General features: G+C 63.1%; 53 protein-coding genes and 1 pseudogene (2 of these 54 only partly in view). 19 read left to right on the top strand and 35 right to left on the bottom strand.

Annotation, left to right across the window (positions count from 1 at the left end; translation table 11 throughout):
• From KHO49_RS08730 to aceK, 10 genes are all read right to left on the bottom strand, one after another.
• Positions 1-491: the 5' portion of an 8-amino-7-oxononanoate synthase family protein gene (locus tag KHO49_RS08730; protein ID WP_102878786.1), read on the bottom strand. It extends 733 nt beyond the left edge of the window; 491 of the gene's 1,224 nt are visible here — the first part of the coding sequence; it begins with the start codon at positions 489-491; its stop codon lies beyond the left edge, outside the window.
• 34 nt (positions 492-525) lie between these two features.
• On the bottom strand, positions 526-2,682 hold the full coding sequence (locus KHO49_RS08725) for a carbamoyltransferase C-terminal domain-containing protein (RefSeq protein WP_102878785.1): 2,157 nt from the start codon (positions 2,680-2,682) through the stop codon (positions 526-528).
• Between the two features lie 41 nt (positions 2,683-2,723).
• Positions 2,724-3,581 carry an acetaldehyde dehydrogenase (acetylating) gene (locus KHO49_RS08720; RefSeq protein ID WP_102878784.1) on the bottom strand — a complete coding sequence of 286 codons (858 nt, stop codon included), beginning with the start codon at positions 3,579-3,581 and terminating at the stop codon, positions 2,724-2,726.
• A 36-nt stretch (positions 3,582-3,617) separates the two neighbouring features.
• Complete coding sequence (gene dmpG / locus KHO49_RS08715; protein WP_213664903.1) at positions 3,618-4,619, bottom strand: 4-hydroxy-2-oxovalerate aldolase; 1,002 nt, start codon at positions 4,617-4,619, stop codon at positions 3,618-3,620.
• Positions 4,620-5,281: 662 nt separating this feature from the next.
• Entirely contained in the window at positions 5,282-6,616 is a 1,335-nt protein-coding gene (locus KHO49_RS08710) for an OprO/OprP family phosphate-selective porin (protein WP_110595114.1), read from the bottom strand.
• Between the two features lie 295 nt (positions 6,617-6,911).
• Complete coding sequence (locus tag KHO49_RS08705; protein ID WP_102861663.1) at positions 6,912-7,145, bottom strand: anti-sigma factor family protein; 234 nt, start codon at positions 7,143-7,145, stop codon at positions 6,912-6,914.
• Positions 7,139-7,753 carry an RNA polymerase sigma factor gene (locus tag KHO49_RS08700; protein WP_102861662.1) on the bottom strand — a complete coding sequence of 205 codons (615 nt, stop codon included), beginning with the start codon at positions 7,751-7,753 and terminating at the stop codon, positions 7,139-7,141. The genes KHO49_RS08705 and KHO49_RS08700 overlap by 7 nt, the downstream gene beginning before the upstream one ends.
• Before the next feature lie 80 nt (positions 7,754-7,833).
• Positions 7,834-8,955 (bottom strand): beta-ketoacyl-ACP synthase III, encoded by a 1,122-nt coding sequence (locus tag KHO49_RS08695; RefSeq protein WP_102861661.1) that lies wholly within the window; start codon positions 8,953-8,955, stop codon positions 7,834-7,836.
• A 293-nt stretch (positions 8,956-9,248) separates the two neighbouring features.
• The gene (gene hrpA / locus KHO49_RS08690) at positions 9,249-13,160 is read right to left on the bottom strand and encodes an ATP-dependent RNA helicase HrpA (protein ID WP_110595113.1); all 3,912 of its coding nucleotides are present in this window, start codon (positions 13,158-13,160) and stop codon (positions 9,249-9,251) included.
• Between the two features lie 132 nt (positions 13,161-13,292).
• Positions 13,293-15,014 (bottom strand): bifunctional isocitrate dehydrogenase kinase/phosphatase, encoded by a 1,722-nt coding sequence (aceK, locus tag KHO49_RS08685; RefSeq protein ID WP_213664902.1) that lies wholly within the window; start codon positions 15,012-15,014, stop codon positions 13,293-13,295.
• 249 nt (positions 15,015-15,263) lie between these two features.
• Here aceK and KHO49_RS08680 point away from each other — a divergent pair, with 249 nt between their 5' ends.
• Positions 15,264-16,160, top strand: coding sequence for a DMT family transporter (locus KHO49_RS08680; RefSeq protein WP_170001317.1), 897 nt, complete (start codon positions 15,264-15,266; stop codon positions 16,158-16,160).
• 191 nt (positions 16,161-16,351) lie between these two features.
• Here KHO49_RS08680 and KHO49_RS08675 read toward each other — a convergent pair whose 3' ends face one another.
• The 6 genes and pseudogenes from KHO49_RS08675 to KHO49_RS08650 form a co-directional block, all read right to left on the bottom strand.
• Positions 16,352-17,932 carry an aldehyde dehydrogenase (NADP(+)) gene (locus tag KHO49_RS08675; RefSeq protein WP_213664901.1) on the bottom strand — a complete coding sequence of 527 codons (1,581 nt, stop codon included), beginning with the start codon at positions 17,930-17,932 and terminating at the stop codon, positions 16,352-16,354.
• A 42-nt stretch (positions 17,933-17,974) separates the two neighbouring features.
• Positions 17,975-18,970 carry an AraD1 family protein gene (gene araD1, locus KHO49_RS08670; RefSeq protein WP_110651928.1) on the bottom strand — a complete coding sequence of 332 codons (996 nt, stop codon included), beginning with the start codon at positions 18,968-18,970 and terminating at the stop codon, positions 17,975-17,977.
• A 52-nt stretch (positions 18,971-19,022) separates the two neighbouring features.
• A complete protein-coding gene (locus tag KHO49_RS08665) occupies positions 19,023-20,198 on the bottom strand; it encodes an L-rhamnonate dehydratase (protein WP_110651927.1) in 1,176 nt (391 codons plus the stop codon).
• 33 nt (positions 20,199-20,231) lie between these two features.
• Positions 20,232-21,557, bottom strand: a complete 1,326-nt coding sequence (locus KHO49_RS08660; RefSeq protein WP_102878775.1) for an MFS transporter — start codon at positions 21,555-21,557, stop codon at positions 20,232-20,234.
• 343 nt (positions 21,558-21,900) lie between these two features.
• Positions 21,901-22,905: a 4-hydroxythreonine-4-phosphate dehydrogenase PdxA gene (locus tag KHO49_RS08655; RefSeq protein WP_213664900.1), complete on the bottom strand. Its 1,005-nt coding sequence runs from the start codon at positions 22,903-22,905 to the stop codon at positions 21,901-21,903.
• Positions 22,902-23,045: pseudogene (locus KHO49_RS08650) on the bottom strand (amidohydrolase family protein); the annotation flags it as partial. The pseudogene KHO49_RS08650 and the gene KHO49_RS08655, both read right to left, overlap by 4 nt.
• 357 nt (positions 23,046-23,402) lie before the next feature.
• Here KHO49_RS08650 and KHO49_RS08645 point away from each other — a divergent pair.
• The 4 genes from KHO49_RS08645 (at position 23,403) to KHO49_RS08630 (ending at position 27,551) form a co-directional block, all read left to right on the top strand.
• Complete coding sequence (locus KHO49_RS08645) at positions 23,403-24,401, top strand: Bug family tripartite tricarboxylate transporter substrate binding protein (protein WP_213664899.1); 999 nt, start codon at positions 23,403-23,405, stop codon at positions 24,399-24,401.
• 75 nt (positions 24,402-24,476) lie between these two features.
• Positions 24,477-25,010 (top strand): tripartite tricarboxylate transporter TctB family protein, encoded by a 534-nt coding sequence (locus KHO49_RS08640; RefSeq protein WP_102878772.1) that lies wholly within the window; start codon positions 24,477-24,479, stop codon positions 25,008-25,010.
• Positions 25,007-26,536 carry a tripartite tricarboxylate transporter permease gene (locus KHO49_RS08635; protein ID WP_213664898.1) on the top strand — a complete coding sequence of 510 codons (1,530 nt, stop codon included), beginning with the start codon at positions 25,007-25,009 and terminating at the stop codon, positions 26,534-26,536. Before KHO49_RS08640 ends, KHO49_RS08635 begins: the two co-directional genes overlap by 4 nt.
• A gap of 70 nt (positions 26,537-26,606) precedes the next feature.
• Positions 26,607-27,551 carry a LysR family transcriptional regulator gene (locus KHO49_RS08630; RefSeq protein ID WP_102878770.1) on the top strand — a complete coding sequence of 315 codons (945 nt, stop codon included), beginning with the start codon at positions 26,607-26,609 and terminating at the stop codon, positions 27,549-27,551.
• Positions 27,552-27,566: 15 nt separating this feature from the next.
• Here KHO49_RS08630 and KHO49_RS08625 read toward each other — a convergent pair whose 3' ends face one another.
• From KHO49_RS08625 to cysK, 4 genes are all read right to left on the bottom strand, one after another.
• Positions 27,567-27,944, bottom strand: a complete 378-nt coding sequence (locus KHO49_RS08625; protein WP_102861657.1) for a hypothetical protein — start codon at positions 27,942-27,944, stop codon at positions 27,567-27,569.
• A gap of 342 nt (positions 27,945-28,286) precedes the next feature.
• Positions 28,287-29,150 carry a DMT family transporter gene (locus KHO49_RS08620; RefSeq protein WP_110651924.1) on the bottom strand — a complete coding sequence of 288 codons (864 nt, stop codon included), beginning with the start codon at positions 29,148-29,150 and terminating at the stop codon, positions 28,287-28,289.
• Positions 29,151-29,502: 352 nt separating this feature from the next.
• On the bottom strand, positions 29,503-30,441 hold the full coding sequence (locus tag KHO49_RS08615; protein ID WP_213664897.1) for an aspartyl/asparaginyl beta-hydroxylase domain-containing protein: 939 nt from the start codon (positions 30,439-30,441) through the stop codon (positions 29,503-29,505).
• Between the two features lie 236 nt (positions 30,442-30,677).
• Positions 30,678-31,652 (bottom strand): cysteine synthase A, encoded by a 975-nt coding sequence (gene cysK / locus KHO49_RS08610; protein ID WP_102861654.1) that lies wholly within the window; start codon positions 31,650-31,652, stop codon positions 30,678-30,680.
• Positions 31,653-31,779: 127 nt separating this feature from the next.
• Here cysK and KHO49_RS08605 point away from each other — a divergent pair, with 127 nt between their 5' ends.
• From KHO49_RS08605 to KHO49_RS08595, 3 genes are all read left to right on the top strand, one after another.
• Positions 31,780-32,856, top strand: coding sequence for a DUF748 domain-containing protein (locus tag KHO49_RS08605; RefSeq protein WP_213664896.1), 1,077 nt, complete (start codon positions 31,780-31,782; stop codon positions 32,854-32,856).
• Positions 32,857-32,999: 143 nt separating this feature from the next.
• Positions 33,000-33,845, top strand: coding sequence for an AAA family ATPase (locus KHO49_RS08600; protein WP_011059855.1), 846 nt, complete (start codon positions 33,000-33,002; stop codon positions 33,843-33,845).
• Positions 33,846-33,857: 12 nt separating this feature from the next.
• On the top strand, positions 33,858-35,036 hold the full coding sequence (locus KHO49_RS08595) for a vWA domain-containing protein (RefSeq protein WP_110651922.1): 1,179 nt from the start codon (positions 33,858-33,860) through the stop codon (positions 35,034-35,036).
• 133 nt (positions 35,037-35,169) lie between these two features.
• On the opposite strand, the gene KHO49_RS08590 is transcribed toward KHO49_RS08595, so the two are convergent.
• The 4 genes from KHO49_RS08590 to KHO49_RS08575 all read right to left on the bottom strand — a co-directional run bounded on the left by KHO49_RS08590 (position 35,170) and on the right by KHO49_RS08575 (position 38,893).
• Positions 35,170-36,087, bottom strand: coding sequence for a 5-oxoprolinase subunit C family protein (locus KHO49_RS08590; RefSeq protein ID WP_110595103.1), 918 nt, complete (start codon positions 36,085-36,087; stop codon positions 35,170-35,172).
• Positions 36,084-36,788: a 5-oxoprolinase subunit PxpB gene (gene pxpB, locus KHO49_RS08585; RefSeq protein ID WP_102878755.1), complete on the bottom strand. Its 705-nt coding sequence runs from the start codon at positions 36,786-36,788 to the stop codon at positions 36,084-36,086. The genes KHO49_RS08590 and pxpB overlap by 4 nt, the downstream gene beginning before the upstream one ends.
• The gene (locus tag KHO49_RS08580; protein ID WP_110595101.1) at positions 36,785-37,537 is read right to left on the bottom strand and encodes a 5-oxoprolinase subunit PxpA; all 753 of its coding nucleotides are present in this window, start codon (positions 37,535-37,537) and stop codon (positions 36,785-36,787) included. The genes pxpB and KHO49_RS08580 overlap by 4 nt, the downstream gene beginning before the upstream one ends.
• 72 nt (positions 37,538-37,609) lie before the next feature.
• A complete protein-coding gene (locus KHO49_RS08575) occupies positions 37,610-38,893 on the bottom strand; it encodes an MFS transporter (protein ID WP_102861648.1) in 1,284 nt (427 codons plus the stop codon).
• A 138-nt stretch (positions 38,894-39,031) separates the two neighbouring features.
• On the opposite strand from KHO49_RS08575, the gene KHO49_RS08570 reads away from it, so the two are divergent.
• Entirely contained in the window at positions 39,032-39,952 is a 921-nt protein-coding gene (locus tag KHO49_RS08570; RefSeq protein WP_213664895.1) for a LysR family transcriptional regulator, read from the top strand.
• Between the two features lie 106 nt (positions 39,953-40,058).
• Here KHO49_RS08570 and KHO49_RS08565 read toward each other — a convergent pair whose 3' ends face one another.
• The 3 genes from KHO49_RS08565 to KHO49_RS08555 are packed head-to-tail and all read right to left on the bottom strand — an operon-like array spanning position 40,059 to position 41,918.
• Complete coding sequence (locus tag KHO49_RS08565; RefSeq protein WP_102861646.1) at positions 40,059-40,601, bottom strand: DUF2937 family protein; 543 nt, start codon at positions 40,599-40,601, stop codon at positions 40,059-40,061.
• Positions 40,602-40,611: 10 nt separating this feature from the next.
• Entirely contained in the window at positions 40,612-41,388 is a 777-nt protein-coding gene (locus KHO49_RS08560; protein ID WP_110595098.1) for a class II glutamine amidotransferase, read from the bottom strand.
• Positions 41,389-41,420: 32 nt separating this feature from the next.
• Positions 41,421-41,918, bottom strand: a complete 498-nt coding sequence (locus KHO49_RS08555) for an MFS transporter (RefSeq protein WP_102861644.1) — start codon at positions 41,916-41,918, stop codon at positions 41,421-41,423.
• A gap of 100 nt (positions 41,919-42,018) precedes the next feature.
• Here KHO49_RS08555 and KHO49_RS08550 point away from each other — a divergent pair, with 100 nt between their 5' ends.
• Together KHO49_RS08550 and KHO49_RS08545 are read left to right on the top strand one after the other, a co-directional pair.
• On the top strand, positions 42,019-44,073 hold the full coding sequence (locus KHO49_RS08550; protein WP_213664894.1) for a S9 family peptidase: 2,055 nt from the start codon (positions 42,019-42,021) through the stop codon (positions 44,071-44,073).
• Between the two features lie 103 nt (positions 44,074-44,176).
• Positions 44,177-44,650, top strand: coding sequence for a cyclic nucleotide-binding domain-containing protein (locus tag KHO49_RS08545; protein WP_213664893.1), 474 nt, complete (start codon positions 44,177-44,179; stop codon positions 44,648-44,650).
• Here the strand turns inward: KHO49_RS08545 and KHO49_RS08540 are convergent.
• Positions 44,647-44,961, bottom strand: a complete 315-nt coding sequence (locus KHO49_RS08540) for a hypothetical protein (RefSeq protein ID WP_102861641.1) — start codon at positions 44,959-44,961, stop codon at positions 44,647-44,649. The genes KHO49_RS08545 and KHO49_RS08540 overlap by 4 nt on opposite strands.
• Positions 44,962-45,036: 75 nt before the next feature.
• Between KHO49_RS08540 and KHO49_RS08535 the strand changes: the two genes are divergently transcribed.
• The 4 genes from KHO49_RS08535 to KHO49_RS08520 all read left to right on the top strand — a co-directional run bounded on the left by KHO49_RS08535 (position 45,037) and on the right by KHO49_RS08520 (position 47,180).
• Positions 45,037-45,723: a spermidine synthase gene (locus KHO49_RS08535; protein ID WP_102878749.1), complete on the top strand. Its 687-nt coding sequence runs from the start codon at positions 45,037-45,039 to the stop codon at positions 45,721-45,723.
• A 49-nt stretch (positions 45,724-45,772) separates the two neighbouring features.
• Positions 45,773-46,150: a YajD family HNH nuclease gene (locus tag KHO49_RS08530; protein WP_102861639.1), complete on the top strand. Its 378-nt coding sequence runs from the start codon at positions 45,773-45,775 to the stop codon at positions 46,148-46,150.
• 108 nt (positions 46,151-46,258) lie between these two features.
• Positions 46,259-46,726 carry an RNA methyltransferase gene (locus KHO49_RS08525; protein ID WP_102861638.1) on the top strand — a complete coding sequence of 156 codons (468 nt, stop codon included), beginning with the start codon at positions 46,259-46,261 and terminating at the stop codon, positions 46,724-46,726.
• Positions 46,727-46,808: 82 nt separating this feature from the next.
• Complete coding sequence (locus KHO49_RS08520) at positions 46,809-47,180, top strand: YgaP family membrane protein (protein ID WP_213664892.1); 372 nt, start codon at positions 46,809-46,811, stop codon at positions 47,178-47,180.
• A 39-nt stretch (positions 47,181-47,219) separates the two neighbouring features.
• Here KHO49_RS08520 and KHO49_RS08515 read toward each other — a convergent pair whose 3' ends face one another.
• Complete coding sequence (locus tag KHO49_RS08515; RefSeq protein ID WP_102878747.1) at positions 47,220-48,455, bottom strand: hypothetical protein; 1,236 nt, start codon at positions 48,453-48,455, stop codon at positions 47,220-47,222.
• Between the two features lie 50 nt (positions 48,456-48,505).
• Complete coding sequence (locus KHO49_RS08510; RefSeq protein ID WP_102861635.1) at positions 48,506-48,955, bottom strand: YcgN family cysteine cluster protein; 450 nt, start codon at positions 48,953-48,955, stop codon at positions 48,506-48,508.
• A gap of 274 nt (positions 48,956-49,229) precedes the next feature.
• Here KHO49_RS08510 and KHO49_RS08505 point away from each other — a divergent pair, with 274 nt between their 5' ends.
• A complete protein-coding gene (locus KHO49_RS08505; protein ID WP_102861634.1) occupies positions 49,230-49,823 on the top strand; it encodes a nitroreductase family protein in 594 nt (197 codons plus the stop codon).
• A 113-nt stretch (positions 49,824-49,936) separates the two neighbouring features.
• Here KHO49_RS08505 and KHO49_RS08500 read toward each other — a convergent pair whose 3' ends face one another.
• The 4 genes from KHO49_RS08500 to KHO49_RS08485 all read right to left on the bottom strand — a co-directional run bounded on the left by KHO49_RS08500 (position 49,937) and on the right by KHO49_RS08485 (position 53,197).
• The gene (locus KHO49_RS08500) at positions 49,937-50,869 is read right to left on the bottom strand and encodes a D-2-hydroxyacid dehydrogenase (protein ID WP_102878746.1); all 933 of its coding nucleotides are present in this window, start codon (positions 50,867-50,869) and stop codon (positions 49,937-49,939) included.
• Positions 50,870-50,988: 119 nt separating this feature from the next.
• On the bottom strand, positions 50,989-51,282 hold the full coding sequence (locus tag KHO49_RS08495) for a YcgL domain-containing protein (protein ID WP_016964446.1): 294 nt from the start codon (positions 51,280-51,282) through the stop codon (positions 50,989-50,991).
• On the bottom strand, positions 51,279-52,412 hold the full coding sequence (gene rnd / locus KHO49_RS08490; RefSeq protein ID WP_102878745.1) for a ribonuclease D: 1,134 nt from the start codon (positions 52,410-52,412) through the stop codon (positions 51,279-51,281). Before rnd ends, KHO49_RS08495 begins: the two co-directional genes overlap by 4 nt.
• Before the next feature lie 122 nt (positions 52,413-52,534).
• Positions 52,535-53,197: a class I SAM-dependent methyltransferase gene (locus tag KHO49_RS08485; protein ID WP_102878744.1), complete on the bottom strand. Its 663-nt coding sequence runs from the start codon at positions 53,195-53,197 to the stop codon at positions 52,535-52,537.
• A gap of 181 nt (positions 53,198-53,378) precedes the next feature.
• On the opposite strand from KHO49_RS08485, the gene KHO49_RS08480 reads away from it, so the two are divergent.
• Positions 53,379-54,161, top strand: a complete 783-nt coding sequence (locus KHO49_RS08480; protein WP_110651918.1) for a transporter substrate-binding domain-containing protein — start codon at positions 53,379-53,381, stop codon at positions 54,159-54,161.
• Here KHO49_RS08480 and cynR read toward each other — a convergent pair.
• Positions 54,140-55,030: a transcriptional regulator CynR gene (cynR, locus tag KHO49_RS08475; protein ID WP_213664891.1), complete on the bottom strand. Its 891-nt coding sequence runs from the start codon at positions 55,028-55,030 to the stop codon at positions 54,140-54,142. The genes KHO49_RS08480 and cynR overlap by 22 nt on opposite strands.
• Before the next feature lie 108 nt (positions 55,031-55,138).
• Here cynR and KHO49_RS08470 point away from each other — a divergent pair, with 108 nt between their 5' ends.
• Together KHO49_RS08470 and cynS are read left to right on the top strand one after the other, a co-directional pair.
• Entirely contained in the window at positions 55,139-55,798 is a 660-nt protein-coding gene (locus KHO49_RS08470; protein ID WP_102878741.1) for a carbonic anhydrase, read from the top strand.
• Between the two features lie 34 nt (positions 55,799-55,832).
• On the top strand, positions 55,833-55,915 hold the 5' portion of the coding sequence (cynS, locus tag KHO49_RS08465; RefSeq protein ID WP_213664890.1) for a cyanase. The gene runs 388 nt beyond the window's last position; 83 of the gene's 471 nt are visible here — the first part of the coding sequence; the start codon lies at positions 55,833-55,835; its stop codon lies beyond the right edge, outside the window.

Raw genomic sequence — 55,915 nt, 5'->3', positions numbered from 1 at the left:
CCGCACACCGGCTTGTACAGGCTCATGGAAAAGTGCGCGAACTTGTCGAAGGCCATCACCGGGCGCACGCCCTGGGTCAGGTGCCCGGACGCCAGCAGCGGGAGGATGCCTGCCGTGGCCGCGCCGGCGGAAATGGCGGTGATGACCTTGGCCTCGAACAGCTGCGAGAGCGACGCCTCCAGCTCCAGCAGCGCCGGAATCTGGATGCGAATCCGGGAAATGCAGTGATCCAGCACGCCATAGCGATGCAAGGCGTCGATGGCGCCCTGGACAATGCTCGGATGGGAATCCAGGTCCAGGTAGGAGCAGCAACTGACGTTGATGAAACGATGGCCATCGGCGGTTTCCAGGCTGCCGTCCCCCACCAGGTTGGCGACGATGCCCGCCAGGCCGTTGCGTTCGGATTCGTCCCAGAACTGGTTGCCGTAATCGAAGGCCTTGAGGTTGTTGCGGTATTTGTTGGTGGCCTGAGGCTGAGTGTTGTCGGTCATGATGCTCTCCGGAATTCGAGTGAGTAGGTGCCTGTCAGGTAGGCATGACGTCGAGGGCCTGGGCTTCGAACACCGCCAGCCGCCGCTTGAAGTCGCTGTCGGTTTTCCACACCGCGAAGATGTCGCCACTGGCGCCGACCATGATCAGCGCGTCCATGCCCTTGGCCCGCTTGAGGGTCTGCAGGGCATGGGCCGGGGTCTGGGCGATCGGGCTGCCGACGTTCAGCGAAGTGTTCACCGAGGCCTCGACCCCGCACTGTTTCCCCATCTGCTTGAGGTAGGCGTGGATCAGCGGGTTGAGGGACTGACGCACGATCTGCAGGCGACTGGTGCCGTCCACATGGACCACCGCCGGAACCCGGCTGCGGGCCTCGGGGCGCGCCCGGGCGGTGAGCACCATGTAGTTGTAGGCCGAGTAGTCGTCGGTCTTGGCCCCTTCATCGAGCTCGAACAGCCGATGGGCTTCTTCCAGGGTGACCATGGGCGCCAGCGGCCGGATCTTCTCCCGGAACTTCACTTTCGAGTTGAGCAGTTCCAAGGTGTTGGGATTGCGCGGGTTGGCCAGGATGCTGCGATTGCCCAAGGCCCGCGGACCGGTTTCCGCCGGGCCCTGGAACACCCCGATCACGGCGTTGTTGCACACCAGGCTGGCCATGAAACGCGCCACCTCGGTCAGGGAATCGGCCTGGTTCAGGGAGCCGATCTTGCGGGCTTCGACCCCCTGTTCCTCGATCACTGCGCGCTGGATCTGCGCCGTGGACGGTGCCAGGCCACACAGGTACGGGCTGGCGAAATCGTTGCGCGCGTCGGCGCCATTGCGCATGGCGAACTGTATCGCCGCGCCCAGGGCCACACCGCAGTCGCTGGGGATCGGCGGCACCCAGATCTTCAGGCACTGGTCCTGGCCCAGGTAGCGCTGGAAGTAGTCGCGATTGAAGTGCTGGACCAGATGCATGTTGGCAATGCAATTGAGCGCCGTGCCGCCGGTGAGCACCAGCTTGTGGGCACAGGTCTTGCGGATCAGGTGATCGACGATATGGAACAGCGCGTCCTCGAACACCAGTTGCAGGGCCTGGGCCTTGTCGACCCGATCCTGGGTGATGTCCGAATGCTCGATGTCGTCGACGCTGAGCACGCTGTCCGGGTTCCACATGTCCCCCGGAGCGATGGGCGCGCCGAGGATGTCGATCAGCGGCTGGCCATAGGGCTCGGTGTGGCTCTTGATGTGCCAGTTGACCATGGTCCGGTTGACGTGGATGTTGCCTTCCTCGGCGAAATACAGGATCTGCCGCAGGCGCTTGTAATAGGGGTTGGTCAGGCGGCTGGCATTGCCCCAGGCCGCAGCGCCCATGTAGCGCCCTTCGGAGCTGAGGAAACTCCAGCCGCCCTGGGTCGAGCTGATGTAGCCGTACAGGTAGCCCAGGGAGTCGATGGTGCTCTGGTTTTGCCGGTGACAGATGACTTGGCCGTCGCGGACTTCGTACAGCGAGATGGCACCGTTGTCGCCAGTGCCGTCGAGCACGGTGAGGATCACCGGCTCAGGCTCCCGGGCGAACGGCGACAGGGCATAGGCCAGGTAGGCATGGTTGTTGTGGTGATGCATGCCGATCAGCGGCTGGGTGGTTTCCAGGCCCAGGCTCTGGGAGATCCGCTTGGGCGCCCCCAGGCCCTTGACCAGGTGGCTGAGGTTGAAGTTCGGGTCGTGCCGCGGGTTGAGCAGGGTCAGGCTGCTGGGGGCATGTTCGAAGATGATCTTCAGGTCAAAGCCCAGGGCGCGGATGTAGTCCCAACTGCCAAGAATGCAGAAGATGTCCTGCGCGCTAATGTTGCGGCTGGCCATGATCAGGCGGATCTCTGCCAGGCTGTGCTGGGGAAACTTGTTGGAGTGTTTTTCTGCGCTGAAGCGCTCCTCCTCGTTGTTGGCAATGATGTGGATGCCATCCTTGGCGCTGACCTTGATCAGGGCCACGCCGGTGTTGTGCCCGAAGGGACCGACCCCCAGCAGGTACAGGCTCTCGCCCTGGGCCAGACGCCGGGCGAACTCCGCTCCGCGCTCCTGGGCGAAAGCGCTTTCACCGCTGTAGAAATGCTGCCGCCGGCCCAACTTCTCGTAGACATAGTCGGTCACGCGCTTGACCCACTCGGGCAGGCGCTTGAGCTTCGGCCCGTAGGTTCCATATACCGTGGTCATGTCGACACTCTCCTGAGATAAACCTCGAACCCGTCCTGGGTTCAGTTCCGGCAACGATCTTCGGCGGCCCGGACTGCCGCACTGGTGATGATGTCCAGATTGCCCGCATAGGCCGGCAAGTAGTCCCCTGCCCCCCTGGCCCGGACCATGGTCACCACTTTGCCGTCGATCAGGCTGGGTTCCATGATCAGCGAGTAGCCGGGCATGTACTGGCGCACCTGATCGAGCATCACGCGGACACTGTGCCGCAGCTCGGCCATGTCCGGTTTGTCTATCAGGGCGAAGACCGTGGTCTGCATGTCCACCGGCGGATCGGCCGGATTGATGTTGAGGATCGACTTGACGCTCGGGGCGCCGGAGAAATGCTTGAGGGCCTTCTCCGTGGTGCACAGGTACTCGTTCACATTCAGCCGGGTTGCGGCGCCGGCACTGCGGGCGGAAATCGACGACACCGCCTCCACGTAGTTCAGGTGCTGCCCGGTGCGCCGCAGCGCGTGCACGATCGGCAGGGAGGCCTGGCCACCGCAGGTGACCATGTTGAGGTTCTCTACATCCCGCAACGTGCTCGAATTGATCGTGGGCACACACCAGACGCCGGTATCGGCCGGAGTCAGGTTGATCAGCAACTTGCCCTGCCCCTCCAACACCTGGGCATGTTGCACATGGGCCTGGGCACTGCTGGCATCGAACACCACATCAACTTCATCCAGATGTTCAACTAACTTATCAATACCGCGATGATCACAACGCACACCCAGTTTTGCGGCATAGTCCAGCCCCGCCGACTGTTGATTGCGCCCAATAAAATAATCACAGCGCAAATAAGAACTGCGCATGACCTTCAACAGAAGATCACAGCCAATATTACCGCTGCCTAATATCGCGACTCTAAGTACCATAAAGCGCTCTCCTTGCTTATGGGAAGTCAGTTGAATTCACAGCGCCTTGGCCAGATTCATCGCAACTTCAATAATCAGGTCTTCCTGACCTGCCACTACTTTTCTTTTGCCCAGCACGCGATATATATCCAGCGCCGCGACACCATGTTGTTGTGCGGCCTTCAACACCGGTTTTTCAAACCCCGAGAACACCCCGTACAAACCGCTGACAATGTTCATGGCACTGATATGGGGCTGCGCACTCTTGATCCGGTCCGTGCTCTGCTCCGAGGCGACGATCACGGCAAAGGCCCGAGCCTCGTCCACCAGACCGAGCTTCATCAGCGCCGCGCACAACACTTCCAGGGGGGTATTACCGGCGCCGGCGCCGAGGCCATTGATGGTGCCGTCGAGCAACCGGGCACCGGCCCTGACCGCGCTCAGGCTATTGGCCACCGCCAGCCCCAGGTTGTTATGCCCGTGAAAACCTATGGGCACCGGCAACTCCTGGGCCAGCAGCGAGACCTTTTCAAAGGCGTCCTGCTCCATGTAGGCCCCGGCGGAATCCATCAGCACAATGGCGTCGGCGCCGTAGCTGACCTGCAGTCGGGCCTGCTCCAGCAGGGTCCGGGCACTGGCCATGTGGGTCATCATCAGCACGCCCTGGGCCTCGGCGCCCCGTGACTTGACGAAGTCGATGTAGCGCGCGGTGATATCGGCCTCGGTGCAATGGCAGGCGATGCGCAGCACATCCACGCCCTGCTCGATGGCCATGTGCAGATGATCGATCCTGGCGAACCCGGGAATCGCATGAATCCCCAGGCGGGTCTGCTGCAAAGCTTCCCGGGCGGTGCTCAGCATCGCTTCATCACTGTGGGGAGCCAGCCCCAGTTGCAGGGACGAAGCCCCCAGGCCATTGCCATGACCGACCTCCACGCAATAGAGCCCACAGGCATCCACGGCGCGGCAATAGGCACTGATGTCCTCCAGGCCAAGGCGGTGCCCGAGCGCATGATTACCGTCCCGAAGTGTCGGGTCGTAAAGTTCAACTTTCGTCATGTCAGCAATCCCTTGCGACCCCCGGTACAGGGGTACTTAATTACTCTGCCCCACCCCTCACTTCCTTGAAGGGCTTATCGGGCCGGGGCATGACCAAACCAACCAGCGCCGGCCACCAGCGTATTAACAATCCGGTTAAAGCTCTAACTTCCCTGACAACAATCAGCCTGACCAGCTCTACAAAACTCCGTGTAGAACACTATCTTTCAGACAACTTTCCCAATGCTTGATCTGAAATCTTTTTTGATACTTCCATAGCCATTCCGAGACTGTCAACCGCACTAATTTCATTCTAAAAAACCGTAATATTTTTTAAGAAAGAAAATCACTCCAGAAAAAAAACCATATCGACGCCCTCGCCTCATCCACCATTGCCCCGTATCGACTGGCCCATGAGCACTTTCGCCAACGGCTGTAGCGAGAGCGATTGATGGCGGATTTCAACAGCGAAAATAAACTCGACGGGAACTATCCAGAGGCTATTTATTTTTTAAATTTGACGCCTGCCAAGGGGCTAACTAGCGTCCTTCGATCGCTATAACCTTCACTCCAGAAACAGCGTATTGCCGTATTCGGGCAAAAAAAAACCCCGCCGCAGCGGGGTCAAAACGAGAGGAGCTATAACGGATGAGAAAGAGCTCTACCTGGATGTTGCAACAGCCTTAGAACACGTACTGCACGCGAGCCACCAGGGCGTCGCCGCTGTCATCGCCAACGCTGTTGCTGATCTTGTCGGTGCTGACCTTGATGTAGTTGGCGGACACCTTGATCGCCTCGTTGGCGTACCAGTTGACCCCGATGGTGTTCATGTTGGCCTTGGCATCGCCGACTTCACGGGTAGCGGTGGCGGCGACGATGTTCTTGTCATCAACCTTGATGTTGTCGTAGCGGTAGAACACTTCCCAGGCACCGTACTGCTTGTTTTCCGGCTTGATGGTGTCGAACTTGGCGCCATCGAGCTTGTAGACCCGGGATTCGCCGGTCAGGGTGTAGGCCAGTTGGCCGTAGAAACCGTTAGCCTTGACGTCCTTGTAAGCGTTGCTGTCGGCTTTGAGCTTGCGAGTCAGGTATTCCGCCTGGGCCGAGAACGGGCCACTGGCGAAGGCGAACTCGCCGCCGAACACTCGGTCATTGTCATAAGCGCCTGCTGTCGTCAGGTTCGAGGCGTTCAGGCCGACGCCACCGCCGAAGGTAGCGCGGTTGCCGTTGGCGCCGGCATCGTTGCCGCCGTTGGTGGCGATGCCACGCACGCCCAGGCGAGGACGAATCCGCGAGTCGAAGGCGGTATCGCCCAGATCGCGGCTGGCGAAGTCCAGGCCGAAGTGCAGGACGTTGCCGGTTTCATGCAGCGGTGCAAACACGGCACGGGCGTTGAGCTGCTTGACGCTGTCGCCATCGCTGTCGTTGATGTCCTTGGCCGAGACGCTGCCGGACAGGTAAGCCATGTCGGCCACCACCGAGCTGACCTGCAGCCCCATGCCGTTCTCGTGGGAGTTGATCCAGTCGGCCAGCTCGTAGGCGGCATTACGCTCCATGGAGGTGACCCACTTGGAGCTGGTGGCCTTCTCCAGACCGAAGTCGGCGTCGAAACGACCGGCGCGAATGGTCACCGGCTTGAAGCCCACATAAGAGATGGACGCCTCGTCGAAGTAACCGTCATCGGCGGTGCCCGAGTTGTGGGAGAAGTCGTAACTGATCTGGTATTTCCAATCCTTGTAGGCGGTGCCGCCCAATTCCAGATAGGCGCGGCGGAAGTAGGCGCCGTCGCCGGTATCACCATTCTTGGTGTAGAACCCGTCGAAACGGCCATAGTCGGCTTGCAGACGACCGCCCAGCTTGAAGCTGAATGCGGAGTCGGTGGTAGCAACCTCAAGGCCGCCCTTGGTTTTGACTACGATATCGGCGCCGTCGGTGGTGACGGTGCCAGCGAAAGCCTGGGCGGTTACTGCCAGGGCCAGGGCGCTGGCGGCAAAACCGGCGAAGTGCTTACGGATCATCGAAGAGTTCCCCTAATTGGTGGTCTGTAGCGTTGGAAAACACGCGGGGTTGGCCCGCTGGTGTTGGGTGGGAATCTTGGCGATGGGTTATTTCAGCCGGGTTGCTGATAGATAAAGATTTAATTACAGGGGAACTTTTTTACTTCGAAATGCAATAAGGCAAAAAGCCCGTGCTAGAGCGCTTTCGCCAGGGTTTGCGGGGGAATGGGGGGACATTACAGGGCTGTCACCTTCGATCGGATGACCGATTGATGACAGATGCGGATGCACGGCGGCATCCGCATGGGGGCAAAGGTCAGAGGTCGCGCTTGTGCTCGGCAGCCAGGCGTTCGGCCAGTTCGTCCAGGCCTTCCAGAGGCGGCTCGGGGAGCACCCGCAAGGTGGCCTGGAGCAGGCGCATCTGACGAATGAAACGCCGGCAATTGGGGCAGAACAGCAGATGATGGCGAACCATCAGGCGCTCGCGAAAACTCAGCTGGCCGTCCAGGTAGTCGCTGGAACGTGCCACTTGTTCCTTACAGGTCAGCATTGGCCGGTTTCCTCAAAATGCTCCACGGTGGCGAAGACTTTCAAACGCGCCCGGTGCAACAGCACCCGTACATTGGAGAGCGTGAGCCCCAAAAGATTACAGATTTCTTCCAGCTCCAACCCCTGACGTTCGCGCAACAGCAGGACGCTGCTTTGCAGTTCCGAGAGGCTGAGCAGGGTGTGCTCCAGGCAGTCTCGCAGCTCGGACTCGGTCAGCAGGGCCTCCGGGGTGTCTTCGTGCCAGGCGAAGGGCGCCACCAGCCAGTGGCCATCGCTGGAAGAGAAACGCTCATCGCCCACGGTGCCGTGGGGGGCGGGCAAGTCATCCAGCAGGACTTCCCGGCGATTCTGTTTGTAACGGCCCTTGGCCGCGTTGGACGTGATGGTCAGCAGCCAGGTCTTGAGGCTGGAACGCCCCTGAAACCCTGACAGATTGCGCACCACCGACAACCAGGCGTCCTGTACCACTTCATCGGCATGGCGGTTGCCGACAATGGCGTAAGCCACCGCGCGCATAGCGCTCTGGTAGGTACTGACCAGTTCCTTGTATGCCTTTTGCTCACCCGCCAAAAGGCGCTCTAGCAGTTGCGTGTCATCAGCAGCAGCCATTCGTGCCTCGTTCAATCATGCAGGTTTGAGAGGGTGTGACGCGCCAACCCGGCCCTGCGCCACACCCGCATCAGCCTAGATCAACGCTTGCGCAGCAGTACGCTGCCGATGGAGTAGCCGGCGCCGAAGGAACTGAGCACGGCCAGGGAGCCGCTGGCCAGGTCGTCCTGGTACTTGTGGAAGGCAATCACCGAGCCGGCCGAACTGGTGTTGGCGTAAGTGTCGAGAATCACCGGGGCCTCTTCCACCGTGGCTTCACGGCCCAGGAGTTTCTTGACGATCAGGTGGTTCATGCTCAGGTTGGCCTGGTGCAGCCAGAAGCGCTTCACGTCGCCGACATTGAGCTGGTTTTCTTCCAGGTGGGCCGCGATCAGTTCGGCCACCATCGGGCATACGTCACGGAACACCTTGCGGCCTTCCTGGACGAACAGCTTGTCCCGGGCACCTATGCCCTCTTCCGCCGCGCGGTTGAGGAAACCGAAGTTGTTGCGGATGTTGTTGGAGAACTGGGTCAGCAACTTGGTGCTGACGATCTCGAACTGCTGGGCCGAGGTGGCGAGGTCGGCACGCTCGATGATCACCGCGGTGGCGGCGTCGCCGAAGATGAAGTGGCTGTCACGGTCACGGAAGTTCAGGTGTCCGGTGCAGACTTCCGGGTTGACCATCAGGATGGCCCGGGCCTGGCCCAGTTGCACGCTGTTGCAGGCAGCCTGGATGCCGAAGGTCGCCGAAGAACAGGCCACGTTCATGTCAAAGCCGAAGCCCTGGATGCCCAGGGCGGCCTGGACTTCGATGGCGATGGCCGGATAGGCACGCTGCAGGTTGGAACAGGCAACGATCACCCCGTCGATGTCGGCGGCGGTCTTGCCGGCCCGTTGCAGGGCCTGTTCGGCGGCGGCGACCGCCATCTGGCAAAGCACCGACCATTCGTCGTTGGAACGTTCCGGCAGGCGCGGGGCCATGCGTTGCGGGTCGAGGATGCCGTCCTTGTCCATGACGAAGCGACTTTTGATCCCCGAGGCCTTTTCAATGAAAGCGGCGTTGGATTCGGTCAGGGCCTGCACCTCGCCCCGCTCGATGGCCGCGGCGTTGTCGCTGTTGAACTGGTGGACGTAGGCATTGAAAGATTCCACCAGCTCTTCGTTGGAAATGCTGTTGGCCGGGGTAAACAGGCCGGTGCCGCTGATGACGACGTTATGCACGGTCGTTCCTCTAGTGTGATGAGGCAGAAGGTCTTGGCACCGCCGTGCCAAACCATAAACGGACTGCCCCGCTGGTGGGAGCCTTCCTGGCATCGCTTTATTCCGATCCGCCCGTTTGCCTGGGGTACAGAACAACAGGGCCGGTATTTATGACGGCGGAGTTTGCCATAAACACCGGCATTTCGCCGCAATTGCAGTATGCCCGGTGGGCGCCGGCTTGCCGGCGAAGGGGCCTTGGAGCCTTGAGTTGCCCACGCAGACACCTTCGCTGGGGAGCCGGCGCCTGCATGGGCTCAGGCTTCGACCTGGCTCCACTGCTTGTTCAGGCGTTTGTCGGAAATCGGCACCTTGGTCCCCAGTTGCTGGGCAAACAAGGACACCCGGTATTCCTCCAGCCACCAGCGATACAGCTCCAGTTGCGGGTCGCGCTTGCCTTCCTGGGCATGCTTCTGCGCCCGGGTCTGGTACTGGCTCCACAGGCCCGCCAGCTCAGTGCTCCAGACCCGATCCTTCTGCAGCTGGCTGCCGAGTTTCTCGAAACGCAGTTCCACCGCCTTGAGGTAGCGCGGCAGTTCCTTGAGCCACAGGGCCGGGGTTTCCCGGACAAAACCCGGGTACACCAGATTCGCCAACTGCGACTTGATGTCGTTGAGGGCCACCGCCTGGGCCAGGTCGATCTTGCCCTTGAAGCGTTTTTGCAGGCCGTGCCAGAGCTTGAGAATCTCCAGGGTCAGGCGCGCCAGACGCTCGGCGTGCTCGGTCCAGGCGCCGCGCTTGCGCTCGGCCAGGGACGCCAGGCCCGCGCCATCGCGAGGCAGCGAGGCTTCGCCGTCGAGGATGCAGCTGTCGAGGCTGGCCAGGAGGATGTCCTCCACCAGGGCATCGACCCGGCCCAGTTCACGGTACAGCAGGCCCAGCTCAGTCAGCCCCGGCAGCTTGCCACGCAGGAACTTGGCCGGTTCGGCCAATTGCTGCAACAGCAGGCGCTGCAGGGCCCGGCGATGCTGGAATTCGGCCTCGGCGGCGGTGGAGAAACGCCCTTCCTTGACCGTCCCCGCCTCTTCCACCAGGGCCGGGTACACCGTCATCGACAGTCCGGCGATCTTCTGCTGGGTCTTTTCCGCGACCGCGGCAAACACACGGGCCTCCACCGGCTGCTGGCTCTTGGCGGTTTGCGGCACGGCCAGGGCGGCCTGGCTGGCTTCGGCAAAACGCGCCGTCAGTTCGGCCAGGTCCCGGCCTTCGCCAAGGAACTTGCCCTGGGCGTCGACGATTTCCAGGTTCATCCGCAGGTGGCTTTCCACCTGCTGCGCGGCTTCGTTCCAGGCCTCGTCGCTGACCCGTGCACCGGTCATGCGCAACAGCTCGCGGCCCAGGGCCTGGGGCAACGAGCCTTCGGCGAAGACCATGCGCTGCAAGGCCGCCTTGACGAAGTCCGGCACTGGCACGAAGTTTTTGCGCAGGGCCTTGGGCAGGTTGCGCACCAGGGCGATGCACTTGGCCTCGATCAGTCCCGGCACCAGCCATTCCAGGCGTTCGGCGGGCAGCGCCGGCAGCAGGGGCGCCGGCACCCGCAGGGTCACGCCGTCCCGGGGGTGGTTGGGCTCGAAGTGATAACTCAGGGCCAGTTCCAGATCGCCAATATGCAGGGTGTCCGGGTACTGCTTGGCGGTGACTTCACTGGCCTCGCGGGCCAGCACGTCTTCTTCGCGCATGATCAACAGCTGCGGGTTCTTCTGGCTGTGGACCCGGTACCAACTGTCGAAGGTCGCGGTCTGGTGGATCTCCGCCGGCAGGCGCTCGTCGTAGAAGGCGAACAGGGTTTCCTCGTCCGCCAGGATGTCCCGGCGCCGGGCCTTGGCTTCCAGGGCGTCGAGCTGTTCCAGCAACTGGGTGTTGGCAGTCAGACACTTGGCCTTGGACTGGATCTCACCGCGCACCAGGGCTTCGCGGATAAACAACTCGCGGGACACCACCGGGTCCACTGGCCCGTAATGCACCGGCCGACGGCCGACCACGATCAGCCCGAACAGGGTGATCTGCTCGTAAGCCACCACCTGGCCACGCTTCTTCTCCCAATGGGGTTCGAAGTGGTTCTTCTTCACCAGGTGGCCGGCCAGGGGCTCGATCCAGTCGGGCTCGATCTTGGCCACCATGCGCGCGTAGAGCTTGGTGGTTTCCACCAGCTCGGCGGTCATCAGCCATTGCGGGCGCTTCTTGCCCAGGCCCGAGGACGGGTGAATCCAGAAACGTCGCTGACGAGCCCCCAGATAATCGCCGTCTTCGGTCTTCTGGCCGATCTGGCTCAGCAGGCCCACCAGCACTGCCTTGTGCAGTTTCGGGTAGTCCGCCGGTTCCTTGTTCAGGCTCAGTTGCAGGTCGCGGCAGATCAGGCTCAGCTGCCGGTGCGAATCGCGCCATTCCCGCAGGCGCAGGTAATTCAGGAAGTTCTTGCGGCACCAGTTGCGCAGCGGGCTGGCGGTCAGGGCCTGGCGCTGCTCTTCAAAGCCGCGCCACAGATTGACCAGCCCGGCGAAGTCCGAATCCACGTCCTTCCACTGTGCGTGAGCCTGGTCGGCGGCTTGCTGACGCTCCGGCGGACGTTCGCGAGGGTCCTGGATCGACATGGCACTGGCAACGATCAGCACTTCCTGCAGGCTGCCGAGCTTGGCCGCTTCGAGCAGCATGCGGCCCATGCGCGGGTCCACCGGCAGCCGCGCCAGTTGCCGGCCCAGGGGCGTCAACTGACTGTTGCGGTCCACTGCCGAGAGTTCTTGCAGCAGGTTGAAACCGTCGCTGATGGCCTTGCCATCCGGCGGCTCGATAAACGGGAAGGCGGTGATTTCCCCCAGGCGCAGATGGAGCATCTGCAGGATCACCGCCGCCAGGTTGGTACGCAGGATCTCCGGATCGGTGAACTCCGGCCGGCCGAGGAAATCTTCCTCGCTGTACAGGCGCACGCAGATCCCCGGCTCGACCCGGCCACAACGGCCTTTACGCTGGTTGGCGCTGGCCTGGGACACCGCCTCGATGGGCAGGCGCTGGACCTTGGCCCGGTAGCTGTAGCGGCTGATGCGAGCAGTGCCGCTGTCGATCACGTAGCGAATGCCCGGCACGGTCAGCGAGGTTTCCGCAACGTTGGTCGCCAGCACCACCCGCCGGCCCGGGTGGGACTGGAAGATCCGCTGCTGTTCCGCCGGCGACAGGCGCGCGTACAGCGGCAGGATCTCGGTGTGCTTGAGCTGAGCCTTGCGCAGCATGTCCGCGGCGTCGCGAATTTCCCGCTCCCCCGGCAGGAACACCAGCACGTCTCCGGGGCTGCGGCGTTCGCTGCGCTCGTAGGCGGCGATTTCATCCAGGGTGGCGAGGATCGCCTGGTCCACCGTCAGGTCGTCCTCGACCCGGTTGCCCTCCTCGTCCTGCTCCAGGGTCAGGGGGCGATACCAGGTTTCCACCGGAAAGGTGCGGCCAGAGACTTCGACGATCGGCGCGTTATCGAAGTGCTTGGAGAAGCGCTCCAGGTCGATGGTGGCCGAGGTGATGATGACCTTCAGGTCCGGACGCCGAGGCAACAGGGTCTTGAGGTAACCGAGGAGGAAGTCGATGTTCAGACTGCGCTCGTGGGCCTCGTCGACGATGATCGTGTCGTAGCGCTCCAGGTAACGGTCGTTCTGGGTTTCCGCCAGCAGGATGCCGTCGGTCATCAACTTGATCAGGGTGCTGGAGTCGCTCTGATCCTCGAAACGCACCTGGTAACCCACCAGCGCCCCTAGGGGCGTAGCCAGTTCTTCGGCCACTCGGCTGGCGACGCTGCGGGCAGCGATCCGCCGGGGCTGGGTATGGCCGATCAGACCGTGCTGGCCGCGACCGATCTCCAGGCAGATCTTCGGCAACTGGGTGGTTTTGCCCGAGCCGGTCTCACCGGCAATGATCAGCACCTGATGCTTGAGCAGCGCCTCCTTGATCTCGTCGCGCTTGGCGGCAATCGGCAGACTGTCGTCATAGCGGATCAGCGGCACGCTGTCGCGCCGCGCCGTCACCAGGTTGCACGACGCCTGCATCCGCTCCAGCCACTGGGCGAGCTTGGCCTCGTCGGGCTTCTTGCGCAGTTCGAGCAACTGCCGGCGCAACCGGTGGCGGTCGGCGAGCATGGCTTGATCGAGGTTTTTCAACAGTTGGTCGATTGCAGGCGATTCGGAAGTCATCAGGTACGCAAAATGTCGTCTATGTAGGCAGGGCGCGATTGTCGCAGAAAAGCGCAGGCAATACGTAGGAGCCGGCGTGCCGGCGAAGGCGTCCTCACGGGCACCTTCGCTGGCACGCCGGCTCCTGCACTTCTATTCGTCTTCCAGGCCTTTGCGCCGGTAAGGGAAGACATCGATGATCTTGCCGGCGCGGATGGCGTCCTGCAGGCTCTTCCAGTAGTCGGCGTTGTACAGCTCGCCGTGCAACTGGTCGAACAGCTTGCGCTGGCCGGCATCGGCGAACAGGAACGGCGGGAACTCCTCGGGGAACACGTCGTGGGGGCCGATGGAATACCAGGGCTCGGAAGCCATCTCGTCCTCCGGCGTACGGGGCGCCGGAATGTGACGGAAGTTGGCTTCGGTGAGGTAGCAGATCTCGTCGTAGTCGTAGAACACCACCCGACCGTGACGGGTCACGCCGAAGTTTTTCAGCAGCATGTCGCCGGGGAAGATGTTGGCTGCCGCCAGTTGCTTGATCGCCAGGCCGTAGTCCTCCAGAGCCTCGCGGACCTGATCCGGGTTGGCGTGCTCCAGGTAGAGGTTGAGCGGGGTCATGCGGCGCTCGGTCCAGCAGTGGCGGATCAGCACGGTCTGGTCTTCCACGGCCACGGTTGACGGCGCCACCTCCAGCAGTTCCTCAAGGCAGGCCGGGTCGAACTTGCTCAGGGGGAAGCGGAAATCGGCGAACTCCTGGGTATCGGCCATGCGCCCGACCCGGTCGACGCTTTTCACCAATCGGTACTTCTCGATCACCGTGGCCCGGTCGACGTTCTTCGACGGCGAGAAGCGGTCCTTGATGATCTTGAACACGGTGTTGAAGCCCGGCAGGGTGAACACGCTCATGACCATGCCGCGCACACCGGGAGCCATGATGAAACGGTCGTCGGTGCTGGCCAGGTGGTTGATCAGGGCGCGGTAGAACTCCGACTTGCCGTGCTTGTAGAAGCCGATGGAGGTGTACAGCTCGGCGATGTGCTTGCCCGGCAGGATGCGCTTGAGAAAGCCGATGAACTCCGCCGGCACTGGCACATCCACCATGAAATACGAGCGGGTGAAGGAGAAGATGATCGAGACATCGGCTTCGTCGGTGATCAGCGCATCGATCTGGATGCCCCGGCCTTCACGATGCAGCAGCGGGATCACCAGGGGCCATTGCTCTTCGTGGGTGAAGATACGCCCCACCAGGTAAGCGCCCTTGTTGCGATAGAGCACCGAGGAGAACAGTTCCAGGGTCAACTCCGGGTCCTTGCACACCCAGTCCGGCAGGTTCTCCCGCAGTTGCGCCTCCAGGCGCCGCAGGTCCCCCGGCAGGTCGGCATAGTCCTCGCTGAAGCGGTAGTCGGCGAACACCTGTTCGAGCATCGCCGGCAGGTTGCCCTTGGGGTGGTAGCTGCGGGTCTGCGCGGCCCGGGCCCGGCGCAGGCTGGGCCGGGTGGTGTGGATGAACATGCAGCCGTCGCTGATCAGGTCATGGCTGAACAGCCCGCAGAAGATCGAGTTGTACCAGGTCTCGGACAGCTCATCGTCAAAACGCAGGTCGATCAGGCTGATGTAGGCGCTTTTCACCAGGGGCCACTGGCCGACATCCATCAACGCATCGTCGCTGAAGTACTGGTGCAACCGGGCCACGGTTTCCCCGACCTTTTCCTCATACAGATTGATCCGCGCCGCCGAGGCCCTCTGCGCTTCCTGCCATTGCGCCTGCTCGAAGCGTTGCCGGGCACCGTCGGTGATCTGGCGAAAATGCTCGCGGTAGTCGTCGAAGCCATCGAGGATCATTCGAGCGATATCGGCGGCGGGCCATGACTGCGGCATAAGTAGACCTCTGCGGGAATTTACGATGCCAGAGCTTAGCCAGTGAAACGGCTTGAGGAGAAGCGTATTTTTGTGATCAAGCGTACGCCGGAAAATGACCCGGCAGTCGCCCTGCTCCCCAGGCTTGTGTGGCGGATCGTGGGACACAACAAACCCAGTGCCGGGTTTCTTCGCCCTGTGCGCCAATAAGGTTTGCCATGCCCGCCAGCGCTGGGCAAGATCCCCGCCCTCAAACCGAAGGATCCTTCCGTGAGACTTGTCGATCTCCTGCGTCTGTTGTCGCTGGCCGCCATCTGGGGCGCGAGCTTTTTATTCATGCGCATCATCGCCCCGGTGCTGGGCAGCGTACCCACGGCGTTTTTCCGGGTGTCGATTGCCGCGCTCGGGCTGCTGGTCATGCTGGCGCTGATGCGGGTCGACTGGAATTTTCGCGGCAAGCTCAAGACCGTGTTGCTGCTCGGTGTGATCAACTCAGGCATACCGGCAACGATGTATTCGGTGGCAGCCCAGGTGCTGCCTGCCGGCTACTCGGCGATCTTCAATGCCACCACGCCCTTGATGGGGGTGTTGATCGGCGGGCTGTTCTTTCATGAGCGGCTGAGCCTGAGCAAGATCGCCGGCGTCTGCCTGGGCTTGTTCGGCGTCGGCATCCTGACCCGCGCCGGCCCCGTGGCCTTCGACCATGAACTGCTGCTGGGCGCCCTGTCCTGCCTGATGGCCACCACCTGCTACGGCTTTGCCGGCTTCCTCGCGCGGCGCTGGCTGGATCAGGCCGGCGGCCTGGACAGTCGCCTCTCGGCGCTGGGCAGCATGCTCGGTGCCACCCTGCTGCTGTTGCCCCTGTTCGCCTACAACGCCATCAGCCAGCCACCGGCCAGTTGGGGTGGCTGGAGCGTGTGGCTGTCGCTGCTGGGCTTGGGGCTGGGCTGCACGGCGTTTGCCTATGTGCTGTATTTCCGTCTGCTCAGCGCCATCGGTCCGGTGCGATCAATGACCGTGACCTTCATGATTCCGCCGTTCGGCGTGTTGTGGGGGGCCTTGCTGCTGGATGAGCCGCTGTCCATGGCGCATCTGTATGGCGGCGCGCTGATTGGCGCCGCCCTGTGGCTGGTGCTGCGGCCCACGGTCACGAGCAGCGCCCGCTGACCCGTGGCTCTTGTGGCCACGGCTAGCGCGGGTCGTGTAGCCGCTGCCGCAGGCGGCGAACGGCTTGGGCGGCATTGCGACGCAGCAGACGCGGCCATCTGGCGCCCGCACAAGGTTCGGCAGCAGACCGTCAAGCAAGGCCCTGCGGGCCTTTTCGCAGCCTCGCCGGAGCTCGGCAGCGGCTACGGAGCCTAAAGCGCGGCGTTGCTCATTTCGCCATCCACCAGACGCCGAATACCCAACGGGTTGGCATTGCGCAGGGCTTCGGGCAACAGCGCGTCCGGGTAGTTCTGGAAACACACCGGCCGCAGGAAGCGCTCGATCGCCAGACTGCCCACCGAGGTGCCCCGGGCATCGGAAGTGGCCGGGTAAGGCCCGCCATGAACCATGGCATCGCAGACTTCGACCCCAGTCGGATAACCGTTGAGCAACAGCCGACCGACCTTGTCCTGCAGGGTCTCGGTCAACCAGCGATGCTCCAGCAACTCCGGCTCCTCGCCGATCAGGGTCGCGGTCAGTTGCCCGCGCAGCCCCTGCAAGGCCGCCGCCAGCTCGCTCCAATCAGCCACTTCGATGACGATGCTGGCTGGGCCGAAGACTTCCTCCTGAAGCCGTTCATCCCCCTCCAGCAACAGGCTGACATCAGCCTGGAATAGCTGAGCCTGTGCCTGGGCGCCCTGTTGTGGCCGACCCGCCAGGTGCCGCAGGCGGGGATGCTGGTGCAAGGCTTCAACACCCCGGCAGTAGCTGGCCAGCGTGCCGCTGTTGAGCATGGTCTGCGGCGCCTGCTGGTCCATCTGCGCGCTGAACGCTTGGAGAAAGGCGCTGAACTGCGGCGAGCGCAGGCCGATGATCAGGCCCGGATTGGTACAGAACTGACCCGCGCCCAAGGTCACCGAGCCCGCCAGTTCGGCGGCGATCCGCGCGCCCCGGACCCTGAGTGCCTCGGGCAGCAGGATCACCGGGTTGATGCTCGACATCTCGGCGAACACCGGGATCGGCTGCGGCCGGTTCGCAGCCATCTGACACAAAGCGTTGCCGCCCTTGAGGGAGCCGGTAAAGCCCACCGCCTGGATCGCCGGGTGCTTGACCAGCCACTCCCCGACCCCGGCGCCGTAGATCATGTTGAACACCCCGGCGGGCATCTCGCTGCGCTGCGCCGCACGGATGATCGCGTCGGCCACCCACTCGGCGGTCGCCATGTGTCCGCTGTGGGCCTTGAACACCACCGGGCAACCGGCGGCCAGGGCCGCAGCGGTGTCGCCACCGGCCGTGGAGAACGCCAGGGGAAAGTTGCTCGCACCGAATACCGCCACCGGGCCCAGGCCGATATGGTACTGGCGCAAGTCCGGGCGCGGCAGCGGCTGGCGCTCGGGCAAGGCGCGGTCGATGCGTGCGGCATAGAAGTCGCCCCGGCGCAGGACCCTGGCGAACAAGCGCAACTGGCCGCTGGTACGCCCACGCTCGCCCTGGATACGCCCGGCGGGCAAGGCGGTTTCCCGGCAGACGGTGGCGATGAAGTCATCCCCGAGACGATCCAGTTCATCGGCAATGGCATCGAGAAACTGGGCGCGCCTCTCGGCGCTGAGGTTGCGGTACAGCGGGAAGGCCTGCGCGGCGGCCCGGGCCGCGGCATCCACTTCTGCCGCAGTCGCCTGGAAGAAGCTTCCCGGCAGGGCTTGGCCACTGTCGGCATCCAGGCTGTGCAGCTGTACCTCACCCTGTGCGCTGCGGCCGCCGCCAATGTAGTTGTGTCCAGACAAACGAGTCATGAGGCATTCCTTGACCGGCGCCAGGGGCCGGTGATTGAAGGTTTACAGGGCACGCACCTGGCCAATGGCCAAGGGCTGGGCGCTTTCGCCGATGGTGTTTTCCAGGGGCGCACCGAAGGCTTCGAGACTGATCTGGAAGCGGTCGCCGGGACGCGTGCGCACCCCATCGGCAAAGGACAGGGTGGCGGTGCCGAAGTAGTGCACATGGACGTCACCGGGACGCAGGAACTGCGCGTACTTGAAGTGGTGGTATTCGAGGTTGGCCAGGCTGTGGCACATGTTGTCCTCGCCGCTGAGAAACTCCTTTTCCCAGAGCACTTCAGCGTCGCGGATGATGCGGCTGCGGCCCACCAGGTGCCGGGGCAGTTCGCCGACCCGCAATTCCGGGCCATAGGCGCAGTAGCGCAGCTTCGAGTGGGCCAGGTACAGGTAGTTGCGCCGCTCCATCACATGGTCGGAGAACTCGTTGCCCAGGGCATAACCGACGCGGTACGGCAGGCCATCCTCGCCGATCACATAAAGGCCGGTGAGCTCCGGCTCCTCGCCGGCATCCTCGGCAAAGGGCGGTACAGGAAAATCGCCGCCGGGAGGTACGACAATGCTGCCGTCGCCCTTGTAGAACCATTCCGGCTGGGCTCCCACTTGCCCGGCTGCGGGCTTGCCGCCTTCCAGGCCCCATTTGAAGATGCGCATGGTGTCGGTCATGCCGGCTTCCACCCCAGCGTCATGCTGGTGCATCTTGTCCCGGGCCGAGGCGCTGCCCAGGTGAGTCAGGCCGGTGCCGCTGATCAGGCAGTGGGCCGGGTCCTCATGATCCAGGGGCGGCAGGACCCGGCGCTGCTGCAGCAGCTGTGCATAGTCCGGCCCCGGATCACTGCCACGCCGTTGCGCTTCCTGCTGCAGGGTGCGCTGGTTGCGGATCGCCGCCAGGGCCAACTCTCGGGTGCTGGCGGTGTTGCGCAATACTCGCAGTTGCTGCTCTTCGATCACCCCGACCTGACGCTGACCGGTGCTGCTGAAAAATTGAATCAAGCGCATGTTCGCTCTCCCACAGGTCTGCACAGCGCCGCCCGCAAGCGGCGCCCGAGGCTTATTCGATGATGTTGAATTCGCTCAGGTAATCTTCGGAGATTTCCAGGCCCAGGCCCGGTTTGTGGTCGTCGAGCTGGATGTAGCCCTTGACCGGCTGCGGCTCGCCCTTGAACACGTAATAGAAGAGTTCGTTGCCGACCTCGACGTCGAACACCGGGAAGAACTCGGCCATCGGCGAGGCCGTGGTGGACAGGGTCAAGTGGTAGTTGTGCATTTGCCCGGCATGGGGAATCACCGGCACCGACCAGGCTTCGGCCATGGCGTTGATCTTGCGCGCGGCGGTGATGCCACCGACACGGTTGGTGTCGTACTGGATCACGTCGACGGCGCGACGTTCCAGCAGGTCCTTGAAGCCATAGGAAGTGAACTCGTGCTCGCCGCCGGAGATCGGCATGATGCCCATCTTCTTCAGCTCGACGTAGCCTTCGAGGTCATCGGCGATCACCGGCTCCTCCAGCCAGCGCGGCTCGAACTCCGCCAGCTTGGGCAACATGCGCCGGGCGTATTCCAGGGTCCAGCCCATATAGCACTCAAGCATGATGTCCACGTCCGGGCCGACCAGTTCGCGCAGGGCGCGTACCTGCTCGATGTTGCGGCGCATGCCGGCCGGGCCGTCCTTGGGGCCGTAGCCGAAGCGCATCTTCAGCGCGGTGAAACCCTGGTTGAGGTAGCCCTGGGCCTCTTCGAGGAACAGATCGAGATTGTCATTGGCGTAGAGCTTGGAGGCGTAGGTCCAGATCTGGTCCTTGGTGCGCCCGCCGAGGAGCTTGAATACCGGCTTGTTCACTGCTTTGCCCATGATGTCCCAGAGGGCAATGTCGATCGCCGAGATGGCCGCCATGCCGATGCCCTTGCGCCCCCAGGCGTGGCTCTGACGGTACATTTTCTGCCAGATGTATTCGTTGTCGAAAGGGTCCTCACCGATGGCGATCGGGGCCAGGTAGGTGTCGATGATTTCCTTGGCCACCCGCGGCGCCAGGGCGCAATTGCCTATGCCCACCAAGCCGTTGTCGGTTTCCACTTCCACCACCAGCCAGCCGTGGAAACGGAACGAGCCCATGGCATCGCCACGCTCGAAGAGGATGTCCGTGGCGTTGGTGCAAAAGTGCGCCTGGGGTGGCACGACTTTGCCTTTCCACTCGAATACACGGGTACGGATCGCGGTGATTTTCATCAGGAGGTTTTCCTTGCAAGGCGTGGGTAGTGATCAGCCGACCTGGGCCGGTGTGAGCTGTTTGGGAGTGGTCGGGGTGTGCCGGGTATTCAGGCGTGACAACAGAATGGCGCCGAGGATGCCGACCAGGGCCAGGGCGAACATCCCCGCACGCGGGTCGGCAAACTGGGTTTCCATCAGGGTCTTGAGGTTCGGCGCGACAAAGCCGCCGAGGTTGCCGATGGAGTTGATCAGGGCGATGCCGCCGGCCGCCGCGGCGCCGCTGAGGTAGCCGGTGGGAATGGTCCAGAACAGCGGCTGCACGGCGACAAAGCCGGCGGCGGCGAAACAGAAGGCCAGGACCACCGGCACCATGCTGCTGCCCAGCGCCGAAGCAGCGATGCCCAGGGCGGCCATGCTCAGCATGACCACCGCCAGGTGCCGGTGCTGACCACTGCGGTCGGCATAGCGAGTCACCAGACGGGTCACCAGCAAGGCGCAGATCCACGGAATCGCGGTGATCAGCCCGACGCTAAGGCCGACGTGGCCATCCAGCAGCCCGGCGATGCGTGTCGGCAGGTAGAACACCACGCCGTAGACGCTCATCTGGATGGTGAAATAGGCCAGGCAGAATTGCAGGACCCGGCGGTTGCGCAAGGCACTGAAGAAGCCGTGGGGGCTGCTGTCCTTTTTCCTCGCGTCCTCTTCGGCCAGGGCCTCATGCAGCGCCTGCTTCTGCTCGTGGCTCAACCAGCGTGCATCGCCGGGACGATCCACCAGGTAAAAGTAGGCGGCAACACCGACGACCGAGGCCATCAGGCCCTCGACCACGAACAGCCATTGCCAGTTGGTCAGGCCGAACACGCCGTGGAACTCCAGCAACCAACCCGACAGCGGGCTGCCCAGGACCAGCGCCAAGGGCAGACCGAAATAGAACAGCCCCAGGGCCTGGCCCCGGCTCTGGGCCGGGAACCAGTAAGTGAGGTACAGAATGATCCCCGGGAAGAAGCCGGCCTCGGCCACGCCCAGGAGAAAGCGCAGCACATAGAAGGTCTGGGCGTTGTGGGCGAACATCATCGCCGCCGACACCAGGCCCCAGGTGACCATGATCCGGCACAGCCAGACCCGCGCACCAAGGCGATGCAGCATGTAGTTGCTGGGCACTTCGAAGAAGGCGTAGCCGATGAAGAAAATACTCGCGCCAAAGGCGAAGGCCGCATCGCCGAGGCCGGTATCGGCTTGTAATGCGGCCTTGGCGAAGCCGACGTTGGAGCGGTCGATAAAGGCCAGGATGTACATCAGGATCAGGAACGGCAGCAGACGCAGCCGGCTTTTGGAGATGGCGCTGGCGAGCGCCAGCGCGGAATCTGGACGAGTCATGTGGATGTTCCTTGAGTGCCGATCATGCCTTGCGCAAGGGACAAGGCGGGCTTCTTGTAGTTGTTCGATCGCTTGAGGGAGTCGCTGGCAGCCGCTCAATCGATGGGGCGACTTTAGCCAGCGCCGACAGCACCGGCTAATCACTTATGGGTATCCAGCGATAACCACCGGTGATCGCAAGAGACCTTTTATTGCCTTTCAGGGTTATCAGAGAGAGCGCCTGCCTTTCGCCGGCCAGCCGGCTCCTACAGCCATGCCGGCCCAGGCGTTCCGGCAAACGGCGGATGCCAGAAAGCATTCCCATGCCAAGGCATGGGAATGCGCGAGCAAGCAAACGCTGCGATCAGTGGCGGTGGGCGCCCATGCGGCAGGCGATCTCGAAGGCCTGGCCAATGGCGCCGGCATTGGCCAGGCCCTGCCCGGCAATATCGAACGCCGTACCGTGGGCCGGCGTGGTGATGGGAATAGGCAAGCCGCCCTGCACGGTGACGCCACGGGAAAAGCCCATGAGCTTGATCGCGATCTGCCCCTGGTCGTGGTACATGGTCACCACCGCGTCGAAGGCACTGGCGTCGCCCTGGACCTTGAGGAAGATGGTGTCAGCCGGATAAGGCCCGTCAGCGCCGATACCCAGGGCCTGGGCGGTCTTCACTGCCGGGCCGATGATATCCAGCTCCTCGCGACCAAAAGAGCCATGGTCGCCATTGTGCGGATTGAGACCGCAGACGCCGATGCGCGGCCGTGCCAGACCATTGCGTTTGAGGGCCTGGTCGATCAGTTGGATGGCCTCCAGCACTCGCGCCTGGCTGAGCAGGCCCGGCACCTCGGCCAGGGCCACATGGGAGGTCACCCGTGAGGTCCAGAGGTTGTCGAGGACGTTGAACTCACAGAACGGCCCGTGGAAGCCCAACCGCTCAGCGAACCAGTGCAGCTCATCGCTGTGGGCCATACCGGCCATGTGCAGCGAGGTCTTGTTCAAGGGGCCGAACAGCACCGCGTCGGTGGTCCCGTCGCGGGTCAGGCCCAGGGCCACTTCGAGGGTGTCAAGGCAATAACGCCCACCCACGGCGCTGGCTTGGCGGCGCGCAAACTCGCCTACTGCATTGCCGCGAAAATCATAGAACAGCGGCGTGTCGTCAGTGAACGCCAACGACTCCAGGGTACTGACCTTGCGATAGGCAAACTCGCACCCGGCGATGTCCATGCCGCGACGCATTTCTGCTTCATCGGCAATCAGGATCACCTTGGCCTGGGCCCGCACCTGGGGCTGGCTCAACAACCGGGCAATGAGTTCCGGGCCGATGCCAGCCGGGTCCCCCAGGACCATGGCGATGGTGCTCTTGCTCATGCTTCACTCCTTGCAGGTTCAGGCTCGGGGCGCGCATCCACGCCCGGCTCGCAACGGAAGAGCTGTTGCGCATTGCTGTAGAACAGGCGCTGCTGATCGGCCCGTGGCAGATCGGCGACCCTGTGTTTGAAATTGTTGTAATGCATGCAGCGCTCGACTGGGACAGCGCCACGTTGGGGGCACTATCGAGGCCCTGGAGATAACCGTCTAATCAAAACTTGAGATACACCGATAGCTGGAAGATATGCCTACAAGGGATTCAGAGAACTCCGAAGCTCTAGGGTATTTTCCAACCAACTTTCACAAAAGGCTCTGAACCGCCTGTTTCAGCGTCTTTCCTGCTGCGCCGCCCCGTCGATCTATAACCCCAGGCTATCGGTGTATCTCATGTTTTGAGTAGACGTCGTGCCACCGGCTTCCCACACTCGGTTCCAGGCTTGCGGCCTCAGGCCACGGACAAGCCACTCATAACAACGACAAGAACCAGAGGCTCTACCATGCGCTCAACCTTCGTTCGTCGCACGTCACGCCTATTGCTCGGCGCCAGCCTGCTCTGCGCCCTGCCCGCCCTGGCCTGGCAGCCGGAAAAGAACGTCGAGATCGTAATCGCCGGTGGCCCCGGAGGCGGTACCGACCAACTCGGCCGACTGATCCAGTCAATCATCACCACCCACAAGCTGCTGGACGTCAACACCGTGGTCCTGAACAAGGGGGGAGGCAACGGCGCAGAGGCCTTCCTTGACCTGAAGATGGCCCAGGGCGATCCAGGCAAGCTGGTGATCGGCACCAACAACATCTACTTGCTGCCGCTAGTGGCCAAACTCGGCTACCAGTGGCAGGAGCTGACGCCGGTGGCCGCCCTGGCCGAGGACGACTTCATCCTCTGGACCTACCAGGACGCGCCCTGGAAAGACGCCAAGGCTTTCTATGAGGCAGTCAAAACCGAGCCGAAGCTGCGCATGGGCGGCAGCCAGTCCAAGGACGTCGACCAGACCCTGACCCTGCTGCTGAACCGCACCATCGGCAGCAAGCTGACCTACATCCCCTTCAAGAGCGGCAGTGAGGCGGCCACCCAGTTGGCGGGCAAACACATCGCCAGCAACGTCAACAATCCCGCAGAAAGCATCAGCCAATGGCGCGGCAATCAGGTCCGGCCCCTGTGTGTGTTCAGCCGCGAGCCCATGCAGTACACCGACAAGGTCGCCGGCGAACGCTCCTGGTCAGACATTCCCACCTGCCACTCCCAAGGCCTGGGGATCGACCAGTACCGCTTCCCGCGCACCGTGTTCATGCCCGGCGGGGTCAGTGCCGAGCAGCGGGTGTTCTACGTTGAGCTGCTGCGCAAGGTCACCCAGGCTCCGGAGTTCAAGGCCTACGTGAGCCAGAACGCCCTGGTGCCGACCTTTCTCGAAGGCGAGCCACTGAACGCCTACATCGAGCAGGACACTGCACGGGTGACCCCGGTCTTCAAGGAAGCCGGCTGGCTGCGCGACTGATCCCGCGGGCGGCCCCGCCCCGCCTGAGACTCAGGCAGGGCCGCTGCCGCTCGCCCTTTTTTCGGAGGTGCAAGCATGTCCCATTGCGCAAATTCATCATCACTCCTGGGCACCCGCTGGGTCGAACTCGGGCTGGCCCTGTTCACCGCCCTGATCGGCGCCGCGGTGATGCTCGGTAGCCTCGAACAAGGCATCGGCTGGGGCGACGCCGGCCCCCAGCCTGGGTATTTCCCGTTCTACATCGGCCTGCTGCTCAGTGGCGCCAGCGCCGCCAACGCCCTGCTCACCGGGCTGCGCTGGCACGCCCTGGGCCTGGCCTTCGTCAGCCGCAAGGCGTTCGTCCAGGTGCTCTCGGTGTTCATTCCCATTGCCCTGTTCGTTGCGGCCATGCCGTTCACCGGCATCTACCTGGCCTCAGCACTGTTCATCGCCTGGTTCATGTGGCGCGACCGGTTGCGGGCCCGGCCTTATGGCAGATGGATGATCGGTGGCGTGTCCTTCGGAGCAGTGCTGGCCAGCTACCTGATCTTCGCCCTGTGGTTCAAGGTGCCGCTGGATGCCGGGCCGCTGGGCGACTGGTTGGCCCTGGCCGGGAGTCGCCTGAAATGAGCGAATTCGACTCCCTGCTGCAAGGCATGAACCTGATCCTCACCCCCGGCCATATCGGACTGATGGTGGTGGGCGTACTGCTGGGTATCCTGGTGGGAGTGCTGCCCGGGCTCGGCGCGCCCAACGGTGTCGCTCTGTTACTGCCGCTGACCTTCAGCATGACGCCGGTGTCGGCGATTATCCTGCTTTCGTGCATGTACTGGGGGGCGTTGTTCGGCGGTTCGATCACCTCGATCCTGTTCAACATTCCCGGTGAGCCCTCATCGGTGGCCACTACCTTCGACGGCTACCCCATGGCCCGCCAGGGTCGGGCGGCCGAGGCCCTGACCGCAGCCTTCAGTTCGGCACTGATCGGTGCCCTCTGCGGCGTGCTGCTGCTGACCTTCCTGTCGACGCGGATTGCCGAGTTCGCCCTGTCCTTCAGCTCACCGGAATTCTTCGCCGTGTACCTGCTGGCGTTCTGCACGTTCATTGGCATGAGCAAGAACCCGCCGCTAAAAACCCTGGTGGCGATGATGCTCGGCTTCGCCATGGCCGCGGTGGGCATGGACACGGTGTCGGGCAACCTGCGACTGACCTTCGACCAGCCGATGCTGATGACCGGCATCAGCTTTGAAGTGGCGGTGATCGGTCTGTTCGGCATTGGCGAGATCCTCTGCACCGTGGAGGAAGGCCTGGTGTTCCGTGGCGAGCACGCGCGGATCACGCCGATGATCATCCTGCGTACCTGGGCGCGCTTGCCGCGCTATTGGCTGACGCTGGTGCGCAGCACCCTGGTGGGCTGCTGGATGGGCATCACACCCGGCGGTCCCACCGCAGCCTCGTTCATGGGCTACAGCCTGGCACGGCGCTTCTCCAGGCACCGCGAGCACTTCGGCAAGGGTGAGATCGAAGGCGTGATCGCCCCGGAAACCGCCGACCACGCTGCTGGTACCAGCGCCCTGCTGCCGATGCTGACCCTGGGCATTCCCGGTTCTGCCACCGCCGCGGTGATGCTCGGCGGGCTAATGATCTGGGGCCTGCACCCGGGGCCGACGCTGTTTGTCGAGCAGCACGATTTCGTCTGGGGCCTGATCGCCAGCATGTACCTGGGCAACGTGGTCAGCCTGATCGTGGTGCTGGCCACCGTGCCGCTGTTCGCCTCGATCCTGCGGATTCCTTTCTCGATCATTGCGCCGATCATCATCATGGTCTGCGCCATTGGTGCCTACTCGGTGCACAACGCCTTCTTCGACGTGGTGCTGATGCTGGGCTTCGGCGCCCTGGGCTACCTGTTCAAAAAGCTCGGCTACCCCATCGCGCCGTTGGTGCTGGCGGCAGTACTGGGAGACAAGGCCGAGGATGCCTTCCGCCAATCGATGCTGTTCTCCGACGGGCAATTGGGGATCTTCTGGTCCAACCCGCTGGTGGGCAGCCTGACCACGGCGGCGCTGATCATGCTGTTCTGGCCCCTGTTGTCTACGGCCTTGCAACACCTGGTCAAGGGCCGCTCGCAGGGTCCGGCCGACAGTCATTCCTCCCCTTGAATGCTACTTCTGGCAACGCCTGGCATTTATTGTCAGGCTTGCCGCTGCCTCTTACTGCGAGCCCGGCCCTATGACCAAGATTCCTGATGCCAACATGATTCACAGTCGCCTGCGCCTGCGCCAATTACGACTGATGCTGGCCCTGCAGGAGTTCGGCTCTCTGCGCCGCGCTGCGGACAACATAGGCATGACCCAGCCAGCCGCGACCAAGATGCTCCATGAGGCCGAGGACCTGCTGGGGGTCGAGCTGTTCGAACGCCTGCCTCGGGGCATGCGCTCCACGCCCTTCGGCGAGACGGTGATCTACTACGCCCAGATGGTCTTCGCCGAACTCAGTGGCATGCGCGAGGAACTGGTAGCCCTGGAATCCGGCAACCTCGGGCGGGTTGCGGTGGGGGCCATTCCAGCCCTGGCCTCAGGACTGCTGACGCGGACCATCGCGACCCTCAAGCAGAGTCACCCCCGGCTGTCCATGAGCATTCAGGTAGACACCAGCGATGTGCTGGTACAGGCGTTATTGCAGGATCAACTGGACATCGTCCTGGGCAGGATCCCCGCCGGCGCACGGGCCGAGGAACTGCTCTTCGACAGCCTGGGTGAAGAGGCCCTGTGCGTGATCGCCGGGGCGCAGAATCCACTGGCACAAGCCACGCACTTGAGCTGGGCACAATTGCAGAACGAAACCTGGGTGCTGCAACAGCATCCCAGCCCCATGCGCTCGATCATCAACCAAGTGTTCCACAACGCACGGGTCGACATCCCCAGCAGCATCGTCGAGACCACCTCGATCATGACCTTGCTGTCCCTGGTGCAGCAGACCGACATGATCGGTGTTACACCGGTTTCGGTAGTCGAGGACTATCCCGGGCGTCACCTGTTGGCGGTGCTGCCGATCCAGTTCGAGGCGCGGTTGCCGCCCTTCGGGTTGATCACCCGGCGGCACCGCATCCAGTCGTCGGCGATGCAGGCCTTCATGAACTCGGTTCGCAAGGAACATGGGTTGAACCGAGACTGAGTGCCAGCAAGGGGCTCAAGGAACGTTCAGGGTAATCAGGTAGGTGCCGGAGGTTACGGCCTTGCCGGCCTGATCAACAAAGGCATAGTGCTGGTTGTAGTAGCGGCCCTGGGAACCGCTGTCGGCCAAGAGCTTGACCTTGACGGCGGAATGATCCGAAGCGCTGACGCTGGCCACGGCTCCCACACGGGCTACGTCGATTGCGGTGCCGCGGGAGCCTTGAGGACACTGGCGTAGGCTAAGCCCTGTGCTGGCGGCGCTGGTGGTGCAATGGCTCTCAACGATACTGCCGGTAAAGCGGATGACCCCCTGTGCCACGGGAGCAGCGGCGAAACAACTGCTCGACAGTCCCAAAAGCAAACCGAAAGCGGTTGAAGCGAACGTTGCGTTCATACTGACTCTCCTTTGTTTAAGGACTATGTCGTCAGTCTAGGTACCGGCTTTAGCTTTTAAGGTTTGTCTGATGGACTAATTTGGAATACCAACAAAAAAGTCTAAGCATCTGGTTATCAAAAGAACCTTGAGGGTTCGCTTCAGTCGCTCATTACGTGCACATACAAGGTTTGAAATCAGACCTTTATTGACCGGCAAAGAACTACACGACGATAGTGGCATCTAGCCAGTATTCATGCTTATAGTCGATCATTAATTGAATCAATAATGGGCAAAAGCGACCGAGCATTGCGCTCGGCCGCAGGTCTGGACAACCACCGCGAAGATCGTCGCCCGTAACTATCAGGCGCTCTTACGGAACACGAAGACCAGGCCGACAATGATCAGGCCCATGCCCATCAGGCTCAGCCAGGCCAGACGATTGCCGAAAAAGATAAAGTCCATCAATGCGGTCACCGCCGGTACCAGATAGAACAGGCTGGTGACATTCACCAGGTTGCCCTGAGCGATCAAGCGGTACAGCAGCAGTGTGGCCAGTACCGACACCACCAACCCCATCCACAGCAGCGCAATCACGAAGCCGGCGCTGTACTCGAAGTGAAACGGCTGGAACGGCACGAACAGCGCACACAGCAACAGGCCCGCCAGGTACTGCACCGGCAGGGTGCCCAAGGGGTTGTCGGTGATGCGCTTCTGCATGATCGAACCGGCCGTCATGCTGACCAGGGCCAGCAGGCCACAGAGCATGCCGGAGACGGATATCCCTGCCAGACCGATGCCCTGGTAGACCACCATGATCAGCCCGGTGAGCCCCAGACTGAGGCCGAACAGGCGGCTCCAGGAACGCTGGCGCTCCATCAGCACCACGGTGAGGATCGGCTGCACACCCATGATGGTGGCCATGACGCCAGGGGTGACCTTAAGGTCCAGGGCCAGGATGTAGAAGATCTGGTAGGCCCCCAGCAGCACCAGGCCGGTGGCCATGGCAAAGCCCACGGCCCGGCGCCCCTGGGGCAACCTGAGCTTGAGCAGGGGCATCAGCAGCACCAGGCCCATCAGGGCGATGATGAAACGCAGCAGCAGGAAGGCAAAGGGCGAAGCCTGGGTCAGGCCCCATTTGGAGAAGATCGCGCCACTGCTCCAGAGCAGGACGAACAGGCTCGTGGAAGCCGCCGCAAGCGCGGACTTTTTGGAAATGAGCAACATGAAAACCACCTGTAATCAGGCAAGAAGCCAATTCAGCCAAGGCTGAAGTTCAGTAGTGTTTGGTTCAGGCGGGCACAGGGAACAGCAGCGATTGCTGATCAGCCCGAAAGGCCAACGCCCGGCGGTGATACGACTGCGTACACCGGCGTGCTACTGACAGGTGGGGGGTACTGACCGATCTGCACAGGCTGCTGATTCCCGCACGGCACGACGCCAGCGTTGACCGCTGAAACCACTACCGCGTTGAGAGGGGAAAAGGCCATGAGCTGATCTTTCTTGAAGGGAAAAAACCATGAGTCTGCTGACTCATCGAGCGCCGAATGTAACCGGCGCCCGATATTCATTGCAAGATTTATCCGAACAGCCACCTCCACAAGACCACCAGCACCACCACCGCCAGAACCGGGCGCAGGATGCGGTAGAGCTTGGGATTGCGGCGCTTCCACTGCTTGACCACACCGCTGAAGCTGTCGCTGAAACGCTTGCTCCAGGCATAGGCCTGGTTGATCCCGCCGACGCGCTCGTCATCAAGGTTCTGCGGCGCGGTCGCACGCCCCAACTGGGCGCTGACCCAGCGGTTGATGCGCGTCATCAACGGGCTGCTCAACGGACGCTCGATGTCGCAGAACAGGATCACCCGGGTGGTTTCGGTTTCGTTCTTCACCCAGTGCACATAGGTCTCGTCGAACATCACGTCTTCACCGTCGCGCCAGGCGTACTCCTGACCATCGACAAAGATCCGGCAAGCGTCGGAGTTGGGGGTCGACAACCCCAGGTGATAACGCAGCGAGCCGGCAAAGGGATCGCGGTGCGGGTTCAGGTGGCTGCCACCGGGCAGCAGGGCGAACATCGCGCCCTTGACGTTGGGAATGGCGCTCACCAGCTCGACGGTCTTGGGGCACAGCGCGGCCGCTGACGGCAGGGGCTTGTCGTACCACTTGAGGTAGAAACGCTTCCAGCCCTTCTTGAAGAAGGAACCGAAGCCGGCATCGTTGTTCTTCTCCGCCGCGCGGATATACCCCTCATCGAACAGATGCATGGCCTCCTCGCGGATCACTTCCCAGTTATCCCGCAAGATATCCAGCTCGGGGAACTTGCTGCGGTCCAGGTAAGGCTTGGAAGGCACTCCGGAAAACAGATACATCAGCGCGTTATAGGGGGCGAACAGCGCCGAATGGTTGACGAACTGGCGCAGTACCGGCAGACGCGCTTTGCCGCGCAGATGCACGTAAAGGATGCTGCCGACGAACAGCGACAACACCGCGAACTTGGCGGCAAAGGAAAAGCTCATGCAACGACTCCTTGGAAATAGGCACCTGTGCAGGCTGTGTGGGGGAGTGTTCACCCAACCTGGCAGCCGGCAATGATAAACACTCCTGGACCCTGGAAAAACCCGCACGACTCAACATTCAGTGTTAACGGGCGTGCAACAAAGGCGCTTAAGTAGCATATGCGGCCAGGCCCTTGCCTGATGTAGGTCAGCATTCACCGGCGAGCCGGCGCCTGTCGGCGAATGCCCGAGGTGCGTTACTGCTGGTTTTCCTGCTCGGTGAACAGGTCGCTGAACAGCATGCTCGACAGATAGCGCTCTCCGGAGTCCGGCAGGATCACCACGATGGTCTTGCCCTGCATTTCCGGGGTCTGGGCCAGGCGCACCGCCACCGCCATGGCCGCGCCGCAGGAAATCCCGCAGAGAATCCCCTCTTCCTGCATCAACCGCAGGGCCATGGCCTTGGATTCCTCGTCGGTCACCAGCTCGACCCGGTCGACCATTTCCAGATCCAGGTTCTTGGGCACGAAACCGGCGCCGATGCCCTGGATCTTGTGGGGGCTGGGCTTGATCTCTTCGCCGGCCAGTTTCTGGCTGATGACCGGCGACGTGGCAGGTTCCACCGCCACCGAGAGGATCGGCTTGCCCTGGGTCTTCTTGATATAGCGCGACACGCCGCTGATGGTGCCACCCGTGCCGACCCCAGCCACCAGCACATCCACGGCGCCGTCGGTGTCGTTCCAGATTTCCGGACCGGTGGTTTTCTCGTGGATCGCCGGGTTGGCCGGGTTATCGAACTGCTGCGGCATGAAGTACTTGGACGGATCGCTGGCGAGAATTTCCGCCGCCTTTTCAATCGCTCCCTTCATGCCCTTGGCCGGCTCGGTCAGCACCAGCTCCGCCCCCAGGGCCTTGAGCACCTTGCGCCGCTCGATGCTCATGGACGCGGGCATGGTCAGCATCAGCTTGTAACCACGGGCAGCGGCGACGAAGGCCAGACCAATCCCGGTGTTGCCCGAAGTGGGCTCGACGATGGTCATGCCCGGCTTGAGCTTGCCGCGACTTTCCGCGTCCCAGATCATGTTGGCGCCGATCCGGCATTTCACCGAATAGCCCGGGTTACGCCCTTCGATCTTGGCCAGGATGGTCACGCCGCGAGGGGCGATACGGTTGATCTGCACCAAGGGCGTATTGCCGATGGAATGGGCATTGTCAGCAAAAATTCGGCTCATGGCTGGGTCCTTATGCAGCAGTGAAGAAGTCCTCAAGGGTATGCCTGGTGCCTTTGAGCGTCCAGTCGCGCCGAACGACTGCGACCCCAGGCAGTCAATGCCTCTATACGGCTGGAGACTGCTGATCATGAAACGTCGTTACCGTTGGCCCCTATGGACACTGGCCGGCCTGCTGGTCCTGCTGCTGGCCCTGCACGTCACCCTGCCCTATCTGGTGCGCGACTACCTGAATGACAAACTGGCGGACATGGGCGACTACCGTGGCCAGATCAGCGATATCGACCTGGCCCTGTGGCGCGGCGCCTACCGCATCAACGGGCTGGAGATCGTCAAGGTCAGCGGCAAGGTACCGGTGCCCTTCGTCAAGGCGCCACAGATCGACCTGGCGGTGAGCTGGCATTCACTGTGGTACGACCACGCCGTGGTGGCCAAGGTGCAGTTTGTCCAGCCGGAGCTGAACTTCGTCGATGGCGGCGCCGACAAGCAAGCGTCGCAGACCGGTGAAGGCACCGACTGGCGGGCGCAACTGGGCAAGCTGTTGCCCATCACTCTCGACGAGCTGCGGATCAGCGACGGCAAGATCCACTTTCGCAACTTCAGCTCCACTCCCCCGGTGAACATCGGCGCCACCCAGGTCAATGCCAGTTTCTACAACCTGACCAACGTGGTGGATACCCAGGGCAAACGCGATGCGCGCTTCGACGGCAAGGCCTTGCTGCAAGGCCAGGCCCCCATGGAAAGCACCGCCACCTTCGACCCCCTGAGCAATTTCGAGGACTTCGAATTCCGTCTGCGGGCCCGGGATATCGAACTCAAGCGTTTCAACGACTTCGCCTCGGCCTACGGCAAGTTCGACTTCAATGCCGGACACGGCGACGTGGTGATCGAAGCCCAGGCCGAGAAGGGCCAACTGCATGGCTATATCAAGCCGCTGCTGCGGGACGTGGAAATCTTCAACTGGCAGCAGGACGTGGAGAACCGCAACAAAGGAATATTCCGCTCGGTATGGGAAGCCTTGGTGGGGGCCGGGGAAAACCTGCTGAAGAACCAGCACAAGAACCAGTTCGCCACCCGGGTCGAACTCAGCGGCAGCGTGCACCAGCAAGATATCAGCGCATTCCAGGCGTTTTTGCAGATTTTGCGCAATGGATTCATCCAGGCCTTCAATGCCCGTTACGAACAACCCAAGCCCTCGACTGACTGAGTCACCCCGTGACGCTCCATTCAGAGACTGAATGGGGCGTCCACGTTCACAGTCGACCGGGCACCGCGTTATAGTCGCGCCATCACTCTCCATTCAATCGATCTGCCCCGGGCAGCTCGCCGTCACCGTTCGAGGAATTGCAGATGAAGTTCGAAGGCACCAGCGCATACGTCGCCACCGATGACCTGAAGCTGGCAGTCAACGCCGCCATCACCCTGGAGCGTCCGCTGCTGGTCAAGGGCGAACCCGGCACCGGCAAGACCATGCTCGCCGAGCAACTGGCCGAATCCTTTGGCGCCAAGCTGATCACCTGGCACATCAAGTCCACGACCAAGGCCCACCAGGGTCTGTATGAGTACGACGCGGTCAGCCGCCTGCGCGACTCCCAGCTGGGTGTGGACAAGGTCCACGACATCCGCAATTACCTGAAGAAGGGCAAGCTCTGGGAAGCCTTCGAATCCGAGGAGCGGGTGATCCTCTTGATCGACGAGATCGACAAGGCCGACATCGAGTTCCCCAACGACCTGCTGCAAGAGCTCGACAAGATGGAGTTCTACGTCTACGAAATCGACGAGACCATCAAGGCCAAGCAGCGGCCGATCATCATCATTACCTCCAACAACGAGAAAGAGCTGCCGGACGCCTTCCTGCGTCGCTGCTTCTTCCACTACATCGCCTTCCCCGACCGCACCACCCTGCAAAAGATCGTCGATGTGCACTACCCCGACATCAAGAAAGACCTGGTCAGCGAAGCCCTGGACGTGTTCTTCGATGTGCGTAAAGTGCCGGGCCTTAAGAAGAAGCCCTCGACCTCGGAACTGGTGGACTGGCTCAAGCTCTTGATGGCCGACAACATCGGCGAAGCGGTGCTGCGCGAACGCGATCCGACCAAGGCCATCCCGCCCCTGGCCGGCGCCCTGGTGAAGAACGAGCAGGACGTACAACTGCTGGAGCGCCTGGCGTTCATGAGCCGTCGCGGTAGTCGTTAAGAGGCTGATGCCATGCTGCTCAACCTGTTCAATGAAATGCGCGCGGCCAAGGTGCCGGTGTCGGTACGCGAGCTGCTGGACCTGATCAACGCACTCAAGCAGCGCGTAACCTTCGCCGACATGGACGAGTTCTACTACCTCGCCCGGGCGATCCTGGTGAAGGACGAACGGCATTTCGACAAGTTCGACCGAGCCTTCGGTGCCTACTTCAATGGCCTGGAAAAGCTCGATGACCACCTGCAGGCGCTGATCCCCGAGGATTGGCTGCGCAAGGAGTTCGAGCGTTCGCTGACCGATGAAGAGCGGGCGCAGATCCAGTCCCTGGGCGGCCTGGACAAGCTCATCGAAGAGTTCAAGAAGCGCCTGGAAGAACAGAAGGAACGCCACGCCGGCGGCAACAAGTGGATCGGCACCGGCGGCACCAGCCCCTTCGGCTCCGGCGGTTTCAACCCGGAAGGCATCCGCGTCGGCGATGCCGGCAAGCGCCAGGGCAAGGCGGTGAAAGTCTGGGACCAGCGCGAATACAAGAACCTCGACGACTCGGTGGAACTGGGCACCCGCAACATCAAGGTGGCCCTGCGCCGGCTGCGCAAGTTCGCGCGCCAGGGTGCGGCGGAGGAGCTGGACATCGACGGCACCATCGACCACACCGCCCGGGATGCCGGACTGCTGAACATCCAGATGCGCCCGGAGCGACGCAACAGCATCAAGCTGCTGTTGCTGTTCGACATCGGCGGTTCCATGGATGCCCACGTGAAGATCTGCGAGGAACTGTTCTCGGCCTGCAAGACCGAGTTCAAGCACCTGGAGTACTACTACTTCCACAACTTCATCTATGAATCGGTGTGGAAGAACAACCTGCGTCGCGGTTCCGAGCGCACCTCGACCCAGGACCTGCTGCACAAGTACGGCGCCGACTACAAAGTGATCTTCGTCGGTGACGCCGCCATGGCGCCCTACGAAATCACCCAGGCCGGCGGCAGCGTCGAGCACTGGAACGAAGAAGCCGGCTATGTGTGGATGCAGCGCTTCATGGAGAAGTACAAGAAGCTCATCTGGATCAATCCCTACCCGAAAGACACCTGGGGCTACACCGCTTCGACCAACATCGTTCGCGAGTTGATCGAAGACCAGATGTACCCGCTGACCTTGCGTGGCCTGGAAGAAGGCATGCGCTTCCTGTCCAAGTAAGCGGCGCGGGACCGTCAAGCAAGGCCTTGCGGGCCTTTTCGCAGCCTCGCCAAGGCTCGACAGCGGCTACAGGAAATCCCCTGTAGCCGCTGCCGCAGGCTGCGAACGGTCGCGAAGCGGCCGCCTTCAGCCACTACCCAAACCTGCGCAAGAACGCCACCTGCTGCCGATGCGCCGTTTCCTGCACCACCGGCGTCAATCGCACCTCGCTGCCCGGCAAACACTGCGCCAACCGCGCCAGTGACAAGGGGGTCAACGCCCCCAATCGCGGATAGCCGCCAATGGTCTGCCGATCATTGAGCAGGATGATCGGCTGGCCGTCCGGCGGCACCTGGATCGCCCCCAGGGGAATGCCCTCGGAAATCATCGGCTGGCCCTGATACTGCAAGGTCGGTCCCAGCAAGCGCGCGCCCATGCGATCAGCGCGGCTGTCCAGGGTCCAGGTGCTGTTGAAGGCGTCGAACAGGCTCAAACCGCTGAACTGGCCGATCTGCGCGCCCAGAATCACCTCCAGCGGCGCCGCGGATTGCCAGTCCGGCAACTGCGCAGCCGACAAGCTCTTGAGCGCCCCGCCGGTGCCCGAATAACCCAGTACCCCGCCCTCGCTCAGCGCCCGGCCGTAACCATCGAGCCCGCCCAGGGCTTCGCGCAGCACACTGGCGCAACTGCCCAGGACCTTGGGCGCGTCAAATCCGCCAGGGGCTGCCAGGTAGGCCCGGGCGCCGAAGAAAGGTTGAGTAAAACGCAGGCGCTGGCCCTTTTGCAGGATGAAACTGCGTCCCGGGCTCAAAGGCCGCTCATCGACATATGCCCCCAGATCGGCCCCGGCCAGGGCCAGCAGGCAATAGTCCTCGGCCAACAGGGTGAAACCGCCCAGGGTGATTTCCACCACCGGCGCATCCAGGGCATTGCCCAGCAGCCAGTTGGCCCAGGACATCGACACCCAATCCAGCGCCCCGCCCTGGGTCACGCCCAAATGGCGCACACCAAAACGCCCGGCATCCTGCAGCAGGCACAGCGGGGTGCTGGCCTCGATCATCAAGCGGCTCATGCCGACACCTCCAGCGGCGTGTCATCGCCCCCCAGGCGCAGGAACTCGGCCCGCTCCACGGCAGCAAAGCGCACGCGGTCCCCCGGCTGCATCAGGCTGTAGCCTTCGCGCTCGCGATCGAACAGGCGGCTCGGGGTCCGGCCGATCAGGTTCCAGCCCCCCGGCGATACCACCGGGTAAGCGGCGGTTTGGCGTTCGGCGATCCCCACACTGCCCGCCGCCACCCGCTTGCGCGGGGTATTCAGCCGCGGCGCCGCCAGTGCCTCTTCCACCAGCCCCATGAAGGCGAATCCGGGCGCGAAACCCAGGGCGAACACTTGATATTCACGCTGGCTGTGACGCTCGATCAGCTCAGGCACCGACAGTCCGCTGCGCCGGGACAACAGCGCCAGTTCCGGCCCGACACTGAGGTCGTACCACACCGGCAGCACATGCTCGCGCCCGGCCTGAGTGGTACTGGGCGCCAGATCGGTCAAGGCGACCGCGATCCGCTGCCGAGCCTCGGACGGACTCAGGGCCAGCAGGTCGTAATGCACCATCAACGTGGTATAGGACGGCACCAGATCGATCAGAGACTCGCCAAAGGCCCGCCGCAGCCCTTGGGCGGCGGCCAGCATCCAGGGCATGTTGTCCTCGGCGATCACCTCGAACAAGCGCACCATCAGGCAGTCGATGGCGACGACTTCAACCTGTGGCTTCATAGGCCGGACTGCTGGTTCAAGGCCTCGCGAATGCGCTGCACGGCAGCCACCGAACTGGCGTTGTCGCCGTGCACGCACAGGGTGTCGGCCTGCAGCAGCAAGGCGCTGCCGTCGCTGGCGGTCAGGGTGTCGCCCCGAGCGATGGTCAAGGCCTGCTGGAGAATGGTCTGCGGATCGTGATGCACCGCGCCCGGCAACTGCCGCGACACTAGATGCCCGGCGTTGTCGTAGGCACGGTCGGCAAAGGCCTCGAACCACAGGGTCACGCCGTATTCATCGCCCAGGGCCTGGGCCGTGCTGTTATCCCGCGTGGCCATGAGCATCAGCGGCAGTTGCGGGTCGTAGGCCGCCACCGCCTGGATCACCGCCCGCAACTGGGTCGGCTTGGCCATCATGTCGTTGTACATCGCGCCGTGAGGTTTGACGTAGCTGACCCGCGCGCCCTGGGCCCGACAGATGCCGTCCAGCGCGCCGATCTGGTAGTGCAGCAGGTCACGAATCTCCTCGGGCGAATAGCTCATGGAGCGGCGGCCGAAACCGGCCAGATCCTGATAGGCCGGGTGCGCACCGATGCGCACGCCATTGGCCAGGGCCAGGGCCACGGTCTTGCGCATGATGCCCGGGTCGCCGGCATGGAAGCCGCAGGCAATGTTGGCGCAGTCGATAAAGGGCATCACCTCGGCATCCAGGCCCAGGGTCCAGTTGCCAAAGCTCTCGCCGATGTCGCAATTCAATAACAGGCGGCTCATGGTCAGTGCTCCTGTGGTTCTTGTTGTGGGTCAGCTGCAGGGCTGTCGCGCAATGTCCGCGCAGATTATCAGTTAGCGCGCCTCAAGTTCCTTGCCGCGGGTTTCCGGCAGGCTCAGGGCCGCCAGCACCACCACGCCGTAGGACACCGCGGCAAAGCTGCCGATGGCCACGCTCAGGGGTACATGCTGGCTCAGCAGGCCGATCAGCAGCGGGAACAGCGCCGCCAGCGCCCGGCCGCTGTTGTAGCAGAAACCCTGGCCGGAACCGCGGATACGGGTGGGGAACAGCTCAGTGAGGAACGCCCCCATGCCGCTGAAAATGCCTGAAGCGAAGAAGCCCAGGGGAAAGCCCAGCCAGAGCATCACGGCATTGCTCACCGGCATTTGCGTATAGAGCAGGACAATGGTGAAAGAGCCGGCGGCGAACAGCACGAAGTTCTTCTTGCGGCCGAGAATATCCGTCAGGTAGGCGCTGATCACATAGCCCACGTAGGAGCCGGCGATCACCATGGCCAGGTAGCCGCCGGTACTGAGCACGCTCAAGCCGCGCTCGGTCTTCAGATAGGTCGGCAGCCAGAAGGTGATGGCGTAGTAACCACCCTGGGCCCCTGCCGCCAGCAAGGAGGCGCGCAGAGTGGTGCTGAGAATCCCCGGGGCGAAGATCTCGTAGAACCGCGCCGGGTTGCTTGGCGCTTCACGTGCCTTGGTTGCCCGGTAGACCTCGGGGTCCTTGACCAGGCGACGAACGAAGATCACGAAAATCGCCGGCAGGATGCCCAGCAGAAACAGCCCGCGCCAGGCGTCCTCCGGCGGCAGCAAGGAGAACAGCAGCGCATACAGCAGCGCCGTCAGCCCCCAGCCCAGGGCCCAGCCGGACTGCACCATGCCCACCGCCTTGCCACGGTTCTTGGCGCGGATCACTTCACCGATCAGCACCGCCCCGGCGGTCCACTCGCCGCCGAATCCAAACCCCATCAAGGTGCGGGCGATTAGCAACTGTTCGTAGTTCTGCGCAAGACCGCAGAGAAAGGTGAAGACGGCAAACCACAGCACCGTGAGTTGCAGGGTGCGTACCCGGCCGATGCGGTCGGAAAGAATCCCGGCGATCCAGCCTCCCAGGGCGGAGGCCAGCAAGGTACTGGTATGGATCAGGCCGGCTTCGGCGGAAGTGATGCCCCACAGCGCGATCAAGGTCGGGATCACGAAGCTGAGCATCTGGGTGTCCATGCCATCCAGGCCGTAACCTATCTTGCAGCTCCAGAATGTCCGGCGTTCCTGCTGGTTGATGTCCCGGTACCAGTCAAACGGGCCGGCGCGGCGCGGAGCCTTGGCGGCCAATGTTTCGGGCGCACTCATGGCGATCTCCAGGGTAGTGTTGTTGGTATTGTTCTGGGCCCCGACGACGCATATCGTGGGTCGGGCCATTCTTCGGTTCAGGCACAACCTGCGTCCAACTAATAAAAACCGCCCCAAGGCATAAGAAAAGTTGATCCCATGAATCTCAAGTTTCTCGAAACCTTCGTCTGGGTAGCGCGGCTCAAGAGCTTCAGCCTGACCGCGGAAAAACTCTTCACCACCCAGGCGGCAATCTCCAGCCGTATCGCGGTGCTGGAAGGCGAACTGGGGGTGAAGCTGTTCCTGCGGGACTCGCGGGGCGTCAGCCTGACCCCGCAAGGGCTCAAGGTGCTGGAGCACGCCGAGCAGATGCTCGACACCCTGCAGGTGCTGAAACAGTCCATCGAGGCGCCGTCGAGCAAGGTCGGGCGGATTCGCATCGGGGTCATGGATACGGTGATCCACACCTGGCTCAGCCCCCTGGTGGCGGAAATGATGGATCACTACCCGCAAGTGGAAATCGAACTGGTGGCCGACACCTCGCTGAATCTCTGCGACCAGCTGCAAAAAGGCTTTCTCGACCTGGTGCTGCAGACCGACTTGCTACGCCAGGAAAGTATCCGCAGCCGGGAGCTGGCCAGCCACCCGGTGGGCTGGATTGCCGCCAGCAACTCGATCTACAACCGCGACTACGCCAATCTCGCCGAGCTGGCCCGGGAGCGGATCATCACCTATTCGAAGAACTCCCTGCCCCACCAGCAGGTACTGAGCCTGATGCAGGCCAACGGGGTGCTGGCGCCACGGCTCAATTGCGTCAACTCGGTGTCGGCCATCACCCGCCTGCTCAGAGATGGCTTCGGGATTGGCGCCCTGCCCCCGGTGCTGGTCCGTGAAGAACTGGCCCGTGGCGAACTGACCTTGCTGGCCATCGAGCAGCGTCCGCCCAACCTGCAGGTGGTGGTGTCGTGGCGCGTGGGCGTGGATCTGGTGGAGGATATCGTGGAGCTGTGCCAGCGCGTGGTGCAGCGCTATGGGCAGAAGGTCGGCGAGGATCAGCTGGTTCTGATCGCCCCCCAGTAAACATCGCCATCACACCCCTCGTAGGAGCTGGCTTGCTAGCGAAGGCGATCTGCAGCCAGGCGCAAGCCACGCGGCCGCTTCGCCGGCAAGCCGGCTCCTACAGAGGTCAGAGGCCCTTTAGGTCGCGCTCTTCGATCGGACGGCTCTGGCGCAAGCGCCGCCCGCCCAGGACCACCCAGTCGATCAGGCGATACAGGCACTCAAGGCCGAAGGACAGCAGCATGGCGCCGCTCATGCCCCAGATCATCGCTTCCGGGGTCAGCAGGATCTGGTAGCTGTAGCCGTCCCAGGTTTCCTTGCGGATATCCGGGTCGGCTGCCAGGGCCACTTGCAGCAGGCGGATGTACCACGGGCCCTGCATCGCCTGGTATTGCTTGTCCAGGGCCAGCTGACGATGGAGCAAACCGCTCAAGCTTTCGGCATCGCTGCGAAACACCGGGTCTTCGCTGGCCCGGTAATGGGCCACCAGCGCATTCAGATCGCCCTTGAAGAACTGCTGCGCGGTGCCCTGGAAGCCTCGCAGGCTGTTCTGCGACTCAATCAAGTGGGCTTCCACGCGCTTGGCGTAGTCGCTGATGAAACCCGGCACTTGCACACCGATCAACAGGCCGGCGGCGAACAACACCAGCCGCAGATAACTGAGCAACATAGAGATGTCCTTATTCGGTCTGGCCGTGGCTGACGCATTCACCGCGCCGCCACAGGCTCCATTGGCCCGGTTGGTAGCGGGTCCAGGTTTCGTTTTCGGTCAGAGGTTCGGTGGCGATCACCGTCACAACATCGTTGGGGGTGGTTTCCGCCTGGAAGTCGACAATCACATCGACATCCTTGAGCCGGGCCGGGCCGAACGGCGCGCGCCGGGTGATCTGCGCCAGCTTGGTGGAGCAGAAGCAGAACAGCCAGTCACCGTCGCTGAGCAAGCCGTTGAACACACCCTTGCTGCGGTATTCGCTACAGGCCTGGATCAGGGTTGGCAGCAGTTGCTCGACCTCCACCGGTTCGGGAAAGGCTTCGCGCACCCGGTTGAGCAAGTCACAGAAGGCCGCCTCGCTGTCGGTATCGCCCACCGGACGATAGAAGCTGGTCTGGGGCTGGAAGTCCGCCAACTGACCGTTATGGGCAAAGCACCAATTACGGCCCCAGAGTTCACGGACAAAGGGATGGGTGTTGGCCAGGCAGACCTTGCCGACGTTGGCCTGGCGGATGTGGCCGATGACCACTTCGCTCTTGATCGGGTAGCGCTGCACCAGGTTGGCCACTTCCGACTCGCTGCTGGCCGCCGGGTCCTGGAACAACCGCAGGCCGCGGCCTTCGTAGAAGGCGATGCCCCAACCGTCGCGATGGGGGCCGGTACGGCCGCCGCGTTGCATCAGCCCGGTAAAGCTGAAGACGATATCGGTCGGTACATTGGCGCTCATGCCCAATAACTCACACATGCTCGGACTCTCGCTGCAATGCCGGGGCCAGGTTACAGACGCGGCTCGACCCGCGTGTTCAGGGGGGTGCCCGCAGCTGGCGGACGACCATAACGGTCATTGCCGGCACCGCCAAAGGGCTGGTCATCCTCGACTTCGGCAGCCTTGGCCGCGGCTTGCGCCGCTTCGTTGCGCTGGCGGCGTTCATTGGCGGCACGCTCGATGGGCCAGCGGATCAGCACGAACAGCAGGTACACGCCAAAGGCGATCATGCCGTACATGAACAGATCGGACACCGCACGCCAGGCGTTGTTGCCGACCTTGAAGGCCATATCCAGGGCAGTGATGGCCACCGCCGGGGCAAATTTTTCCTTGACCGGGTCGATGATGGTGGGACTGAACAGCAGCACCGCCACCAGTACACGCAGCGGCTCGCGCAGCCAGCGCCACATCCAGCGGGTCAGGCGCATCCACACCAGCAGGCAGCCCAAGGCGGCAAAGGCGTAAAGGCCCCAGGCGATCAGATAGTCGTTCTCGGTCATGGTGTCCATGGCAAGGCAGGCAAAGAGGCGCTTATGATAACGACTTTTCCCGTGTCAGGCTGCACCGCCGTCTGCCAAGCCCTCATTTGTCTTCGTTCGAGAGCCACCCATGCCCCTACCCGCCAACGACAGCAGCGCCCCGATTGCCCACAAGGCCGAAGGCGCTGACCCGTATGCCTGGCTGCAGGAACGCGACACCGACGCGGTGCTCGACTACCTGAACGCTGAAAACAGCTACCAGGAAGCCCGGCTGGCCCATCAGGCGCCGCTGCGCGAGACACTGTTCCAGGAGATCAAGGGGCGGATCCTCGAGACCGACCTGTCCCTGCCCTCCCCCTGGGGCCCGTACCTGTATTACACCCGCACCACCGCCGGTGACGAATACGCCCGGCACTACCGCTGCCCGCGCCCGGCAGACGACAGCCTGACGGTGGACGAAAGCCGCGAACAGCTGCTGCTGGACCCCAACGCCCTGGCCAACGGTGGCTTCTTCTCCCTCGGCGCCTTCAGCATCAGCCCCGACCACCAGCGCCTGGCCTACAGCCTCGACACCACCGGCGAGGAAATCTACACCCTGTTCATCAAGGAGCTGTCCAACGGCAAGGTCAGCGAGCTGTCCTTCGACAACTGCGACGGCAGCATGACCTGGGCCAACGACAGCCTGACCCTGTTCTTCGGCGAACTGGACGACACTCACCGCCCGCACAAACTGTTCCGCTACCGTCTGGACGGCACCGCCGCCGAGGAAGTGTTCCACGAACCGGACGGACGCTTCTTCCTGCACTGCTACCGCTCAAGCTCCGAGCGCCAGTTGCTGCTGTCCCTGGGCAGCAAGACCACCGGCGAAACCTGGGCCCTGGATGCCGCGCAGCCGCAGTTGCCGTTCACCTGCCTGGCGCCACGGGTCGAAGGCCATGAATACGACGTCGATCACGGCCAACTCGACGGCCAGTGGACCTGGTTCATCCGCAGCAACCGTGAGGGCATCAACTTCGCCCTCTACCAGGCTGCGGACGAAGGCATTATCCCCGAGGAAAGCGACTGGCAACTGCTGGTCCCGCACAACCCCGAGGTGATGCTCGACGGCGTGACCCTCAATGCCGGCGCCATGACCCTGAGCCTGCGCGAAGGCGGGCTGCCGATCATCGAAGTGCATCCCCAGGACCTGCCCGTGTATCGCGTGCAACTGCCGGATGCGGCGTACAGCCTGCACGTGCAGAACAGCCTGGAGTTTTCCAGCGATCGCATCCGCCTGCGCTACGAGGCGCTGAATCGCCCGGCCCAGGTACGCCAGCTGCAACTGGCCGACGGTCAACAGCAGGTGCTCAAGGAAACCCCGGTGCTGGGCCCCTTCGACGCCGATGCCTACGTCAGCCAGCGCCTCTGGGCCACCGCGGCCGACGGTACCCAGGTGCCCATCAGCCTGGTGGTCAAGCGCGAGTGCCTGGGCCAACCGACACCGCTGTACCTGTATGGCTACGGCGCCTATGGCGAGAGCCTCGATCCCTGGTTCTCCCATGCCCGCCTGAGCATGCTGGATCGCGGCGTGGCCTTTGCCATCGCCCATGTGCGCGGCGGTGGCGAACTGGGTGAAGCCTGGTATCGCGCCGGCAAACAGGAACACAAACAGAACACCTTCAGCGACTTCATCGCCTGCGCCGAGCACCTGATCGCCCAGGGCCTGACCAGCGCCCAGCAACTGGCCATCAGCGGCGGCAGTGCCGGCGGCCTGTTGATCGGCGCCGTGCTCAACCAGCGTCCCGAACTGTTCCGGGTGGCCATCGCCGAAGTGCCCTTCGTCGACGTGCTCAACACCATGCTCGACCCGGACCTGCCACTGACCGTCACCGAGTACGACGAATGGGGCAATCCCGAGGAGCCTGAGGTCTATGAGCGGATCAAGGCCTACGCCCCCTACGAGAACGTCCGGGCCCAGGCCTACCCGGCGACCCTGGTGATCGCCGGCTACAACGACAGTCGCGTGCAGTACTGGGAAGCCGCCAAATGGGTGGCCAAACTGCGCGCCACCAAGACCGACGACAACCTGCTGCTGCTCAAGACCGAACTGGGTGCCGGCCATGGCGGCATGAGCGGCCGTTACCAGGGATTACGTGACGTAGCCCTCGAATATGCCTTTATCCTGAACATTCTGGGCCTGGACTGAGGAACTACCTGCGGCGCTCCTGTCTTAACCCTGGACCGCCGCCGGCAACCGCCGGACCGGGCCTGCGCCCGTGCAACAGACACAAGAAAAAGACCCTGATCCCATGTCTGAACCCACCTTACTGAACAACGAGATCCGCGTCTGGCTGATGGACTGCGGCCTGTTCGACCAACTGCAACCCGCCGACTTCAACGCGGCGGCCGGCTATTTCAGCATCAGCAGCATCGCCGAAGGCGAAGCGATCTTTCGTGAAGGCGATGCCGGCAGTTTCATGTGCATCATCCACAGCGGCCAGGTGGCCGTGCAAAAGAGCACCCTGGACGGCCAGCCGCTGACCATCGCCACCCTGCGCAGCGGCCGGGCCTTTGGCGAAATGGCAGTGCTCGATGGCGAGCGACGCTCGGCCACCTGCGTGGCGGCCAGCGATTGCCAGTTGCTCAACCTGGGCAAGGACTCCCTGGAGAAGATGCTCAACGATGCGCCGAAGATCGCCGCCAAGATCATCCGCGCCCTGGCTATTTCCCTGTCCAAGCGCCTGCGCATGGCCGACGGCCAGTTGCTCGCACAGCAGATCTAGGCTCCTTGCACCTTGGCCTTGTTGTCATTCTGCTCCAGCCCCGGCAGGGTCTGATCCTTGGGCGGCTTGGGCATGTCGATGGGCGGTAGCAAGGGCGCACTGCCACTGCTGCCGGTTTTCGGCGTGCTGGGTGGGGTCACTTGCGGATAAGGCGTGGGGGTGGCCGTGCCCGGGGTGCCTAGGGTCGGCGTCGGGGTCACCACCGGGGCGCTTTGCGGCTCGTCGGCCAGGGCCGGGCCAGCACTCAGCGCCAGGGCGGCGGTCAGGGCGAGCGCCGCTTGGGCAATCACCGTTAGAATAGTGCGCTTCATCAATGGCTCCATTGCTATTGTCTGGCGTCAGGCTACTCCCAACCGGGAGCTTTTGCCTTCCTCAATGAGATCTCCATGAAACGTTTCGTACTGCTGGACACCACTGCGATTCCCGACAACGGCGGTGCCTTGTGCCTGTTCGAATACGGTGAGGATTTCGTCATCAAGATCCAGGGCGGCGACGGCGGCCAATTGATGAACACCCGTATGCACGGCTCCGAGGACGCCCTGGCGCAGATTCCCTGCAGCAAGGTCGCCGGGCGCCCGAACTCGCGGGTGCTGATCGGCGGCCTCGGCATGGGCTTCACCCTGGCCGCGGCCCTCAAGCACCTGGGCCAGAGCGCCGAGGTGGTGGTCGCCGAACTGGTGCCCGGAGTGGTGGAGTGGAACCGCGGCCCGCTCGGGGAAAAGTCCGGCCGGCCGCTGCTGGACCCGCGCACGGTGATCCGCCTGGAAGACGTGGCCAAGGTCCTGCAGGCCGAGCCCCAGGGCTTCGACGCGATCATGCTCGACGTCGACAACGGCCCCGAAGGCCTGACCCAGAAAGCCAACAGTTGGCTCTACTCCAGCGCCGGCCTGGCCGCCTGTGCCCGCGCTCTGCGGCCCAAGGGCATTCTTGCGGTGTGGTCGGCCAGTGCCGACCAGAAGTTCTCCGAGCGCCTGCGCAAGGCCGGCTTCAAGGCCGAGGAAGTGCAGGTGTACGCTCACGGCAATCGCGGCACCCGGCATACCATCTGGATTGCCGAGAAGCTCAAGGCCTGAGCTAAACTTTGTCCATTACCGTCATTAGTCCTTCTACAAAGGTGAACCCATGAGTTCGTCCACTCCCCCGTCCAACACCGCCAAGCTGGACCGTATCCTTGCCGACGCCCAGCGCGACCGGGAAATGGGCTACCGCGACAAGGCGCTGAAGATGTACCCCCACGTCTGCGGCCGCTGCGCCCGGGAGTTTTCCGGCAAGCGCCTGAGCGAGCTGACCGTGCACCACCGCGATCACAACCACGACAACAACCCCCAGGACGGTTCCAACTGGGAACTCTTGTGCCTGTACTGCCATGACAACGAGCACTCGCGCTACACCGACCAGCAGTACTTCGGCGAAGGCTCCCTGAGCACCCCGAAAATTGCCAAGGCGACCCACAACCCGTTTGCCGCCCTGGCCGGGTTGATGAAGAAAGACGACGAGTAAGCTTTTCGCGGGCCAGCCGCCCGGCTTGCCCGCGAACCGCCGAGCACCCCGCCACACCCCGTACAATCCCCGTATAATCGCGCTCTTTTCCCCCAAGGCTCCTCGCTCGTGGCAAACAAAAGGTACAGCTGCATCGGTTTGTATAACCCCAAGTCACCGGAGAATGTCGGTTCGGTGATGCGCGCCGCCGGCTGCTATGGCGTCGCCTCGGTGTTCTACACCGGCAAGCGCTATGAACGTGCCCGCGACTTCGTCACCGACACCAAGAAGGTCCACCAGGACATTCCCCTGATCGGCATCGACGACCTGAAGAAAATCCTCCCCCTGGGCTGCATCCCGGTGGCCGTGGAACTGGTGGAAGGCGCCCGTGCGCTGCCGGAATACACCCACCCGGACCGCGCGCTGTACATCTTCGGTCCGGAAGACGGCTCCCTCGACAAGGAGATCCGCGACTGGTGCGAAGACGTGGTCTACATCCCCACCACCGGCTGCATGAACCTGGCGGCCACGGTCAACGTGGTGCTCTACGATCGCCTGGCCAAGGGCAACAACACCCGCTCCGGTCCGAAGTACTGAAAACCCGTCGATCAATCCCCGGGAACCAGCGACGCCCTGGTGCAGTCAGCTTTGTATCCCACACCGCCCTTGGAGACAGAGCATGAGCGAGCGCAAACAGCTGCAAACGATGGAAGCCACACCCTTGCCGAGCCAACCGACCCAGAACGTCCAGGGCTGGGAGCGTATCGGCTCCCTGGCCGGTGGCGTGGTGATGATGGGCAAGGGCCTGCGCCGCGGCGGCGTGTTCGGCCTGATTCAGGTGGCCATCGGTGGCGTGGCCCTGGCCCGGGGGATTACCGGCCATAGCTCGGCGAAAAGCCTGCTGGAGAAGAGCCGCCAGGACATGCACAACGTACGCAGCAAGATCGAGCGCGCCGGGGAAGAACTGCGCACTCTGAAAGCCAATGCCGAAGCGGCCAGCCGCCATGCCAAGGCGGCCAGCAATGATGAAGTGAAGACGCCCAAGGCTTGAGGCGAAGGCGTTCCTGCGGGTCCCCTGCGCGGGCAGAGGTCAGTGCAGCAGGCTGGTGTCCAGGACCTTGGACGATTCGCCCAGCACGTTTTCACTGAGCTGGATGAACTCGGCGGTGCTGACGCTTTCCAGGCGCATCGCCGCTTGCAGCACATCGTCCAGGGAACGCTTGTTGCGGGTCTTGAGGCGGATTTCCCGATCCAGCTCCTGCAACAGCAGCACGGCCTTGGCCACGGTGGCGCTGTCCACCTGCTCGCCCCGCAGGCTGTCGACCTTGTGACTGTCCCGGACCAGGCGCTTGTGCAGCACCTGATAGCGCTCGTCACTGATGCCACCGGCCCGGCGCAACAGTTCGATGCCGTAGTACTCCGCCAGCCCCTCGCTGATCCAGTCGCTGCCCTGGCTGTCGTTGATCCGCGACAGTGACTGCACCAGTTCCCGCAACAGCGGGCTGCTGCCGCTCTCGCTGACCAGGGGCAGGCGGCTATGGAGGAACAGCGAGTCACGCCCCGCCAGACTGCCGCGCCACATCGGATCGGCCGCGCCAACGATCAACAGCTTGCCGGGCTGACGCGGGAACACCGCCTGTACTTGCGGCCAGACAAAGGTCAGCAGGGTCAGCACGTCCATGCGCCGCATGCCCTGGCCCAGGGGCGACACCACGCTGACTTCGGTTGCTCCCAGACGCGTGCGGCGGCTGCCCAGGTTGCCGGCCAGCATCCAGCCGGCGGGACGGTCGAACAGCCGCGAGGGATTGTCGATGCGGAAGCGATTCTTGCCGATACGCGGCCAGGCGGTCTCGATGCTTTTCCAACCGGCCGGCAAATCGAAGTCCAGGCGCGCCACCAATTCGACGCCATCCTGTTGATCGAGCCGGGCCGGGGGCACCAGGGTCTCACCGCGCAACAGCGCCCAGTTGGCGCTGCTGCGGCTGTCGTAGCTGCCCTTCTTGATGCTGTGACTCAGGCGCACCCTGTAGCTGAGGCTGGCCTTGCCGCTGGCCGGACGCCAGACACCGCGCTGGCCACCGGCATCCGCCGCCCCGGCCTGCCATTGGCCATCGGCCTTGAAGTCGCTGTAGTCGCCGTCCCGCCCCAGGTCGAAGTCCAGGCTGCGCAAGGCCGAGCCCTCGGCCAGGGTCAGGCGCACCTCGGCCTGATCGCTCTGGGGCAGGAAACGCACGTGATAATCCAGATCGACTTTCTTCGCCGCAAAGGCCGATGCGCTCAATGCCAGCATTGCAGCGGCCAGCGCCAGTTTCGCCCCCACCCTCATACACACTCCTTTCCTGGGTAACCTGGTTCTGCAGCCAACGCGGCGAATCCTCAGCCGGCGCGGAAAATCAGATGATCCTCCCAGTCCTCTTCCGCCACGCTGCCTTCGGCCAGCATGCGCCCGGACTGGGAAATACGTTCGTGGTGCACCGCATCGCGATCGCCGCACACCAGGTGGTGCCAGAGCGGCAGGTCCTTGCCTTCGCTCACCAGGCGGTAGCCACAGGTGGGTGGCAGCCACTTGAATTCGTCGGCCTTGCCCGGGGTCAGTTGGATGCAGTCGGGCACCGACGCCCGGCGATTGGGGTAGTCGCTGCACTGGCAGGTTTTCAGGTCCAGCAGTTTGCAGGCGATGCGCGTGTAATAGACGCTGTTGTCGTCCTCGTCCTCAAGCTTTTGCAGGCAGCACAGACCGCAGCCATCGCACAACGACTCCCATTCGTCCTGGTCGAGCTGTTCGAGGGTTTTGCGTATCCAGAAAGGTTCGACTTTGGCGGCCATGGCTCAAGCATCAGTATCCGAGGGTGAAAAGGCCGCCAGTCTAGTGCCGAAGGCCCGGCGGGCCAAGCGCTTACGACTGTCGGTAGGCCGGGGCTTGTCAGCGGCAGGCCCGCACAGTAGCTTTGCGCCTCGGACCACCCCGCGTCCGAGTGCCATTAACGCTCGACCGCGTTGCACCCGGCAAACCGCACGGGGTCAGGAATACCCCTTCGCTCAGCTGATCTGCGCTTGCCGGTTTATTCCACCCTTCTCACTTGCTGCCAGGAGTTTTTCCATGAGCGCCAATCCTCGCGTTGCCGATTACGCCATCCACCCGCAGTTCACTCAGCGCTGGTCGCCACGGGCCTTCACCGGCGAAACCATCCCTGAAGAAACCCTGCTGAGCTTCTTCGAAGCCGCGCGCTGGGCGCCTTCGGCCTACAACTCGCAACCCTGGCGCTTTCTCTATGCCCGACGCGATACGCCGAACTGGGAGCGCTTCCTCGGCCTGCTCAACGAATTCAACCGTGGCTGGGCGCAACATGCCTCGGCCCTGGTGATCGTGATTTCCAAGACCACCTTCACTGCCCCCGGCGCCACGGAAGAAAGCCCGGCCCTGTGGCACACCTTCGACACCGGCTCGGCCTGGGGCCACCTGGCACTGCAGGCCAGCCTCAGCGGCTGGCACACCCACGGCATGGCCGGCTTCGACCAGGAGCTGACCCGCAAGGAGCTGAAGATTCCAGAAGGCTATGCACTGCACGCAGCGATAGCGGTGGGCAAGCTGGGAGACAAGTCGACCCTGGCCGACTACCTGCAGGCCCGGGAAGAACCGAGCCCGCGCCGTCCATTGAGCGAGACCGTGGCCGAAGGCGATTTCAGCCTCTAAAACCGCGATCGCCTCTGTAGGAGCGAGCTGGCTCGCGAAGCCCTGAAGGCCGCCGCGCGTGCCTGGCAAGCGCGGCTTTCGCGAGCAAGCTCGCTCCTACGATCAGGCACGTTTCAGTAGCCGCGAGCGAAATCCACTTCGCCGCGCAAGGCCTGCTTGGCCTGGTAGGCCCGCAGGTTGTCGACGAACAACTGCACCATCAGTTCCGGCGAGGTCGGCGCCGAGCTGTGGCCCGTCAGCAGCAAGCCCCAGGCCGTCCAGAACGGGTGCCGTTGCGGCAAGGGTTCCTGGCGGCAGACATCGATCACCGCCCCTGCCAGATGCCCATCCTTGAGGGCCTGCACCAAGTCACCATCAACCACGGAAACACCACGGCCCACATTGATGAACAGCCCCGTGGACTTGAATTGCTTGAACAGCGCCGCGTCATACAGGTCGTGGGTACTTGGGGTGTTGGGCAGCAGATTGACCACATAATCCACCTCCCCCACCAAGCGTCCCAGGTCTTCCAGGCCGGCCACTTCGATAAAGGGGGCCTGCTCCCGCGCCTGGCTGGCGATGCCGTACAGCTTCACGCCAAAGGGCAGCAGAAATTGCGCCACGCTCTGGCCGATGTCGCCGGTGCCGACGATCAGCACCTTGCGCCCCACCAGGCTCTGGCCCATGCGGTTGTCCCACTTGCGCTCCACCTGGCTGACCAGCCGCGCCAGCACTTCGCGCTCATGGCCGAGGATGTAGGTAAGCACGTACTCGGCCATTACCTGGCCGAAGATGCCCACCGCCCGGGTCAGGCGGTAATGCCGGGGCAGACCGTCGGCCAGCAACGGGGTGATACCGGCCCAGGTGGATTGCAGCCACTGGGGCTGATGGCCCTGACGCAGCAGGGTCGCCAGCAGGTCCGGCTGGCCCAGCCAGACCGGGCAATCGGCCGCCAGCCGCGACAGTTCGGCGGAATCGCCGCTGGTCAGCACTTCCAGCTCCGGGGCCGCCTGACGCAACAGGCGGGCATAAACAGCGTGATCGTGTTCGGCAATCAGAACGCGCATGGTTCAAACCTTAAAAAACGGTGCAGGCCGCCGCCGACGGAGCATTGCTCCATCGATCAAGGCGGTGGCCAGGTCAGTCAATTGCATTTCACAGCGGCTCGGGACCGAGCCTCTAGAGGTCAGACCGGATCATTGCGGCGCAGCAACTCTTCGGGCAAGTGCTCGATGTACTCGTCTTCCGCCGGCGGCATCTGCAAGTGATAGCCCTGCTTTTCGAGGTTCTCCAGCACCTGGTGGATGTCCTCCCGGGACAGCTTGCGCTCCGGGGTCAGCACCAGATCGAAGGCATGTTGCGGCTTGCCGAAAGCCAGCAGCAGGTTTTCCGGCACGCGTTCCAGGGCCTCGCTTTTCAGGACGTAGAGGTACATCTCGTTCTTGCGTGGGCTTTTATAGATGGAGCAGATACGTTTCAAGGCTGTTCTCCGGCGGTGGCCAGGCTGTCCAGCAGCGCCTGGCCCATCAATTCGCGGCGCCAGCCACGCAGCGAATCAGGCAATTGGTAAGGCCCGTTGGGGTAGCCGCTCTTGAGCAGGCTCTCCAGGGTTTTCTTGCGCAGCATGACTTCCGGGGCGATGCCCAGACGCTCGGCCTCGGCCTGCCCCACTGCCTTGAGGCGCTTGAGCAGGGCCGCGGCTTCGATCGGCAACGGCTCGGGTACGGCCGGCGGCCATTGATCCGGGCCAAGGGCCGCGGTGCGCTTGATCAGGTCGAGGAGAAACTCGCCGTCCTGACGCACGGTACGCGGGTGCATGTCTTCGATCTTGGCCAGCGCCGCCAGCGTATCGGGCTGGGTCTTGGCCAGGGGCCAGAGGGCGTGTTCACGCACGATGCGGTTGCGCGGCAAGTCCCGGGCACGGGCTTCACGCTCGCGCCAGGCACAGAGCTCACGCAGCACCGCCAACTGGGCACGGGAGAGTTTCCAGGCCAGCTTGGCCTCGCGATAAACCTCGTAGGGGTCCACTTCGCGGCGCAGGTTGGCCACCAGCTCGGCGCCGTCTTCCAGCACCCAGCGGTACTTGTCCTCGGACAACTTCGGCCGCAGCTCGGTAAACACCTGGGCCAGATGCACGGCATCTTCGGCGGCGTAGCTGACCTGGGTTTCCGAGAGCGGGCGCTGCAGCCAGTCGGAGCGGGTCTCGCCCTTGGGCAGTTCGATGCCCAGGACTTCCTGCACCAGGCGCGAATAGCCCATGGAAAAGCCAAGGTTCAGGTAGGCAGCCGCCAGTTGCGTGTCGAACAAAGGCGCCGGCAGACTGCCGGTCAGGCGCAGCAGGACTTCGAGGTCCTCACTGCAGGCATGCACCACCTTGACCACCGCCGGGTTCTCCAGCAGGGCCGCCAGGGGCTTCCAGTTGTCGATGGTCAAAGGATCAATCAGGTAAGCGCGCTGCCCATCGCCGATCTGCAACAGGGCGGCGATGGGATAGAAAGTGTCGACCCGCATGAATTCGGTGTCGAGGGCGACGAATGGCAACTGCTGCCACTCGGCGCAAAACTGACCGAGGCTATCGTTGTCGCGAATCCAGTGTATATCGATGGCCACACGGCTCTCCCTTGAAGAATGGCGCGCAGTATATATCGCCTCCGGCGATTTCTGAGCATTCACCCGACAAGAGCAAGTGCGAAACCTTATGTCGGACGGCAAGAATAGTCCGAGAGTCGCAATCAGCTGGGTTTTCTAAGGACATAGACCCGCGCCGCCCCACAGCCGGGCAGGAAATCCTGCTGGCTCACGACCTCGAAACCGGCCTGCTTGAACTCGCCTTCCAACTGCACCCTGCCGATCGCCAGTGACGCCGCGGACTCTCCCCGCGCAGTGGCCAGGTGCTTGAACAACGGCTCGACCCGGGTCGCGAGGATCACCGAATCACGGCTGACCCGATGAAACTCCCGCAGCAGCGCCAGACGATCCTCACTGCGGGTCACATGGGCAAACAGTTGCATGCAGATGATGCTGTCCACCGCATTGGCCGACAGACCAATGTCGAACGCCGAGCTGTGCAAGGTCTTGACCCGTTGCAGCAGGCTGGCCGGGTGATGGGTCTGGGCATGATTGAGCATGTCCTGGGAAGGGTCCGACGCCAGGATCACCCGGTTGCCATGTTCGGCCAGTACCGGCCAGTAACGCCCGGCACCACAGGCCACATCCAGGATCAGTCCCGGCTCGCCGGCCACTTTCAGGGCATGGCGTACCAGGCGCACCGTGCGCCACAGCGCCAGGCGCGCGGCAAGCCCGGCAGGCCGGGGCTCGCCGCAGACCCGGGCGTGCTCCTGGTCATAGCGCCGGGCGAACTCCAGCTCGATGGATGGTGGGGGATGGGACGACATGACTGGCGAACTCTTGTAGGTATCCAGAAGCCACAGGTTAACCAGTCGTTCGTGAAAAAAAGGTCGAAAGCCCTCGAGCGGTTTTGTCCAGGCGGGGCACCAGGCCACCCTTGCCCGACCCAGGGCCGATGCCAATAATGCTTCGGCACCGCGTCCCGCCCTTCACTTCAAGGAACGACCCATGCTGCCCCGCCTCTTGCTCTGCACTCTGCTCGGCCTCAGTGCCCCCGCCCTCAGCTTCGCCCAGGACCCGACCTCCCGTCTGGACCAGGTACTCGAACGTGGCCACGTCACGGTCTGCACCACCGGCGACTACAAGCCCTACAGCTACCTGCGCGACGATGGCCACTACGAAGGCATCGACATCGACATGGCCGAATCCCTGGCGAAAAGCCTCGGGGTCCGGGTGAAGTGGATCAACACCACCTGGAAGACCCTGATGGCGGACTTCCAGAGCCAGCAATGCGATATCGCCGTCGGGGGTATTTCCGTCTCTCTGGAGCGGCAGAAAAAAGCCTTCTTCAGCCAGCCCCTGGGGATTGACGGCAAGATTCCCCTGGTGCGCTGCCAGGACCTCAAGCGCTATGCAACCCTGGAGCAGATCAACCAGCCCTCGGTGCGCCTGATCGAACCACCGGGTGGCACCAACGAAGTCTTCGCCCGGGCCCATGTGCCCAAGGCCGAGCTGATCCTGTTCGCCGACAACGTGAAAATCTTCGATCAGTTGCTGACCAAGCAGGCCGACGTGATGATCACCGACGCCTCGGAGGCGCGCTTCCAGCAGAAGCACAAGCCGGGGCTGTGCGCGGTCAACCCCGAGCGCTACCTGCAATACAGCGAGAAGGCCTTTCTCCTGCCTCGGGATGACATGGCCTGGAAAAGCTACGTCGACCAGTGGCTGCACCTGAGCAAGGCCACCGGCGCCTATGACCAAGTGGTGAATCAGTGGCTGGCGGCGCCGTAGTCCTGGTCCAGCAGCATCTGCCGAAAGGCCTGGCAGGCGGCGCTGCGATAGGCGCCCCGGCGTTCCAGCAGCACCACGCTGCGGGGCGCCGGGGGTGATTGCAGGGCCAATGCCCGCAAGCCCGGCTGCTCGCGGGCGATGGCACTCGGAAGCAGGGTCGCCAACGGCCCGCGACGCACGATCTCGACAATCCCACTCACCGAATTGGCCTCGATGGCGATACGCGGCGCAATGCCCTGTTGCCGGCAATACAGGTCGATATGCTGGCGCGTGGCAAAGTCGGCGCTGAGCAGCACCAGGGAATGACGAGCCAGGGCCGAGGCACTCAAGGGTTGCTGGCCCTGCTGCGGATAGTGCTGGCCGACCATCAGGCTCAGGGTTTCGGTGAACAGCGGCTGGCTGTGGATGTCCGCCAGGTGCTCGCCGGCAAAGGCGATCCCCAGGTCCAGGCGGTCCTCGGCCAGGGCTGCTTCCAGGCGATCCTGGGTCATTTCCTCAAGGCTCAGGTCGATCCCCGGGTACTGCTGGTTGAAGCGGCTGAGCAAGGGGCCGGTGAGGTAGGCAGTGAAGGTCGGGGTCAGCGCCAGGCGCAGTGAACCGCGGCTCAGGTCCTGCACATCATGGATCGCCCGCTTGGCCGCCTGCAGGTCCTGCAGGGCGCGGCGTGCATAGACGACATAGGCCTGACCGGCATCGGTGAGACGCACGCTGCGCCCGGAGCGGTCGAACAACGGCGCCCCCAGGGACTCCTCCAGCTGTTTGATCTGTTGCGACAAGGTCGGCTGGGAAACATGCAGCGCCTCGGCGGCACGGGTGAAATTGCAATGCTCGGCCACGGCCAGCAGGTAACGGATATGACGCAAGAGCATGACGGCTCCAACTATAGGCAGGGCTTATGGAAAGCATAATAAACCGGTCTTGGACGCTATAGCCGAACACTTCCATCCTTGCCCCATCAGCGACGCAAGGAGACTCCCATGCAGAACATCATCGACGGCTTCCTCAAGTTCCAGCGCGAGGCCTTTGTGCAACGCAGCGAGCTGTTCAGGCAGCTGGCCAACAAGCAGAGCCCCGGCACCCTGTTCGTCACCTGCTCCGATAGCCGGGTCGTTCCCGAGCTGCTGACCCAGCAGGAGCCCGGCGACCTGTTCGTGATTCGCAACGCCGGCAACATCGTCCCCAGCTACGGCCCGGAACCCGGTGGCGTGTCGGCCACCGTGGAATACGCGGTAGCGGTGCTGGGGGTGAGTGACATCGTCATCTGCGGCCATTCCGACTGCGGCGCAATGACCGCCATCTCCACCTGCAAATGCCTCGATCACCTGCCCGCCGTGGCCAACTGGCTGCGCCACGCCGAGTCGGCCAAGGTGATCAACGCCGCCCGCCAGCATGCCTCCCCCGCCGAGCACCTGGACGCCCTGGTGCGTGACAACGTGATCGCCCAGTTGGCGAACCTCAAGACTCATCCTTCGGTGGCCCTGGCCCTGGAACAGGGCCGGCTGAACCTGCATGGCTGGGTGTATGACATCGAGCGCGGCGCCATCGCCGCCCTCGACGGCAACAGCCAGCGCTTTGTCTCCCTGACCGAACACCCGCAGACCTGCGCCCTGGCCAGCCACGCTTCAACCGCTGCCTGAACAACCCCTTTCATCCCCCAAGAGGAACAGACCCATGCTGCAATCTCAATTCGCCCAAGCTCCACGCCTGGCCCTGGCCGACACCATCATCGACGCCAAGGCGCGCCAGAACCTGTC

Source organism: Pseudomonas sp. RC4D1, assembly GCF_018390395.1.
GTDB lineage: Bacteria > Pseudomonadota > Gammaproteobacteria > Pseudomonadales > Pseudomonadaceae > Aquipseudomonas > Aquipseudomonas danubii.
The sequence above is the reverse complement of the archived record's forward strand: the minus strand, read 5'-3'. Positions and strand labels throughout refer to the sequence as shown.

Excerpts from the sequence above, each read along its gene's own strand:
- KHO49_RS08725 (WP_102878785.1), bottom strand. The coding sequence starts at position 2,682 with ATGACCACGGTATATGGAACCTACGGGCCGAAGCTCAAGCGCCTGCCC.
- KHO49_RS08720 (WP_102878784.1), bottom strand. The coding sequence starts at position 3,581 with ATGGTACTTAGAGTCGCGATATTAGGCAGCGGTAATATTGGCTGTGAT.
- dmpG (WP_213664903.1), bottom strand. The coding sequence starts at position 4,619 with ATGACGAAAGTTGAACTTTACGACCCGACACTTCGGGACGGTAATCAT.
- KHO49_RS08710 (WP_110595114.1), bottom strand. The coding sequence starts at position 6,616 with ATGATCCGTAAGCACTTCGCCGGTTTTGCCGCCAGCGCCCTGGCCCTG.
- KHO49_RS08705 (WP_102861663.1), bottom strand. The coding sequence starts at position 7,145 with ATGCTGACCTGTAAGGAACAAGTGGCACGTTCCAGCGACTACCTGGAC.
- KHO49_RS08700 (WP_102861662.1), bottom strand. The coding sequence starts at position 7,753 with ATGGCTGCTGCTGATGACACGCAACTGCTAGAGCGCCTTTTGGCGGGT.
- hrpA (WP_110595113.1), bottom strand. The coding sequence starts at position 13,160 with ATGACTTCCGAATCGCCTGCAATCGACCAACTGTTGAAAAACCTCGAT.
- aceK (WP_213664902.1), bottom strand. The coding sequence starts at position 15,014 with ATGCCGCAGTCATGGCCCGCCGCCGATATCGCTCGAATGATCCTCGAT.
- KHO49_RS08675 (WP_213664901.1), bottom strand. The coding sequence starts at position 17,932 with ATGACTCGTTTGTCTGGACACAACTACATTGGCGGCGGCCGCAGCGCA.
- araD1 (WP_110651928.1), bottom strand. The coding sequence starts at position 18,970 with ATGCGCTTGATTCAATTTTTCAGCAGCACCGGTCAGCGTCAGGTCGGG.
- KHO49_RS08665 (WP_110651927.1), bottom strand. The coding sequence starts at position 20,198 with ATGAAAATCACCGCGATCCGTACCCGTGTATTCGAGTGGAAAGGCAAA.
- KHO49_RS08660 (WP_102878775.1), bottom strand. The coding sequence starts at position 21,557 with ATGACTCGTCCAGATTCCGCGCTGGCGCTCGCCAGCGCCATCTCCAAA.
- KHO49_RS08655 (WP_213664900.1), bottom strand. The coding sequence starts at position 22,905 with ATGAGCAAGAGCACCATCGCCATGGTCCTGGGGGACCCGGCTGGCATC.
- KHO49_RS08645 (WP_213664899.1), top strand. The coding sequence starts at position 23,403 with ATGCGCTCAACCTTCGTTCGTCGCACGTCACGCCTATTGCTCGGCGCC.
- KHO49_RS08640 (WP_102878772.1), top strand. The coding sequence starts at position 24,477 with ATGTCCCATTGCGCAAATTCATCATCACTCCTGGGCACCCGCTGGGTC.
- KHO49_RS08635 (WP_213664898.1), top strand. The coding sequence starts at position 25,007 with ATGAGCGAATTCGACTCCCTGCTGCAAGGCATGAACCTGATCCTCACC.
- KHO49_RS08630 (WP_102878770.1), top strand. The coding sequence starts at position 26,607 with ATGACCAAGATTCCTGATGCCAACATGATTCACAGTCGCCTGCGCCTG.
- KHO49_RS08625 (WP_102861657.1), bottom strand. The coding sequence starts at position 27,944 with ATGAACGCAACGTTCGCTTCAACCGCTTTCGGTTTGCTTTTGGGACTG.
- KHO49_RS08620 (WP_110651924.1), bottom strand. The coding sequence starts at position 29,150 with ATGTTGCTCATTTCCAAAAAGTCCGCGCTTGCGGCGGCTTCCACGAGC.
- KHO49_RS08615 (WP_213664897.1), bottom strand. The coding sequence starts at position 30,441 with ATGAGCTTTTCCTTTGCCGCCAAGTTCGCGGTGTTGTCGCTGTTCGTC.
- cysK (WP_102861654.1), bottom strand. The coding sequence starts at position 31,652 with ATGAGCCGAATTTTTGCTGACAATGCCCATTCCATCGGCAATACGCCC.
- KHO49_RS08605 (WP_213664896.1), top strand. The coding sequence starts at position 31,780 with ATGAAACGTCGTTACCGTTGGCCCCTATGGACACTGGCCGGCCTGCTG.
- KHO49_RS08600 (WP_011059855.1), top strand. The coding sequence starts at position 33,000 with ATGAAGTTCGAAGGCACCAGCGCATACGTCGCCACCGATGACCTGAAG.
- KHO49_RS08595 (WP_110651922.1), top strand. The coding sequence starts at position 33,858 with ATGCTGCTCAACCTGTTCAATGAAATGCGCGCGGCCAAGGTGCCGGTG.
- KHO49_RS08590 (WP_110595103.1), bottom strand. The coding sequence starts at position 36,087 with ATGAGCCGCTTGATGATCGAGGCCAGCACCCCGCTGTGCCTGCTGCAG.
- pxpB (WP_102878755.1), bottom strand. The coding sequence starts at position 36,788 with ATGAAGCCACAGGTTGAAGTCGTCGCCATCGACTGCCTGATGGTGCGC.
- KHO49_RS08580 (WP_110595101.1), bottom strand. The coding sequence starts at position 37,537 with ATGAGCCGCCTGTTATTGAATTGCGACATCGGCGAGAGCTTTGGCAAC.
- KHO49_RS08575 (WP_102861648.1), bottom strand. The coding sequence starts at position 38,893 with ATGAGTGCGCCCGAAACATTGGCCGCCAAGGCTCCGCGCCGCGCCGGC.
- KHO49_RS08570 (WP_213664895.1), top strand. The coding sequence starts at position 39,032 with ATGAATCTCAAGTTTCTCGAAACCTTCGTCTGGGTAGCGCGGCTCAAG.
- KHO49_RS08565 (WP_102861646.1), bottom strand. The coding sequence starts at position 40,601 with ATGTTGCTCAGTTATCTGCGGCTGGTGTTGTTCGCCGCCGGCCTGTTG.
- KHO49_RS08560 (WP_110595098.1), bottom strand. The coding sequence starts at position 41,388 with ATGTGTGAGTTATTGGGCATGAGCGCCAATGTACCGACCGATATCGTC.
- KHO49_RS08555 (WP_102861644.1), bottom strand. The coding sequence starts at position 41,918 with ATGGACACCATGACCGAGAACGACTATCTGATCGCCTGGGGCCTTTAC.
- KHO49_RS08550 (WP_213664894.1), top strand. The coding sequence starts at position 42,019 with ATGCCCCTACCCGCCAACGACAGCAGCGCCCCGATTGCCCACAAGGCC.
- KHO49_RS08545 (WP_213664893.1), top strand. The coding sequence starts at position 44,177 with ATGTCTGAACCCACCTTACTGAACAACGAGATCCGCGTCTGGCTGATG.
- KHO49_RS08540 (WP_102861641.1), bottom strand. The coding sequence starts at position 44,961 with ATGAAGCGCACTATTCTAACGGTGATTGCCCAAGCGGCGCTCGCCCTG.
- KHO49_RS08535 (WP_102878749.1), top strand. The coding sequence starts at position 45,037 with ATGAAACGTTTCGTACTGCTGGACACCACTGCGATTCCCGACAACGGC.
- KHO49_RS08530 (WP_102861639.1), top strand. The coding sequence starts at position 45,773 with ATGAGTTCGTCCACTCCCCCGTCCAACACCGCCAAGCTGGACCGTATC.
- KHO49_RS08520 (WP_213664892.1), top strand. The coding sequence starts at position 46,809 with ATGAGCGAGCGCAAACAGCTGCAAACGATGGAAGCCACACCCTTGCCG.
- KHO49_RS08515 (WP_102878747.1), bottom strand. The coding sequence starts at position 48,455 with ATGAGGGTGGGGGCGAAACTGGCGCTGGCCGCTGCAATGCTGGCATTG.
- KHO49_RS08510 (WP_102861635.1), bottom strand. The coding sequence starts at position 48,955 with ATGGCCGCCAAAGTCGAACCTTTCTGGATACGCAAAACCCTCGAACAG.
- KHO49_RS08505 (WP_102861634.1), top strand. The coding sequence starts at position 49,230 with ATGAGCGCCAATCCTCGCGTTGCCGATTACGCCATCCACCCGCAGTTC.
- KHO49_RS08500 (WP_102878746.1), bottom strand. The coding sequence starts at position 50,869 with ATGCGCGTTCTGATTGCCGAACACGATCACGCTGTTTATGCCCGCCTG.
- KHO49_RS08485 (WP_102878744.1), bottom strand. The coding sequence starts at position 53,197 with ATGTCGTCCCATCCCCCACCATCCATCGAGCTGGAGTTCGCCCGGCGC.
- KHO49_RS08480 (WP_110651918.1), top strand. The coding sequence starts at position 53,379 with ATGCTGCCCCGCCTCTTGCTCTGCACTCTGCTCGGCCTCAGTGCCCCC.
- cynR (WP_213664891.1), bottom strand. The coding sequence starts at position 55,030 with ATGCTCTTGCGTCATATCCGTTACCTGCTGGCCGTGGCCGAGCATTGC.
- KHO49_RS08470 (WP_102878741.1), top strand. The coding sequence starts at position 55,139 with ATGCAGAACATCATCGACGGCTTCCTCAAGTTCCAGCGCGAGGCCTTT.